Genomic DNA, 40,613 nt, shown 5'->3' with positions numbered 1-40,613 from the left:
CGACCGAGATCGCGCCCTCGGTCAACGCGGCTGACGTGGGGGCGTGGCGGTCGAGCGACTCGGCCAACCGCATCCGGGACTTCGCGACGGGCCGGTTCTGCCGGGTCTGGTGGCCCCACCAGGAGGCGGTGTCGGTGGCGCCGGCACGTTCCCCGACGTGACGGCGGTCGGCCTCCGCGGCCAATCGCAGCTCGAGCGCCTCAGCCTGGGCGCGGAGTCGGGTCGCTTCGAGCAGCGTGGCGGCGACCTCGTCGTCAGACATCCGCCACAGGTCGGACGTCGCGGCTGAAAGGACCTTCTTGCGGGACTTCGCGACAGCGCGGCACACGGTGTGCGCGTGGTGTCTCGAGTCCTTGGCCATGAGTCCACTCAAGCACCCGCCACCGACAGTCAGACCGCTGTTTCCCCAGGTCAGACCGCATATTGGACATCAAATTCGCTCTACTTTCTCGGCAGGTTTCGAGACGGTCGCTGAGCGCCCCTCGATCAGCCGGAGAGCCGGACGACCCCCGCAGCCCCCCCGCCCACCCATCCTGTAGCTGCCTCCACCGCAATCGCCCACGGCCAGCAGGCCGCAGGTCGGCTCACCGGGTCTCGACGACGTCGGCGCTGGCGCGCCTCCTGCTCGACCAGCGGGACTCAGCGGGTTCCGACGTCGCTCGCTGGCGCTCGCTGCTCAACCAGCGGGGGCGCTCACCGGGTCTCGATGACGTCGGCGCTGGCGCGCCTCCTGCTCGACCAGCGCGGCCGGCGGTCAGCGGCAGGCGGGGCAGGTGCCGAAGATCTCGAGGGTGTGGCTGACGTCGGAGTAGCCGTGCTCGCCGGCGATGCTGCGGGTCCAGCGCTCGACGGCGGGACCCTCGACCTCGACGGTGGCGCCGCAGGAGCGGCAGACCAGGTGGTGGTGGTGCGTGCCGGAGCAGCGGCGGTAGACCGCCTCGCCGTCCTCGGTGCGCAGCAGGTCGACCTCGCCGGCGTCGGCGAGGCGCTGGAGCGTGCGGTAGACGGTGGCGAGCCCGACCGGCTCGCCGCGCTTGCCGAGCAGGTCGTGGATCTCCTGGGCGGAGCGGAAGTCGTCGACGGAGGCGAGCGCCTCGGCGACGGCGAGCCGCTGCCGGGTGGGGCGCAGAGGGGTCTGCTCGGTCATGGGCTGCTCCGCTCAGTGCTCGTCGTAGTGCTCGCCGTGCGGCGCGTGCCGGTGGCCGTCGTGGACGTAGTCGACGTGGTCGTCGTGCGGCACCGCGGGGTGCCCGCAGGCAGGGCCGTGGTCGTGGGGGTGGTCGGTCGTCTCGTGCCCCTCCACCGGCTCGGCGGGGAACGGCGCGTGGAGCCGGTCGCGGCGGCGCTGCCAGGCGCCGACGGGCCAGGTGCCGACGAAGCACGCCAGCGCCAGCAGCACGATGGTGGAGCCGGGGGCGAGGGAGACGTCGTGGCGCACGGAGGCGTACGCCGACACGAGCAGCCCGCCGACGGCCGACCCCGCCCCGACGAGCACCGCGCCGACGACCGTCCGGCGGAACGACCGCGCCAGCTGCTGGGACGTCGCCACCGGCACGATCATCAGCGCCGAGACCAGCAGCAGCCCGACGGTGCGCATCGCGATGGTGACCGTGACCGCGGCCAGGACGGCGACCAGCAGGTTGTAGGCGCGCACGTTCAGGCCCGCCACCCGGGCGAAGTCCTGGTCCTGGGCGACGGTGAACAGCTGCGGCAGCAGCCCCAGGCCGACCACGAGGATCAGCACCGCCAGGCCGAGGGTGAACCAGATGTCGTCGAGCGAGATCGAGGTGATGGAGCCGAAGAGGAACCGGTTCAGCGTCGCGGCGCTCTGACCGGCCAGACCGGTGATCATCACGCCGCCGGCGAGGCCGCCGTAGAAGAGCAGGGCGAGGGCCAGGTCGCCGCTGGTGTTGCCGCGCTCGCGGATCACCTCGATCGCGATCGCGCCGAGGATCGCCACCGCGACGGCGGTCCAGGTCGGCGCCAGCCCGGTGAGCAGGCCGATCGCGACACCGGTGACCGCGACGTGGCCGAGCCCGTCGCCGAGCAGCGAGAGCCGTCGCTGGACCAGGTAGGTGCCGATCACGGGCGCGGCGAGGCCGGTGACGAACGCCGCGATGAGCGCCCGCTGCATGAACGTGTGGCCGAGGAGGTCGATCACCAGGGCACGTCCTCTCCGGACCGGTCGAACGGCGCCACCACGCCGGGGTGGTGGTCGGTACGCCGCGGGCTGGGGTGGTGGTGGCCGTGCGCGTCGTCGACCTGCAGGGGTGCGCCGTCGTACACGACCCGGCCGTCGCGCAGCACGACCGTGCGGTCGACGAGGGGCGCGAGGGGGCCGAGCTCGTGGGTGACCAGCACGACCGTGCTGCCGGCGGCGGACAGGGCGCCGAGCGCGGCGGCCAGCGCCTGCTGGTTGGGCAGGTCGACGCCCGCCGTCGGCTCGTCGAGGAAGAACAGGTCCGGCTCGCCGGCGAGGGCCCGCGCGATGAGCACGCGCTGCTGCTGCCCGCCGGACAGGGTGGCGACGCTGTCGCGGGCCCGGTCGGCGAGGCCGACGAGCTCGAGCGCGGAGGCGACGGCGGCGCGGTCGGCGCGGCTCGCGGGGCGCAGCAGCCGGCGGCGGGTCAACCGGCCGGAGCCGACGACCTCGGCGACCGACGCGGGCACGCCGCTCGCGGCGCTCGAGCGCTGCGGCACGAAGCCCAGCCGGTGCCAGTCGCGGAACGACGCGAGCGGCGTGCCGAACAGGTGGAGCGTCCCGAGCGTCAGCGGCCGCAGCCCCGTGAGCGCGCGCACCAGCGTGGACTTGCCGGAGCCGTTGGGTCCGAGCAGCGTCACGAACTCGCCCTGCCGCACGGTGAGGTCGACGTGCCGCAGCACCGGTCGCCCGCCGATGGCGACCGCGCCGTCGCGCAGCTCGACGACCGGCTCGGAACCGGGGTGGGAGGAGCTCAACAGCCGTTCGCCTCCTGGAGGGCGGCGAGGTTGGCACGCATGAGGGAAAGGTAGTCCTCGTCCGCGGTCTCGTCGGTCAGGCCCTCGACGGTGTCCAGCACGTCGGTGCGCACGCCGGCGTCGTCGGCCAGCACCTCGGCGGTCTTCGGGCTCACCAGCGACTCGGAGAAGACGGTCGTGACGCCCTCGGCGTCGATCACCTCCTGCAGCTCGGCGAGCGTCGCGGGGCTGGGCTCGGCGTCGGGGGAGATGCCGGCGATGGACTCCAGCTCCAGCCCGTACTTCTCCAGGTAGCCGAACGCGTCGTGGTTGGTGACGACCGTGTACGTCGTGCAGTCGGCCAGCCCGGTGACGTACTCCTGGTCGAGCGCCTCGAGGTCGGTGCGGAGCGCGTCCGCGTTGGCGGCGAAGGTGTCGGCCTGGCCCGGGTCGATCTCGGCCAGGCGTTCGGCCACGGCGTCGCCGAGCTCCGCCATCCGGAGCGGGTCCTGCCAGAAGTGCGGGTCGTGCTCGCCGTGGTCGTGGCCCTCGTGGTCGTGGCCCTCCTCCTCGGACGCGTGGTCCTCGTGGTCCGCGTGCTCCTCGTGCGCGTGCTCGTCCTCGAAGGGCAGCAGGTCGACGACGGTGGCGGCGTCGAGCACCTCGCCGCCGGCGTTCTCCTCGGCGGCCGCGTCGACCGCGGGCTGGAGGGACTCGACGTAGACCAGCAGGGCGGAGTCGGCCACCAGCGCGGTCTCGCCGACGCCGAGCTCGAGGTCGTGCGGCTCGCCGCCGGGGGAGGTGAGGTTCTCGACGTCGAACGCGTCGCCGGCGACCCGCTCGGCGACGTACGCGATGGGGTAGAGCGCGGCGGCGACCGTGCGGGAGTCGGCGGCGGACCCGCCCGCATCGTCCTCGCCGGTGAGCGCGGCGCAGCCGCTGAGGGCGAGGGTCGCGGACAGCGCGCCGACGGTCAGCGACGCGGCGGCAGGACGGCGGCGGAAGTTCATGAGAACGATTCTCAGAACTGATGAGAACGATTGTCAAATCGACTCCGGGCTAGGGTCGGGCCGTGCTCGTGGTCAACCGCTTCCGTGCGCCCGAGGGCGACGACCGCTTCCGCGCCGACCTCGAGCGCGCCCACGCCGCGCTCGCGGCCCGACCGGGGTACGTCGCCGGCCGGATCGGCCGCAACGTCGACGACCCGACCCTGTGGGTGCTCACCACGACGTGGGAGAACGCCGGCGCCTACCGCCGCGCCCTGTCGGCGTACGACGTCAAGCTGGACGCCGTCCCGGTGCTGAGCCGGGCGCTCGACGAGCCCAGCGCCTACGAGCCCGTGGACCCGGGGACCGTGCTGAACACCGGGGTGCCCCGCTCGCTAGGCTGATCGCTCGCTCGTCCGAGCCGTCCGAGATCCGCCTGCAGCACCCTGCAGTTCCGCCTGAGAGGTTCCCCCGTGGCCAAGCCGCCCGCAACGACCGTCGACCACGTCGTCTCCCTCGCCAAGCGTCGGGGCTTCGTCTACCCGTGCGGCGAGATCTACGGCGGCACGCGCTCGGCGTGGGACTACGGCCCGCTGGGCGTGGAGCTGAAGGAGAACATCAAGCGCCAGTGGTGGAAGTCCATGGTCACCATGCGCGAGGACGTCGTGGGCCTGGACTCCAGCATCATCCTGCCGCGCCAGGTGTGGGAGGCCAGCGGCCACGTCGACACCTTCAACGACCCGCTGACCGAGTGCCAGTCGTGCCACAAGCGCTTCCGCTACGACCACCTGCAGGAGGCGTACGCGGAGAAGAAGGGCATCGAGGACCCCGACTCGGTGGACCTCAAGGAGGTCGCCTGCACCAACTGCGGCACGCGCGGGGCCTGGACCGAGCCGCGGCAGTTCTCCGGCATGCTCAAGACCCACCTGGGCGTCACCGAGGACGAGACCGGCCTTCACTACCTGCGCCCCGAGACCGCGCAGGGCATCTTCGTGAACTTCGCCAACGTCGTCACCTCGAGCCGCCAGAAGCCGCCGTTCGGCATCGCCCAGATCGGCAAGAGCTTCCGCAACGAGATCACGCCGGGCAACTTCATCTTCCGCACCCGCGAGTTCGAGCAGATGGAGATGGAGTTCTTCGTCAAGCCCGGCGAGGACGAGGAGTGGCACCAGTACTGGATCGACCAGCGCACGCAGTGGTACGTCGACCTCGGGATCAACCCCGACAACCTGCGCCACTACGAGCACGCCAAGGAGAAGCTGAGCCACTACTCCAAGCGGACCGTGGACATCGAGTACCGCTTCGGGTTCACCGGCTCGGAGTGGGGTGAGCTCGAGGGCATCGCGAACCGCACCGACTTCGACCTCTCCACCCACGCCCAGCACTCCGGCCAGGACCTGTCGTACTTCGACCAGGCCAACAACGAGCGCTACACGCCCTACGTCATCGAGCCGGCAGCCGGCCTCTCGCGCAGCCTGATGACCTTCCTGGTCGACGCCTACACCGAGGACGAGGCCCCCAACACCAAGGGCGGCGTCGACAAGCGCACCGTGCTGCGCCTCGACCCGCGCCTGGCGCCGGTCAAGGTCGCGGTGCTGCCGCTGAGCCGCAACGCCGACCTCTCGCCCAAGGCCAAGGACCTCGCGACCGCGCTGCGCACCGCCGGCTGGAACGTCGACTTCGACGACTCCGGCGCGATCGGCCGCCGCTACCGCCGCCAGGACGAGATCGGCACGCCGTACTGCGTGACCGTGGACTTCGACACCCTCGAGGACCAGGCCGTCACCGTCCGCTCGCGCGACACGATGGAGCAGGAGCGGGTCGGGCTCGATCAGGTCACCGGCTGGTTCGCCCAGCGATTCGTCGGGTGCTGACCAGGCCCTCCATGCACAATCGAGGGATGCGTCCTCCCCGTCACGCCCGTGCCGTGCTGGCCGGCCTGCTCGCCGGCAGCCTGCTGCTGACCGCCTGCTCCGACGACTCCGGCGACGAGCCGGACGCGGGGGGCAGCAGCTCGCCGACGGCGGGCGCGGGCACGGCGTCGGCCAGCGCGACGCCGTACCTCCCGGTGCCGGACGGCGTCGAGCTCACCCCGCAGGGCACCGAGCTGGAGGTCGGCGAGGAGGCCGTCGTGGCCTACGAGCCGCGGCAGGGCCGGGTCGGGGTGCTCGGCATCGAGGTCCAGCGCCTGGAGAGGACCTCGTTCAAGGAGTCGTTCAGCGGCTGGCAGCTCGACGCCGCGACCAAGAAGTCCAACCCCTACTTCGTGCGGGCGACCGTCACGAACGAGGGCGACAGCGACCTCGGCGGCATGCGCCTGCAGCCGCTCTACATCGTCGACGGCAAGAACACCCTCATCGAGCACTCCTCCTTCGCGAGCCGCTTCGACCCCTGCCCGAGCGCGCCGCTGCCGAAGAAGTTCGGCCCCGGCAAGAAGGCCGACGTCTGCCTGGTCTACCTCGCCCCGGGCAAGGGCGAGCTGACGGCGGTGAGCTTCCGCCCGAGCCAGGAGTTCAACCCGATCACCTGGACCGGTGAGCTCCAGAAGGTGAAGAAGGGCGGACCCGGGAAGAAGGGCGCGAAGAAGTCGGGGAAGTCCGGCGGCGGGAAGGGCTGAACCTTTCCGGGACGACGCGCGTCGGACCGGTCATGAGGAAGCCCCCGCTGGTCGCCCTGCTCGCCCGGGCCCTGGCCGTCCTGGCCCTGGTCGTCCCGGTCCTGGTCGTCCAGGCGGCGCCCGCGACCGCGGGCGACGGCGACCTGCCCCGCGGCCCCGACGCCGACCTCGCGTGGCTCGAGCGGCTCCCCGAGCCGCGCGGCGCCGCGCTGCTCCACCTGCGCAGCGGCAGGGAGCGGCGGATCGGGGTGCCGCGGGACCCGGCGTACTCCCTGCGGCTGGTGGGGCCCTCCAACGCCGGCTGGCTGGTCGCCCAGGAGCGGCAGACCTCGGTGCGCCTGTACGCCGTCGGCGGCCGCGGCAGCGCGCGGGAGGTCGCTCGCGCGTGGGACCGCGAGGGCGGGACGTACTTCCTGCAGTCCTTCCACCCCTACCGGGTCCTGCGGTGGACCACGGACCGTGACGGCGGCGCGGTCGGCGTGGTGCTCTCCCTCGCGGGGCGGGTCTCGGCCCGGCTGGCGTTCCCCGGCGAGGTCGGCCGGGCGCTGCGCTGGGACGGCGGCGGCGTGCGGATCGCCCTGCCGGGCCGGACCTGCACGTGGGTGCCGCCCGAGCCGGTCGGGGAGCTGGAGGAGTCGCTGACCTGTGTCGACGTCCACAGCGCCGTGGTCGCTCCCCGGCAGGACCTGGCGATGGTCGAGACGACCGCGGGGCGCTACGGCCCCACGTCGCTGGAGGAGCCGGGCACGCCGGCCTGGGACGCGGCGTTCCTGCCGAGCGCGATCTCCGCCGACGGCACGCTCGTCGCCGGTGTCGCGGCGACGCCGACCACCCGCCACGAGGACCTGCAGGTACGTCGCGTGGCCGACGGACGGCTGCTGGCCACGAGGCGGCTCACCCACCAGCTGGGCGAGCAGGTCTGGTTCGAGAAGGAGGGCGGCGGCCTCGTCCACCTCTCCGGGGTGCCCGGGAAGGGCTACGTCCTCGTCCGGTGCCTGGTCGACGTGGCGGCCGGGGGAGCGGACTGCGCCCGGGCCAGCCGCTACCGCCGCGAGTGGGGCTTCGCCGTGCAGGGGACCGTGCCCCGCTGAGCCACGGTTTTGCCGTGCCGGCGGCCCTCCGGACAATGGAGGGCATGTCGCTGCCCTCCTCGCTGGCCCTCGGGTCGCTGCGCGTCGACACCCCCGTCGTGCTCGCGCCGATGGCGGGCATCACCAACGCGGCGTACCGCCGGCTGTGCGCCGAGCAGGGCGCCGGCCTCTACGTCTGCGAGATGATCACCAGCCGCGGGCTGGTCGAGGGTGACCAGCACACCCGCGACATGCTGGTCTTCGACGAGCTGGAGACCACGCGGTCGGTGCAGCTCTACGGCACCGACCCGGTCTACGTCGGCAAGGCCGCGGAGATCCTCTGCGCGGAGTACGGCGTCGCGCACATCGACCTCAACTTCGGCTGCCCGGTCCCGAAGGTCACCCGCAAGGGCGGCGGCGGCGCGCTGCCGTGGAAGCGCGGCCTCCTCGGCCGGATCCTCGAGCACGCGGTCGCGGCGGCCACGCCGTACGACGTGCCGGTGACGATGAAGACGCGCAAGGGCATCGACGAGGACCACCTGACCTACCTCGACGCCGGCCGGATCGCCCAGGAGGCCGGCGCCGCGGCGATTGCCCTGCACGGCCGGACCGTCGCGCAGGCCTACTCCGGCGAGGCGGACTGGGACGCCATCGGCGAGCTCGCCGCGTCCGTCGACATCCCGGTGCTCGGCAACGGCGACATCTGGGAGGCGGCCGACGCAGTGCGCATGGTCGAGCAGACCGGCGCCGCGGGCGTCGTCGTCGGTCGCGGCTGCCTGGGCCGGCCGTGGCTGTTCCGCGATCTCGCGGCCGCCTTCGGTGGCGAGCAGGTCGAGACCCTGCCGACGCTCGGCGAGGTGGCGGCGATGATGCGCCGGCACGCCGAGCTGCTGTGCCAGCACATGGGGGAGGAGCGGGGCTGCAAGGAGTTCCGCAAGCACGTCTCGTGGTACCTCAAGGGGTTCGCCGCCGGTGGCCAGATGCGTCGCTCGCTCGGCCTCGTCGACAGCCTGGCCGCGCTCGACGCGCTGCTGGCCGAGCTCGACCCCGACGAGGCCTTCCCCGCCTCGGAGCTGGGTGCGCCGCGCGGGCGCCAGGGCTCGCCGCGCAGCAAGGTGGTGCTGCCCGAGGGCTGGCTCGACGAGACCGATGGCCTGGGCTGCGTGCTGGCGGAGGACGCGGACAGCGGCACCGGCGGGTGAGCCGACGCACAGCGGTTTTTACCGTTGATCTTTCACGCAACTGCGCGAAGGTGTGCCACGGTAGGTGACCGTGCCGGTCCAGCGACGAGCTGACCGGCCGTCCCATGTACGCAACTGCAAAGGATTCAGCGCTGTGGCAGACCACCGCCACAAGCGGGACGCCGATGCCCGCCGCAAGCCCCGGGCCGCCTTCGTGGCGGCTCCCATCGCCCTCCTCGCCACCGCCGGCGCGGTGACCCTCGGGGTCGTCGGAGCACCCTCGACGACCGAGCTGGTGACCGCGAACGCACGCGAGGCGACGGTCCCGAGCCCGTCGGCCGACCTCGCGTTCGAGCGCCAGCCGATCGTCTCCCGCTCCGCCGACCGCATCGAGCGCAAGCCCACCAAGGCCGAGCTGATGACCTCCGCCGAGGCCACGCGCCGCGCCGTCCGCGCGGCGGACGAGAAGCAGTGGACCACCGAGGCGCTGAACCTGTGGGACGCCCCCGGTGAGGAGGCCACCAAGGTCGGCGTCCTCGACGAGCTGACCAAGGTGCTGGTCACCGGCCGCTCGCTCTTCGGCCGCGAGGAGGTCGTCGTCGAGGGGACCGCCCGCTGGGTCACCAAGGGCTACCTGGTCGCCGAGAAGCCCGAGGTGGAGAGCGCGGAGGAGACCGCCGCGGCCAAGCCGGCCGTCGGGGGCACGTGCACCAACGGCACGTCCGTCTCCGCCGGGGTCAGCCCCAACGTGGCCGCCGTCCACCAGGCCGTGTGCGCGGCGTACCCCCAGATCACCTCCTACGGTGACTTCCGCGGGGACGGCGAGCACGCCCAGGGCATCGCCCTCGACATCATGGTCAGCGGCGACCTCGGCTGGCAGATCGCCGAGTACCTCCGCGCCAACTACGCCGAGCTGGGCATCTCCTACCTGATCTACGCCCAGAGGATCTGGTCGGTGGAGCGCTCCGGTGAGGGCTGGCGCTCGATGGAGGACCGTGGCTCGGTCACGGCCAACCACTACGACCACGTGCACGTCACGACGTACTGACTCCCCGTGCCGGGGGCGGGCCCCTCTAGGCTCGCCCCCGCCATGACCACCGAGGAGCTGTACGACGACGCCGCGCGCGAGCGCGTCGTCCCGGAGCCGCCCAAGCGCGTCGACGCCCCCGAGCGGACCGCGTTCGAGCGCGACCGCGCCCGGGTGGTGCACGCGGCCGCCTCGAGGCGGTTGGCCGCCAAGACGCAGGTGGTGGACCCGCAGACCGACGACTTCGTCCGCAACCGGCTCACCCACAGCCTCGAGGTGGCCCAGGTCGCCCGCGACCTCTCCCGGGCGCTGGGCAGCCAGCCGGACATCGCCGAGACCGCCGCGCTCGCCCACGATCTGGGCCACCCGCCGTTCGGCCACAACGGGGAGCGCGTGCTCGCCGAGCTCAGCGCCGGCTGCGGCGGGTTCGAGGGCAACGCGCAGACCCTGCGCCTGCTGACCCGGCTGGAGGCCAAGACCTTCGGCCCCGACGGCGCGTCGGTCGGGCTCAACCTCACCCGCGCCACCCTGGACGCCTGCACCAAGTACCCCTGGCCGCGGGAGCGTGCCGAGGACCCGCAGGGCGTGCACGCCGACGGCTCGCCGCGCGAGGTCAGCAAGTTCGGGGTGTACGACGACGACCGGCCGGTCTTCGACTGGATGCGCCGCGGCGCGGTCGGTGCGCGGCAGTGCCTCGAGGCGCAGGTGATGGACCTCGCCGACGACGTGGCCTACTCCGTGCACGACATCGAGGACGGCATCGTGGCCGGCCGCGTCGACCTGACCCGGCTCGACACCGCCGCGGTGTGGGAGACGGTGCGCGACTGGTACGTCCCCGACGCCACCGACGACGTGCTCGACGAGGTCCTCGCCGGCCTCCGGACGCAGGGGTCGTGGCCGGCCGCGCCCTACGACGGCACCCGGCGCGGGCTGGCGGCGCTGAAGAACCTCACGAGCGACCTGATCGGCCGGTTCTGCGGGGCGGTGCAGCACGCGACGTACGCCGCGGGGGAGGGGCCGTTCGTCCGCTACCGCGCCGACCTGGTCGTCCCGGAGGCCACGCGCCTGGAGATCGCGGTGCTCAAGGGCGTCGCCGCGCGCTACGTGATGCAGGCCGAGGACCGGGTGGCGCTGATGGAGCGGCAGCGGGAGCTCGTGGCCGAGTTGGTCGCCGCGCTGGCCGACCGCGGCCCCGACGCGCTGCAGCGGCCGCTCGCCGACGACTGGCGGGCCGCGGCCGACGACGCCGCCCGGCTGCGGGTGGTCGTCGACCAGGTGGCCTCGCTCACCGACGCGAGCGCCGTCGAGTGGCACGCCCGCCTGTGCCGCTGAGCGGTCGCCGGCGAGGCGCGTGATTCCCTACCGGTAGGGTCGACAATGTGAGCGACCGACTCGTCTGGCTGCCCTTCGACCCCGCCGAGCTGGGAGACCCGCCCGACGGGCTGCGCTACGAGGTGGTCGACCCGACGCAGGAGGTCCCGGACTCGGTCGAGGACGTGCGCTTCTACGTGCCGCCGTACCAGATGGGGCCGGCGATCGGCGACGTGCTGCCGCGGATGCGCAGCCTCGAGGTCGTGCAGCTGCTCTCCGCCGGCGTGGACAACGTCCGCTCCCGGGTGCCCGAGGGCGTGGCGCTGTGCAACGGCCGCGGCATCCACGACACCTCGACCGCTGAGCTGACCCTCGCGCTGGTCCTCGCCTCGCTCCGCGGCATCCCGGACTTCGTCCGCGCCCAGGACCGCCACGAGTGGACGCCCGGCTGGCGCCCGGCGCTGGCCGACCGGCGCGTGCTGCTCGTCGGGTACGGCGCCATCGGCGAGGCGATCGAGGCCCGGCTGCTCCCGTTCGAGGTCGACGTGGTCCGCGTCGCCCGGACCGCCCGTGAGGGCGTGCACCCGATCGAGGACCTGCCCACGCTCCTGCCCGAGGCCGACGTGGTCGTGCTCGTGGTGCCGCTGACCGACGCCACCCGCGGCCTGGTCGACGCCGGCTTCCTCGGCCGGATGAAGGACGGCGCGCTGCTGGTCAACGTCGCCCGCGGCGGCGTGGTCGTGACCGACGACCTGGTCGCGGCGCTCCACGCCGGCCGGGTCCGTGCGGCCCTCGACGTCGCCGACACCGAGCCGCTCCCGGCCGACAGCCCGTTGTGGGACGCGCCCGGGCTGCTCGTCAGCCCGCACGTGGGCGGCGCCAGCAGCGCGATGTGGCCGCGGGCCCACCGGCTGGTCCGCGACCAGCTGCACCGGTACGCCGCGGGGGAGCCGCTCCACAACCTGATGACCGGCGAGTACTGATCCCCGTCCGGCGCCTAGGATCGGCCTCGTGGCAGGCCTGATCCGCGAGGAGAGCATCGCCGAGGTGCGCGAGAAGGCGCGCATCGACGACGTGGTCTCCGAGCACGTCAGCCTGCGCAACGCCGGCGGCGGGTCGCTGAAGGGGCTCTGCCCGTTCCACGACGAGAAGTCGCCCTCCTTCCACGTCACCCCGAGCCGCGGGTTCTTCCACTGCTTCGGCTGCCAGGCCGGCGGCGACGTCATCAAGTTCGTGATGGACATCGACGCGCTGTCCTTCGCCGAGGCCGTCGAGCGGCTCGCCGACAAGTTCGGGGTCCAGCTGCGCCGCGAGGAGGGCGACGTCCGCGAGGACCGCCCCCGCGGCCCCCAGCGCAACCGGCTGGTCGAGGCGCACAAGGCGGCCCAGCAGTTCTACGCCGAGCAGCTCTCGACGCCGGACGCGCTGGTCGCCCGGCAGTTCCTCGCCGAGCGCGGGTTCGACCAGTCCGCGGCGGAGATGTTCGGCGTCGGCTTCGCCCCGCGCGACGGCGACGCGCTCTTCAAGCACCTGCGGCAGAAGGCGTTCTCCCAGGAGGAGCTGGTCGTCGGCGGCCTCGTCGCGGTCGGCCGCTCGGCCTACGACCGCTTCCGCGGCCGCCTGCTCTGGCCCATCCGCGAGGCCGGCGGCGACACCATCGGCTTCGGCGCGCGCCGGATCTTCGAGGACGACCGGATCGACGCGAAGTACCTCAACACCTCCGAGACGCCGATCTACAAGAAGAGCCAGGTGCTCTACGGCATCGATCTCGCGCGCAAGGACATGGCGCGCTCCTCCCAGGCCGTGGTCGTCGAGGGCTACACCGACGTGATGGCCTGCCACCTCGCCGGCGTCACCACCGCGGTCGCGACGTGCGGCACCGCGTTCGGCGACGAGCACGCGCGGGTGCTGCGGCGGTTCATGCACGACCACGAGGAGTTCCGCGGCGAGGTGATCTTCGCCTTCGACGGCGACGCCGCGGGCCAGAAGGCCGCGCTGCGCACGTTCGGCGGCGACCAGAACTTCGTCTCCCAGACCTACGTCACCGTCGAGCCCGACGGCATGGACCCCTGCGACCTGCGGATCAAGCAGGGCGACGCCGCCGTCCGCGAGCTCGTGGCCCGCCGGGTGCCGCTCTACCGGTTCGTCCTCGGCAACGTCGTCGGCAAGTACGACCTCGACCGCGCCGACAGCCGCGTGGACGCGCTGCGTGAGGGCGCCCGGCTCGTCTCCAGCATCCGCGACCGCTCGAAGGTCGACGCCTTCGCCCGCGAGCTCGCCGGCATGGTCGGCGTCGACATCGAGCAGGCGCGCGGGGAGGTACGCCGCGCCACGAGCCGCGGCCCGGCCAAGCCCGACCAGCGCGGTGCCCGCCGCGCCGAGCCGGAGGCGCCGGCACCGCCCGCGCCGCGCAACCCGGTCCCCGACCTGCGCGACCCCCGGTTCGCCCTCGAGCGGGAGACCCTCAAGCTGGTCATCCAGCACCCCATGGCGATCGGGCGGACCACCTCCGACATCGGCACCGACGACTTCACCCACCCCGTCTACCGGGCGGTGTGGGAGCTGGTCGCCGCGGCCGGAGGACCCGTCGCCGGGTCTGGTGACGCGAGCTGGGCCGGCCGCCTGCGCGACGCGGCCACCGACCCCGCGGTCTCCTCGGCGATCAGCGCGCTGGCCGTCGAGCCGATCCGGACCGCGAAGGAGCCGGACGCGGCGTACGTCTCGATGCACGTCTTCCGGCTCCTCGAGCTGACCGCGATGCGCCGCATCGCCGACCTGAAGTCGAGGTTGCAGCGCACGAACCCGGTGGAGAACGCCACCGAGTACAACCGGATGTTCGGCGAGCTCGCCGCCCTCGAGCAGCACCGCCGCACCCTGCGCGAGCGCACGGTCGGCGCCACGTGAGGCTGCCGCTGCCCGGTCGGCCGCGTCGCGACACCCCCGACCTCGGCGTACGTCGCGGGGAGCGCCTGCTCGCCTGGAGCGACACCTCCCTCGGCCCGGTCGGCGGCACCCGCGAGGCGCTCTACCTGCCGGACCGGCGGGTCCCGTGGGAGGAGGTCCAGGCGGCGCACTGGGACCGCGACAGCACCGCGCTGGTGGTCCGTGAGGTCGGCACCTGGGGCGAGCCGCAGCCGGTGCACCGGCTCTCGGTCGCCGAGCCCGGGCGGCTGCTCGAGCTGGTCCGGGAACGGGTGAGCGCCAGCGTCGTCCTCACCCGCCACGTGCCGGTCGTCGGCGGGCGCGGCCTGCGCGTCGTGGCCCGCAGGGCGGCCGCGGGCGACCGCGCGCTGACGTGGGCCTACGAGCTCGACGAGGGCCTCGACCCCGACGACCCGGGGGTCCGCGAGGCCGCCGAGCGGGGCCTCGCCGCGGCCCGCGCCGAGGTCGAGCCCGGCTGACCCCCTCGATTTTTCCGCGCCGGGCAGCCTTGCTAATGTGTGCGCGCTGCACCGATCCCCTGTAGCTCAACTGGCAGAGCATTCGGCTGTTAACCGGAGGGTTGTTGGTTCGAGTCCAACCGGGGGAGCAGAGAGAGGGCCTGACCTGCGGAAACGCAAGTCAGGCCCTCTTGGCGTTGGAGGACATCCCCACCTTATCCCCATCTACAGACGCAGGATGGTCACCACTCGGACTCGAAGGCGAGCGCAGCAGCCTCCCCCACGTTCTTAGTCTTGATGTACGACATGGTCGTGACGGGATCCTGTCCGAGCAGGGTGGCGATGGCGCCGACGCCATGTCCGCGCTCGTCCAGCATCGTCGCAACAGAACGTCGGAAGGTGTGCGATCCGGCCCACGTTGCCCCGGCGTCGTCCAGAACCCTACGAAGGGTGTCGAGCACGTTAGACAGGTCGCGCGGCTTCCCGACCTTGCTCGCATAGCGGGTCACGCCGAAGACGAGGCCGTTGTTCCCGAACGTTGCTGCTCGCTTGGCCAGCCGCTCGGAAACCCAAGCGGGGATCGTTGCCGTCCGAACCGCGTTCTTGCTCTTGGTGCCTCGGATGACCACCCGCCCGGTCTGCAGGTCGACGTCGTCCCAGTGGACGCCGTGCAGGGCCTCCGAGATCCGGCAGCCCATGACAGAGAGGAATGCGACGAGATCGCCCACGTCTGACGCGCTTGCGTCAGCAGTCTCCTGAACCCTCCGCAACTCCTCAGGCGTGAATGCTCGTTCGGTGTCGATCTGACGGCGGTCGTCCTTCACAGTTCGACCCTGCAACCGGAAGCGCACAGGGGATGGGATCGCTCCGTGGCGATAGGCCGTGTCCATGAGTCCGTGCAGCACCTTGCGCGCCGACCGCATCGCGCCCTCTCCGCCACCGCGAGCGGACTTCTTGTGCTCGCCGTTCGCAACGGCCCGGAGGTGCTGCTCGCCCCGAATCACGTTGGCGGCGGCGGTGATCGTAAGTCGTCCGTAGTCGGTGCCTTCGACGTACGCGCCGACCCACTTCGCATACTCGTCCAAGGTACGGTCGGAGAGTGGCGGTCGCTGAGCGCGCTTCTCTCCTAACCACACCTCGGCGACCTGGGCGACCGTGGTCTTCGTCGTGACCTGACTGCTACCACCGTGGTGTTGCTTCGACTTGGCGTCGAGGTTCTTCTCCAGGTCGCGCTTGGCAGCGGCGTTGGTTTTGCCCTTGCCGTAGATGTCGAGAAGTGGCCCGCCCTCCTCGCGGCGGTAGCGGGCGCGGGCACGGACCATCCCCTCCGTGTTGGGGTGCGCCCCGTACGTGATCTTGTCGACCTTGTAAGGCGCCAGCGCGGTGCGGCCCATTGATCTAGTTCTCCTTGTATGCCGACGTGCCCGAGCGACCAGTATAGATGGGGATTGGACACTTGGTACGACGCGCCAGCCCATAGACATTCAACGCCCCCGTGTGGTGCGTGCGAAGTCGGTTGCGAAGGGCGCGACGCTCGGACACCGAGCCTGACCTCGCGGCAAGTAGCGCCACCGGCGACTCGTCCATCTGAGGTTCCTGCGGTGCGCCGCAGGTGCCTCAACTCAGGAGGCAAGATCACGCGCCTCCGCCGGTGACGCCACTGTCGGGCGGTCCGTTGATCGCAGTAACTGGGCCCCGTCGCCAGGTGGCCCCCTCGCTGCGCATCCTCAGATAGTCAGCAAGCGAACGGTGACCAAGGTCGTGAGCGGGCATGTCGCCTGCATCAATCGGCCGATCCGAGGGTGACGCCCCGGCCAGCACATGTAACGTCACGCCGTGCTGGGCAACCGGAACCCGCATCAGCAGAGCATGAAGGAGTAAGCGTCACATTGGCTCACATCGATGCCTTGGTGGACAAGGTCGCAGACCCGGCGCTGAGGCAGGCACTGAGGGAGCAAGTAGACCTTCTCACTGGCAAGCAGGCTTACGGGTTGGTGTTCCAAGATCACCAGCCGGAGACAGTGGAGTTGCCCGACTACAAGGTCCGGCGCGGGTGCAAGGTGCGCCTTCGGCGAGGCGGGCCAGCCCTCTACACCGTCGAGGCGGTTCGGGCTGGCACCGCGACTGTGCGGCCATTGCTTGGGGGCGGCGACGAGGAGCGCCATCCGACGAGCGATCTCACCGTCGTTCGGGAGTTCGGCGACCCCATCTACCCGGGACTTGCGTCTACTGGCTCTGTGCGCAACGGCGGAGATAAGCCGCCGCATCTGGTTATCAACGCTGAAAACTTCCACGCATTAGAGACGCTGTTGTACACGCATGAAGGCGCGATCGACGCAATCTACATCGATCCGCCTTACAACACGCGAGACAAGGACTGGAAGTACAACAACAACTACGTCGACTCTGACGACATCTACCGCCATAGCAAGTGGCTGGCCATGATGGAGCGACGCCTCCTAGTTGCGCAGAGACTCCTCAACCCTGAGGACTCCGTTCTGATCGTCACGATCGATGAGAAGGAGTACTTGCGGCTCGGACTACTCCTAGAGAAGGTGTTCAAGAACGCGCGGATCCAGATGGTGTCTTCGGTCATCAACCGCAAGGGCGTGCCGCGACGATCTGAATTTGCTCGTGTGGACGAGTACATTTTCTTCGTGATGCTTGGCTCGGCCGGACCGGATCTCCACAACAATGACATGCTGACGGATCCGCGCCCTCGGACTGAAGGTGGCGAACGTGTCACGTGGGTCGGCGTCCGACGCCGCGGCTCGGAATGGCGAAGGACGGACCGCCCGGGGTCGTTCTTCCCGATCTTCGTTGACGAAGAGACTGCTCAAGTTGTTGATGTCGGCGAGCCGCTCGATCTGAACGTCGATCGCCGAACCGTCCCCGACCGTCCTGGCCTCCTGACGGTGTGGCCGCTCAACCGAACGGGTCAGGAGTCGCGGTGGCAGTTGTCGCCTGCGAAGATCGTTGAACTCCGTTCGCAAGGCTACCTGCGCAGTTCGTTCCAGCGGAACGGTCGTGGAGTGACGTTGGAGTATCTGTCCGAAGGGCAGCGAGCGCAGATCGCATCTGGTGACATCGTCGTGACGGGGCACGATGAGAACGGCGCCGCAATCGCCGTGCATCCTGAGGATAGGCTTCAACAAGCCAAGACCATTTGGAACTTGGATTCGCACGGAGCCACCGCGTATGGCACTCAACTCGTGTCGGCACTACTGCCCGGTCGCGTTTTTCCGTATCCGAAGTCGCTGTACGCCGTAGAGGACGCGCTGCGCTTCTTCGTTGCTGACAAGCCGGAAGCGACAGTGCTTGACTTCTTCGCAGGTTCGGGGACGACCATGCATGCAGTCGCTCGGCTTAACCGTCAGGACGGCGGGGCGCGTCGATCAATATGTGTCACGAACAACGAGGTATCGCATGGAGAGGCGGCTGAACTGTCCGCCGCCGGATACGCGCCCGGAGATCCAGAATGGGAAGCGTTGGGCATCTGTGAGTATGTCACCAAGCCTAGAGTCGCAGCAGCGATCACCGGCAGAACGCCTCAAGGTGACCCCGTGCGGGGATCGTACAAGTTCGTCGATCCGTCACCCATTGCGGACGGCCTAGAAGAGAACGCGGAATTCTTCACGTTGTCTTACGAGGACCCGGACCTCGTGGGACTAGGACGGAAGTTCAAGGCGATTGCTCCACTGTTGTGGCTGAAGGCCGGGGGCGCGGGAGCCATCATTGATGAGTTGAACGACTCCTGGGCCCTTCCCGTCGAGGCGAACTACGGCATCCTGTTCGACGTGAACCAGTGGCGGGCCTTCGTGACCGCGGTCCGTGAGCGGGCGGAATCGCTAGAGCACATGTATGTCGTTACCGATTCAGACGCGACCTTCCAGCAGATCGTCGGTGAATTGCCCGCTGATATTCCGAGCACTCAACTTTACAGCGACTACCTCCGGACGTTCGAGATCAACACAAGGGGCCAAGCGTGAGATACACGCTGAAGGATTACCAGTTCGTTGCCGCGAACGATATCTGTCGTGCGCTCAGGCGAGCCGGTCGGGACTATGACGAAGACCGGAACGAACTCTGGTCCATCGCCCTGAGTGCCCCGACAGGAGCCGGCAAGACTGTCATTGCAGCGGCCGTTATTGAGACGTTGTTCGACGGCAATGACCGCTTCGCCGCAGACCCCGAAGCGCGCGTCCTCTGGGTTACGGATGACCCGGCGCTGAACGTGCAGACCATGCGCAATATGACACAGGCGTCCACGACTCTGGGGCCGAGCCGCCTCGTGACCATCGACTCGGCCTTCGATCAAGAGACCTTCGACGCGAATCGGGTCTACTTCCTGAACATCCAGAAGTTGGCTCGCACGAATCCCTTGACCCGTGGCAACACGGAGTCGAGGACGTACTCATTGTGGCAGACCATCGCTCGGACCATCGAGACGGTCGGCAGTCACTTCTACATCGTTATCGATGAGGCGCACCGCGGCATGCGCGCGGAGAGCGACCGGCCGACTATTGTCTCTCGGATCATCAACGGCCAAGAAGGCATCAATCCGCCGGCGCCCATCGTCTGGGGTATAAGCGCAACGCCCGAGAGGTTCAATCAAGCCATCGCCCGGTGGGCGTCCCGAAGCAACAACAAGATGGTGCCCGTCCCGATAGAAGACGTGCGCGCCTCAGGACTCCTGAAGGATAAGGTGATCCTGGACAATCCTCGCCGCGGACAGGTGGACGGAGACACAACTCTCATCCGGGCGGGCGTCGAGCAGACACTGGAGTTCGAGCGCGCCTGGGCCGCGTACGCGGCTGAACAAGGCGAGCCGGCCGTCAAGCCGGCGCTAGTCCTGCAGGTGCCGAATAGGCCTAGTGACGCCGAGATGTCGGAGTATTTGGACGCCATATTCTCAGAGTGGAGCGGTCTGCGCGACTCGAATGTCGTCAATACATTCGGTGAGCACACGGCGCTTACTATCGGAGGGCGGGTCATCCCCTATATGGCGCCCCATGAGGTGCAAGATGACCAGAGCATCCGAGTCGTACTGTGTAAGGACGCGATCTCGACCGGATGGGACTGCCCCCGCGCCGAGGTGTTGGTGTCACTCCGCCGCGCGGAGGAGTACACTTATATCGCGCAGATGATTGGCCGAATGGTCCGCACTCCACTCGCTCGGCGAATCGCGACGAACGAGACGCTAAACGACGTGCACTGCTATCTGCCGCGATTCAACCGGGCGCAGGTAGACGCTATTACGACTCGCTTCCGCGAGGGCAGCAACGACGAGCCTCCAGTCGAACTTGTCGCTGACCCAGTGATTCTGGAGCGAAGTGCCGACGTGCCCGCCACGGTCTATGATCTGTTGGGCAGTCTGCCGACCTACGTCGTCCCTGGTCGCATTTACCGCTCACAGGTCTCGCGACTGTTCACCATGGCGACGTTGCTAGCGGGCGACAACATCGTTGAGGATGCCGTGTCGCAAGCGCGCATCCACATGAACGGAGTGTTGCGCGCTCAGCGTCAGCGGCTCGAAGCCGATGGTTCGTTCCAGTCGGGCATGGCGCGCCTGAGGCAGTTGAAGATTGAGCGGTCGTACGTCCTCCTCGCAGCAGACTCCCTCGACGACCTGCCCGAGAGCACCGATTACGAGGTCTCGCGAGACGACAACAACGTGGACGACCTGTTCCGGGTCGCCAAGCGGAAGTTGCCAGAGGGGGTCGCGATCAATTATTGGAACGAACTCGTGCGCGACCAGCCCGACGACGACTTCGACGCGGCTGAAGCCAAGGCTGCGACTGCTGTGCTCGCTCTACACCCGGACGTGATTGAGGCGGTGGAGTCCGCGGCCGACCAACTTGTTCGGACCTGGCTGCGAACGCATCAGCGATCGATCAACAGGTTGCCCGATGCCCGGAAGCTGGCGTACGAGCCGGTCCGCCGTGAGACCCGACAGCCCGAGATGACTGAACTGGTGGTGCCGACGTCGCGGACTGTCCCCGATAGGGATCAACGGTGGCCGAAGCACGTGTTGTCCGCCTCGGACGGGACCTTCCCGTCGACGCACCGCGGTTGGGAGCAGAAGGTCCTCGACAAGGAACTTGCCGATCCGGAACTCGTGGGTTGGTATCGGAACCCCACCGGGGGAACTGCCGCGTTGCGCTTGCCCTATCGAGGCGAGCGGTTCGATCGTTCGATGTATCCCGACTTCATCTTCTTCCACCGAGTGAGCGAATCCTCCATTCGCCCGTCGATCATTGATCCGCACGGGTATCACCTGACGGACGCAGTAGTGAAGTTGCGGGGGCTTGCGGACTACGCCGCGGAGCACGGATCCCACTATGACCGCATCGAAGCGGTGGCGGAGATCGACGACCGTTTGATGTCTCTGGATCTCCTGTCCAGCGACATCCGCGACCGGGTGGCCGCCGTTGCAGAGGATGGCGTCAAGACGCTCTACACGGAGCATGGCGGCAACTACGACTAGACCCGCGGCGGCAGTCGCCCAAGGGCCGCGCTTGCGCCGTCAGTTGCCCCGCATCCGTTCCATCTCTAGATCGAGGTACTCCTCGTAGGCACGGATGGCCGCAAGCGCGGCGCTCTCAAGTTCTTCGAAGGCCTCCTCGAAGTTCGCGAAGACTGTGAAGGCAGCCAGGACATCGTCGGCTTCGCCGATCTCGGTTACGCCTTGCCGCCAACGAGTCAGATCATCGGGTCCGAGGGGTAGGGAGAGCGAAGCGACGTCGGCTGGACCCAGGAACGCGTTCTGGGGTTCATCGGGCAACTGAAGTTGAGCAAGGACGGTCTCGGGTGTCCAGCCACGGTCGGGCCAGGCTCCGGCTAGTTCCGCGAGAACGTCTTCGAACGTGTCTAAGCGGTCCGTCATGTTGCTTCGCAGCACTTCGCGAACGGCCGATACGCCGGCTAGGCCAGCCTCTACCAGCAGTGCGTCAGCGATTGCGGGCTGGACGTCGAACGGCGTCCGTGCTTGCGAGAACAGTTCGGAGAATCGGCGCAGCGGCTCGGGCGCATCCCGTGAGTAGCCGATCATCGTCCCGGTGGTAAGCGTACGCATGAGGTGACATGCGGCGATGGTGTAGATCTCGACCGCGCTCGACAGCGTCTCGGGGCGTACTTCATCACGGTGATACGCCTCATTCCGGTAGGCATGAAGCCGCAGCAGTATGCGCGCGTATGTCGGTTGCAGTTGGTCGCGCTCGACCAAGAATCGTGCCTTCTCGTTGAAGTCACGTTCTATGCGCTTGCGACGTCGGATGGAGGTAGTGCGCGCGCGCAGTTCGTCGAGACGCCGTGCCATCGGCTCAGTGCGATAGAGGTCTGGGCGCCAAGCCTGTGCCCGCTCGATGTTGCGCAATTCGCGCAGGTCGAAGTCTTCGCGCCGCAGCAGATCCTCGCAGCAGCGATTCATAAGTAGTTCAGCGGCGTTGTCCAGGAGTATGAGGGCAAGGCGCTGGTGCTCGAGCCACCTACTGCTGCCCAGCCGGACTGCCTCTTGCATATGCACTGCAATACGCACGAGCCGCTCCACGCAGCGATTGTTGCACTGGGCGGAGGCCGCCCGGTCGCGCAACGTGACCCGGGCAGTGGGACCGGGACCGCAGGGCGGAGTGCGAGGTGATGCCGCCCCTACTATGAACAGATGTGCTCTGACGACGCGCTCTTCGACGACCCCACATTGAGTAGGGACGTCACGCCAGTTCCGAGTGCGTCACCGACAACGATCGCCGGCTGGCAGGTCACGCAGATCCGCAATGCTCTCGATGCGCGGGGCGTTCGCAGTATGCGCGAGCGACAGATTTTGGTTCAGCGCCTAGTCGGTCGGTCCGTTGGGTCGCTTCAATCGCTCACGTGGTCAGAGGCGCGGACTCTGCTGGAGCGTCTAGCGGCGGAGTCTCGGGCTAGTGGTGTTGACGGCACGCGCTCGGCCTGGGACGAACGTGGTGGCGACACGTGGATTGATCGTCTCTAGCCTGGTGCAGACGAGTTCGTTGGATACGGCCTGCGACGCCGCAGGCGTTGGACTGAGGTCGTCACAATCGTTCGCGGCACTCGGAGTCCCGAGAACTGGGTGATGGCCGCAGTCCGCTAAGTCAGCCAAGCGATACTCGGCGCATCTCTACAGGACCGGTGCTCGCGGGAACAACCCACTCCTCATCGCCGCGGGCGCAGACGCACCGGACGTTGACCAGCCCGACCGGGGGGAGGGTGCGGCCCTTGACGCCGCCAGGGTCGTGGAACGCGTGGAGCACGTGAGCCTGGCCCGCTCGCACGTTGTGCAAGGTGACCGACCCCATGCCAACCCCCTGGCGGAAGAGGTCACGGAAGGCCCACTGCCGCTCGTCCTCGGTCAGCCAGTCCTTGACCAACTCGACGTGCATCGTGTCCAAGTCGCGGTCGCAGGTCAGCGTGAAGCGCAGCCCGGCATGGTGCACCTCCCCATCCGAAGCGAGCGTGACGACCGGACGGGCGGCTAGGTAGTTGGCTCGCTTCGCCTCGGTGGCGGAGTGCTCAGCAGCCGTAGCCGACCGGTCCGACGCCGCCGCCGACGACACGGCAGACAGCCATGCACCCACAGCGGCCAGCGCAGCGACACCAGACAGCAGCAGGGCGACGACCTCCACGGCGCGAGCGTAGGGCCGGGAGGGTGGGGGCATGACCCCTTCGGGGCGAACGGCCGCACCGCTGGTTGTTAGCAGCCGAGGTTCTGCCACCGTCAGGAAGTCGATGGGAACCGGGGCAGCCCCCGCCCCAGGGAAGCGGGGCGGGGGCAACGGCCCAGGTCAGAGGGCCTGTGGAGTGGACTGAGACGCGCACGGAGGGGCGTCATGACTGGGGCATAACGCCCCGGAACTGCCGTTACTGGTCCACGTCGGCCAGGGTGAGGGCGTTGTCCCGCGAGCGGACGGTGAGGGTCAGGCGGACGTTGATGACGCTGAGGCCGCCGCCCTCGTCAGTGCGCACCATCTTGGCGCTCTGGACGTGCGGTGCGCGGATAGCGGCCCAGTCCCGCAGGTAGCGGGCGGCGTCCCGCTGGATGTCGTTCCTGATCTCCACCCACCCCGACTTGGTGAGCCCCTGCACGCCACGCCCAGCGCCTAGATCCATGTCGATCTCGACTGTGTTGTCAGTGAGGCCGTCGCCCGCAGGCTTGGAAGACAGCACGCGACCGCTCACGAAGTCCCACCCGATCCGCAGGGGGCTGCCGATGCCGATCCTCGTCGGGGCGGTCGCCACGTTGATGTAGTCGCCGAAGTTGTACGCCAGATCGTGAGTTGCCTTCGACGCGTCCTCCTTCACGTCGGACCAGTGCGGGTACTCGGGGAGCGCGCGCGTGACGCGGAAGGCGGCACGGTACTCGTGCACATCGCCGTGGATGGCGTGGTGGAACCGAGGGGTGTTGAGACGGTCCGTGGAGGTGCCCCCCTTCCGCATGGTCTCGGCCACCGCCTCGCCGTCCGGCTTGCCGAGGTAGGAGGGGCCGTAGACCACGATCTCGACCTCACCGGATCGACCGTTCGTCTCGGGGTTGGTGTCGACCACGTACGCCACGGGCAGATCCGTGGCGTCGGGAACGGTCGGCTCCACAGTGAGCGGCTTGACCGGGATGCCGTTCAGCATGCCGCCCAGGGCGTGGACGACAGAGGCGGCAAGGGTGGGGTCGTCGTTGACCAGTCCCCGCTTGGCTCGCTGCGCGGCGAACCGTGCCCCGTCGATCAGGCTCAGGCAGCGGGTCACCTCCGCCTGCGCGTTGACGAGATCGGCGGCGGTGGCGGTGTCGTCGCCACGCCTCCAGCCGTTCTCGATGTAGGCCACCGCCTCCTTGGCGGCGACGAGGGCGGCCTCCCGCTCACGCCACAGGGCGTTCGCGTCGGCTAGCACCTTGCGGGCAGCCTCGGCCCGCTCGATGACAGCAGCGGCGGAGTTGGGGTTGGTCTTCGTCTTGGTGGTGATGGTGTAACTCCTTCTGTTGGTTGAGGGCAGGGGCTTCTCCCCGACCCCTCGGGTCTCGCCAGGGCATGAGGCATGGACCTGGCGGGGATGTGTGGGCGGTGGCGCGGTCGCAGGAACAACCGCGCCACCGCCAGGGCGCGCACCAGTACCGACCGCTCACCCCTGAGCCGGTCGACTCTCCTGCTGGCGGCGCTGGTCTTCCCGGGCTAGCCGGGTCGCCTCGGGTGGGATCTTCGATCCCCATCGAGGTCAGAGGTCAGGAACTTGAACCCTTCCCTCCCAGTCCTTCGCCTCTGCTGAGTCCTACTAGAGAACAGATGCGAGAACCCCGGGATCTGCGGTCAGATCCTGTCCCCGACAGAGACCAACTCGGACTCGTTCAACTCGTCCAGTCGAGCGGCCAGTTCTTCGAGATCGAGCGACCGATCGGCCTTCACCTGCGCCCACCCCTGCAACCGCGTCGACCACACGTGACGGCATCGGTGCTCGGGACAGGAGACGCGGGGCGCGGCTAGTGGCGCGTCGAGAATCTCGATAGGGATCACCAGACACCGGGTGTTCGAGGCGGGCGAGAGTGCCCCGGCGTCGACCAGCCGGGCGATGAACCGCCGCAAGTTGCGCTCGCTGTAGGTCTCGACCTCGCCAGTCCGGTGCACCACCTTCGGCAGCAGCGTGGCGAGTTCGCCCGGATCGAAGCAGGCGTGGCCGTACCCGCCGACTCGACTGGCGGCAAGCATCCACAGGCGCAGATCGGGACTGCCGAACATGCCGCGTCCGATGTCTCCCGCCGCCCCTCGGCGCAACTGCCACCACGGCAACGCGGAGGGCTTCCACGACGACTTGGACAGTGGCTTGGGCTTCACTCGGCCGGCTCCTGCGCCGCCTCGTGTGCGCGGTCCAGTCGGATGATCTCGCTCGTGTAGAGGTACCGCTCGCGGCCCGTGGCCTCGTCCAGCGTCCGCCAGATCAGGCGCCGTCCGCCTCGTCGTCGCCGCTTCGTGCGGCCGTGCAGACCGAGCACGACAAGGCTGCCGATCCGCTGACCCGTCCGATCCCTGTGCTGCGCCGTCACGCCAGGACCAGCACACGACTCGTGGACTGCGGGGGGTTCAGGTGGGGGGTGGCACTCACTCCCAGCGAGGGGCTGCGCGTGCCGTAGTCCAAGCCCTGTGCAGCCTCAGTCCGCATCTGCCGGGCGCGTTCGATCCGCCAGGGGCGCTCTTGCTGCGTCCACACCGCAGCCTTCTCGCAGGAGTGCCAGTCGGTCCGGATGATGACGGACCACAGCCCGTGACACCACGGGCATCGATCTGGACTAGCGGCGTCGTAAGCGCAGAGGCCCTGGTGATGCGGACAGTGCTCGTTGACTTCGCCCGGCGAGATCCTCAACCACGCGCTCACGCGGTCGACGCTTCCACGCGACGGTCAGCCTCGTAGGCAAGCACGTCGGTCGCGCGGTAGAGGACCCTGGTACCGATCCGGAAGAACGTCGGTCCTCTGCCCTGGCTTCGCATGTTCGCCAGTCGGGCGGGGGTGGTGTCCCAGCGACTCGCCAGGGCCTTCGTGCTCAGCACGGCATCCGCCATGTCCTGATCCACGGTGCTACCTCCTTACTACTGCCGGGGCCTCCGTGCGGCCCGGCTCATGACTGCCTCCTCTCGTGGGGTGATGTGGACATACTTACACATCTTCGCGATGGTGTGCAACTCTGGGTGCATGACGTCTGATCTCGCCACCTTCCTTACGTCCATGCAGGGCGACTACGCCAGAGCGTTCGACTCGGGCACCTGGTTGTTCGGGTGGCTGGTCAGCGACGCCCGCGTAGGGATGCGACTGACGGACAAGCCGTCCGAGCCCTCACTGACAGAAGTCGCCTTCGTCCCCGCCGAGGACGACGGCGGCCTGACTCCTACGGCCGTACGAGCCGTGGCACTCGGCGCTCTCTACGCACAGGCGCGCGAGGACGTCGCGGTGAGTCGGCGACAGGTTGGTGAGTTCACCTCGCCTGATCGAGTGCGGCTCGACGCCTTCCTTACTCCCCGCCGTGGCGTGCCTCTGCGGGACAAGGACTACGCCGGGTTGGCGCAGGAGTACGCCTTCCTCGTGGAGGACGGGGACCGCTCTCCCGCGCGCACACTCTCGGCCAAGTACGGCAACGGCAGCCCCGGCCAGTGGTCCAACCGCATCGGAGAGGCTCGCCGGCGCGGCCTGCTGACGCCGGGCGAACGCGGCAAGCCGTCAGGCGAGTTGACCGACAAGGCCGAGCGGTTGCTGGGCGCAACGGACGGAGAGGAGTAAGGCTTAGGGTCGAAGGGCGGGTGTCAGTCACGAGGCCAATCCGTGGCGGTGGTCGGAACGGTGGCGGAACGGGGCGGTTGCAGATCCCCACCTGATCCCCATATTCAGCGGTATGACAAGTGATGACGGGTGTAGAGCAGCGGCTCCGACAGGCGGGTTGACCTGCGCAGAAGGGGAAGCAGTGAGCGGTAGTGACTGCCGCTTGGTCTAACCGGAGGGTTGTTGGTTCGAGTCCAACCGGGGGAGCAGAGAGAGGGCCTGGCACGTCGTGCCAGGCCCTCGGTGCGTCTCGGGCCCCGTCGTGACCAGCGCTCGGCGACCGCGTTCAGCGTGCGGCGTCGGCCGCCGGGTGCTCACGGTCCTCGTCGCGCTGCGGCTGCGGCTCGTCGGCCTCGTCGGGGTCGAGCCCCAGGCGCAGCGCGATGGCGTCGACCTTGTTCTCCAAGCGCTCCATGTCCTCGGCGTCGACCTGGAACAGCCAGTGCTTGGCGCCGAGCAGCAGGATCGCCTGGAAGACCAGCTGCAGCCACTCGCTCTGCCAGTTCTCGAACGTGCTCGACCAGAACTCCGGCCAGAACTGCGCCCAGGAGAAGGTCTCACCGTGCGAGCGTGCCTCGTCGCGGACCTGCTGCAGCATCGTCAGGAAGTGGCCCAGCCAGGAGCCCAGGAACAGCAGCACCAACAGGTAGACCGCACCCCAGCGGCGTACGTGCCTCATCGACAACCTCCTCCGTCGACCGACGTCGGAGGGGTACCCGCGGCGCCTCGCGGCCAGTCGGGCTCGCGTAGGGTCCCCCTGCGCAGCCCGGCAGCGGGCACGCGGGGCGTTAGCTCAGTCGGTCAGAGCAAGGGACTCATAATCCCTGGGTCGTGGGTTCGAGCCCCACACGCCCTACCAGCCGGTGCCACGCCGGACCGGCGTGCCCAGCGGGCGGCCGGCCCGCCCCCCGTTGGGACCGAGGGCGGACCGACCGTGCTCCGCGGGGCCGGTGCCGGCTCCCGCAGGGACCGGCGCCGGGCACCGTCCCCGGGCGCGTCCGACACCTGTCGCGAGACGGGTCAGGCGTTACGCGCCGACGCTGTGCCGGCGGTCACGGCTCCTCGTCGAGGTCGACGTAGTCGCGGCGCACCTGCTCCAGCCACCGCGAGGCGGGCTGGCCGGTGACCGCCACGAGGTAGTCGACGAGGTGCATCGCGATGTTCGCGAGGTCGAGGATCGCCATCTCGCTCGCGGTGCCGGCGCCGAAGGTCGCCTCGAGCTCGGCCCAGCCCTGGCGGTAGACCCGGTCGAAGTCGTCGGGCAGCCACTCACCGGACGGGGTGTTCACGCGCATCGTCAGCAGCGACATCGCCCAGGCGGTGATCGCGTCGAAGTCCGGCTCGCCGCTGGTGGGGTCTGGCATGACTCCAGCCTGCCGGGCCGACGGTGAACCTCGGCGACCGAGGGGTGGGTGGCTCACCCGCCCCGCAGCAACCGGTCGCCGAGCTCGGAGCGCAGGTAGAGCACCGCCCGCCCGTGCCGGGCCGAGGTGAGCAGCCCGGCCGCACGCAGCGCCCTCAGGTGCTGGTTGACTGCGCTGGCGGTGACCCCGAGCCGCACGCCCAGCTCGGTCGAGGAGGCGGGCGAGTCCAGCAACGCCAGCAGCGAGGACCGCGCCGGCCCGATCAGGTCGGCCAGCGGCGCCGGGCCGGCCACCTGGTCGGCCATCCACAGCGTGCCGATCCCGCGGGCGGCGTACATGACCTGCGGCGGCTGCTCCGGGGTGATCGGTGTCGATCCGCCGCGCGAGAACAGCGACGGGACGAGCGTCAGCCCGACCCCGGTCGTGCTGCGGCGGTAGCCGAGCCGGCTGGAGGTGGTCACCTGCACCACGTTGCCGACCAGCCGCATCCGGACGCTGAGGTCCTCGAACATCGCCGCGAGGCCGCGGTGGGCGATGACCCGGCCACGGTGGGCGACGTCGGCCTCGAGCACCGCACGCATCCGCGGCCACCACGGCTCGAAGCAGCCGACCCAGAAGTCCTGCACGGCCCGGACGACGCGGCGGAGCACGCGGTCGGACCGGCCGGAGAGCACCGGCGGCAGCTCGTCGTGGACCTCGAGCAGCTTTGCTCGCACGAGCCGCGGCGGCAGGGCGGCGACCCCGGCGAGCTCGTCGGCGAACCGGGTCAGCGGGGACGCCGGGAGCGGGTGCAGGAAGTCCGGCGTCCACAGCTGGTCGTTGGTCAGGGCGACGAGCACCTCGGTGTCCAGCTCCGCCCGCGCGGCCTCGGTCATCCGCAGCCACGGCAGGTGCTGGGGGTAGCGGCCGGGGTCCCGGAAGACCCGCAGGGCGAGCCCGACCTCGTTCAGCGGCGAGATCGCGAACCGCACCTCGCCGAGGTCCAGCTCGCCGAGCTCGTACTCGATCACCGGGTCACCATGAAGCAGGACGCTACTTCGTTGGTGTGGCGCGCCAGGGCCGTGGGACAACAGGGCACGTGCTGAAGCGGACCCTCCTCCCCGCCGACCCCGTCGCCCGCGCGCTGTCGCTGGCGACGATGGCGGGCTCCCTGTCGACCGGCCTGTTCTACAGCGTGAGCGCGCTCTACTTCACCACCGTCATCGGGCTCTCCGCGACCACCGTCGGCACCGGCCTCACCATCGCGGGAGCGGCCGGCGTGGCCGGCTCGTACGTCGGCGGGCGCCTCGCCGACCGGTTCGGTCCCGACCGGGTCCAGCAGGTCTCGACCGTCGTCCAGGCCGTCGCCCTCCTGGCGTACGTCGCCGCCGACGACGTGGCCTCGTTCGTCCTCATCGCCTGCGTCGCCGTCGCCTCCCGCGCGGTGCAGGGGACCGCGAAGCAGACCCTGCTCGCGCGCTGGTTCACCGGTCCCGATCGGGTCGAGGTGCGAGCCCGGCTGCGCGTGGTCACCAACGTCTTCATCGGCCTCGGAACCGTGCTCGCCGCGTTGGCGCTGCTGGTCGGCACCGCGACGGCGTACCGCACGACGATGGTCGTGGTGGGTGTCGTCGCGCTGGCGGCGGCCGTGCCGCTGGGCGGGCTCCGGGCGCGGGTCAGCGGGCTGGCCGACGCGCTCCGGCCGTTGCGGGGGCGCCACGCGGCGCCCGACGTCCCCCACGGGCGGTCGCCGCTGCGGGACCGCACCTACCTCACGAGCACCGCGCTGACGTCGGTGATGGCGCTCCAGTTCGGCCTGCAGAACGTCGGGGTCCCGCTGTGGGTCGCCCACCACACCGAGGCGCCCGACGTGATGGTCTCGGTCCTGCTGCTGACCAACACCGTGCTGGTGGCGGCCGTGCAGGTGCGGGCGTCGCGGGGGACCCACGAGGTGCTCACCGCCGGCCGGGCCGTCCGCCGTGCCGGCCTGCTGCTCGCGGTCGCCTGCCTGGTGCTGGCGGCGTCGGGCTCGGTCGGCGTCGTGGCCGCCATCGTCCTGCTGCTCGTCGCCGAGGTCGCCAGCACGGCGGGGGAGATCCTGTCCGAGGCCGGCACCTGGGGGCTGGCCTTCGAGCTGGCCGACCCGCGGAACGCCGGCGCCTACCAGGGCGTCAGCCAGATGGGCTACTCGGTCGCCGGGATGGTGGCGCCCCTCGTCGTCACCGCCACCGCGATCGAGCACGGGACGGTCGGGTGGGTCGTCCTCGGCGCCGTCTTCGCGACGGCCGGCGCCCTCGTGGCCGTGGTCGCCGCGCGGGCCTCCCGGGCGCCGGTCGCGGTGCCTGCGCCAGCGGGAGCACCGGGAGCGGTCGAGGCCGGCGTCTGAATCCGGCTGCGGGGCCCCGGCGCTAGCGGCCCGGCCGGCGGACCAGGGCCTGCGCGCCCCGTCGGTGCAGCAGCCAGCCTGCGACGAGCAGCAGCGCCCCCAGGGCGAGGAAGCCGAGGTCCCAGGCCAGCGGCGCACCGATGTCGTCGCGGACGTGGTGCACCCCGAGGACGTGGTGGTCGACCACGCCCTCGACCAGGTTGAACAGCCCCCAGCCGGCGAGCACGAGCCCGAGGTGGAAGGACCAGGTCGGCGCGAGCCGCCCCTGTTGCCAGGCGCGCACGGTCAGCACCGACCCGCCGACCACGCACCACCAGGCCAGGACGTGGAAGAGCCCGTCGGCCAGGGTGTTCGCCTCGAGACCGGCCACGGTCGTCGGGGGGTGGTCCTCGACGTGGCTGACCATGTGGTGCCACTGCAGCAGCTGGTGGAGCACGATGCCGTCGACGAAGCCGCCGAGCCCCACGCCGTACAGCAGGCTCGCCAGCCGCGACGGCGGACCGCCCGACGCGCCGTCCGCGGCGCTCTCGGGACGGGCGGGGGAGCGGGTCGTGGATCGGGGCACGCCCGCGCGGTACCCCCGCGGGCCGGGGCCAGAAATGACCGATCGGACGATTTCTCCGGCCGGCGCCGCCGTCTATGGTCGGTCGCGCCGGGCCGCGGTCACACCCCCCAGGTCCGCGGCCCGGCACTCACCGCCTCGACGGTTGGCCCGGCCACCGGACGGGAACCCGACCGGCATGACGCCTCCCGCCCACGACGGTCCGTCTGTCGCATCGCTCGAGTTCGTCGGCACCGCCACGACGATCCTGCGGCTCGGCCCGTTCACGCTGCTCACGGACCCGAACTTCCTGCACCGCGGCCAGCGGGCCTACCTCGGCAAGGGGCTGTTCTCCAAGCGGCTGACCGAGCCGTCGCTGCAGCCCGCCGACCTGCCGGTGCTCGACGGCGTGCTGCTCAGCCACCTCCACGGGGACCACTTCGACCGGGTGGCACGTCGCGAGCTCGACCGCGAGCTGCTCGTCGCCACCACGCCGGCGTCCAGCCGCACGCTCACCCGGTGGGGGTTCGGCGGCGCGCACGGCATGCGGACGTGGGAGTCGCTGGAGCTGACCAGCCGCGACAGCCGGCTGCGGATCACCGCGGCTCCCGGCCAGCACGGTCCGGGCCCGGCGAAGCACGTCATGCCCCCCGTGATGGGCAGCGTGCTCGAGCTCCAGGAGCCCGGGCGGCCGGTCTTCCGGGTGTACGTCAGCGGCGACACGCTGTTCCGTCCCTACCTGCGTGACGTGGTCGACCGGACGGGGCCGCTCGACGCCGCTGTCGTGCACCTCGGCGGCACCCGCGCCTTCGGCGTGCTGGTGACCATGGACGACCGCCAGGGCGCCGACCTCGTCGAGCTCCTCGAGCCGGCCGTCACGGTGCCGGTCCACTTCGACGACTACACCGTCTTCCGCTCCGACCGTGCCGAGTTCCTCGAGCGGTGCCGCGAGCGCGGGCTGCCCACCCACCTGCGGACGGTCGAGCGCGGCGGCCGCGTGGACCTGGCCTGAGCGGCGTCAGTCGTCCGTGCCGCGCCCGGTGGCCTGCTGCAGCCGGTCGATGTGCTCGGAGGCCTCGGCCTTGGTGAGGTCCGCGGGCAGCGTCTCGCCGGCCTGGCGCGCCAGGGTGTCCAGGTAGCTGCGCTGGGCGCCGGTCATCGGCTCGTCGCCGGTGACCCAGTCCTCGGGGTCCTTGCGGGCGTTGGTGCCGTCGTCCGGCGTGTTCGCGCCGAGCACGTCGCCGTCGGCGGAGGGGTTGAGGGCGGCGTTCGCATCTGTGTTCGAATCACTCATGACCGCCCCGTACCCGAGGCCGTCCCCGACAAACCCGGCGGGCGCAGCGTCAGTAGCCGCGCTCAATGCCCCAGGCGACGGCCTGCGAGCGCCGGGCGACGCCGATCTTGTGGTAGATCTGGCGGATGTAGGTCTTCACCGAGTTGACCGACACGTAGAGCTCGGCGGCGATCTCGAGGTTGCTCCGGCCCCGGCAGATGAGCGAGAGCACCTCGGCCTCGCGGACGCTGAGCGAGTCGCGGGCGGCGAGCGTCGGGGCCGGCGCCTCGACGGTGCCGCCCCGGTGCACGAGCTCGACGACGCGCACCAGCTCGTCGGCGGGCACCGCCTTCGACACGAATCCCTGCGCGCCCGCGGAGACCGCCCGCCGCACGCTTCCCTGGTCCAGGCGCCAGGTGTAGACCACGACCCGGCCGTGGGTGCGTCGGGCGACGTCGGCGAGGTACGCCTCGATGTCGAGGGACCGGCCGACCGGGTCGCACAGGACCACCTCGGCGACCTCCGGCTCGACGACGGCCACGCGCCCGGAGTGCTGGGCCAGCATGCCTTCGACACCGGTCGTGACGAGCTCGGACTCATCCACGACCCCGACCCGGACCGGGCGACGCCCCTGCGGGGTGACCTTGTCTGGCGCGCTGTTCATGATGGGTAAAACCTAGGATGGACCGCGGGGCCGCTCCGACCCGAAGAGGTCGCCCGAAGGGGTGAAAAGTGCTGGTGAGAGGCGTTCCCGGCAAAAAAGCGCGGTGCGCAGGGGTCTTCCGGGCGGCCTCAGTCGGCCGAGGAGTACGCCGCCCGGTAGGCCTCCAGGAGGCCCTGTCCGCGCTGCACGGCGGCGTCCAGGACGGCCAGCAGCCGCGCCGCACCCTCGGTGGTGCCGGCGTCGCCGAGGAACTCCAGCTCGCGCGCCGCGGCACCCACCTCGGTCACCCCGAGGTTGAGTGCGCTGCCTGCCAGCTTGTGCGCAGCCTGCCGCATCGCGTCGGCGTCCTCGGCGTCGACGAGCTCGCGCAGCCGCGCGACGGCCGGCCCGGAGTTGGCGAGGAAGTTGCCGATGGCGCGGTCGAGGTACGCCGTGCTGCCGGGGTCCAGGTCGCGCAGCATGTCCAGCCGCTCGACGTCGAGCCCCTCGACGGGCTCCGACGGTGACGTCTCCACAGGGTCCTCCTCGATCGACGGTGCGGGCGCGGTCGCCCCCACCCACTGCGACAGCACCGACCCGAGCGCGACCGGGTCGACGGGCTTGGTCAGGAAGTCGTCCATCCCCGCGGCCAGGCAGCGCTCGCGCTCGCCCTCGACGGCGGCGGCGGTCATCGCGATCACGGGCACCCGGTGCCCGTTCCCCTCGCGCCGGCGCAGCTCGCGGGTCGCGGCGTACCCGTCCATGCGCGGCATCTGCACGTCCATGAGCACCGCGTCGACCGACTCCTCGGCGAGCACCCCGAGCGCCTCGACGCCGTCCTCGGCGGTGAGGACCTGGTAGCCCATGGACTCCAGCAGACCGCTGGCCACCATCGTGTTGACCGGGTTGTCCTCGACCACCAGCACGCGCTGCTCCGCCCCGGCCTGCGGCTTCGGCTCGGGCGCCGCCGGCGAGGACTCGACGCCCGCGAGCGCACCCAGGAGCACCCCGCGCAGCACCGGTGCGAGGACCGGCTTGGTCAGGCAGCTGGAGATGCCGGCGCCGGACACCTCGGCCTGGTCGACGGCTGTGAAGGAGGTCAGCATCACCAGGCTGACAGCGTCGTACGCCGGGTCCCGGCGGAGCGTGCGCGCCAGGTCGAGGCCGTCGCGGCCCGGCATCGCCATGTCGAGCAGCGCGCCGTCGAAGGGGTCGCCGTCCGCGAGCGCCTGCGCGAGCGCGGTCTCGGCCTCGTCCGCGCTGGCGACGCTGACCGCCCGCACGTTCCACCAGCGCAGCTGCTCCTCGAGGATCAGCCGGTTGTGGGCGTTGTCGTCGACGACGAGGACCCGCTGGCCCGCCAGCCAGGTGCGGGCGTAGGCGTCGGCGGCGTCCGGCGCCGTGCCGGTCGCCTGGTCGAAGACCGCGCTGAAGGAGAACACGCTGCCGCCGCCGGGGTTCGGCGCAAAGCCGATCTCCCCGCCGAGGGCCTCGACGATCTCCTTGGAGATCGCCAGCCCCAGCCCGGTCCCGCCGTAGACGCGCGTGGTGGAGGCGTCGGCCTGGGTGAACGGCTCGAAGAGACCGGGCGCCTTCGCCGGGTCCACCCCGACGCCGGTGTCGGCCACCTCGACGTCGAGCCGCGTGCGTCCCTCGTCGGCCGGGCCGCAGGTGGCCCGGACGTACACCTCGCCCTCCACGGTGAACTTCACGGCGTTCGAGACCAGGTTCGTGAGCACCTGCGCGAGCCGGGTGGGGTCGCCGGCGAGCACCTCGGGCACGTCGGGGTGGCAGGAGACGATCAGCTCCAGGCCCTTCGCGCGGGCGCTCTCGGCCATGACGGCGGCGACCTGGTCGAAGACCGGCCGGACCTCGAAGTCGACCTCCTCCAGCTCCAGACGGCCGGCCTCGATCTTGGAGAAGTCGAGGATGTCGTTGATGACGCCGAGCAGCGCCCGGCTGGCGACCTGGACGCCGGAGGCCAGCCGCAGCTGGCCGGGGTCCAGGCCGGTGCGCATCAGCAGGTCGTTGAGGCCGATCACGCCGTTGAGCGGCGTGCGGATCTCGTGGCTCATCGTGGCGAGGAACTCCGACTTCTGCCGGGAGGCCTCCATCGCCTGGTCGCGGGCGTCGGCCAGCTCGCGCTCGGCCTGCTCGCGCTCGGCGACCCGCGCCATCTGCACGGCCACGACCTCGACCATCTCCTGGATCATGTCGTGGCGGTAGAGCGGCGGCGCGGAGGTGATGACGACGACGGCGTGCACCGTCCCGGCGTACGACACCGGGAAGGCGATCGCGAGCCGGGCCTCGTCCCAGACCGAGCGGTGCTCGTGGAAGGCGCGCTCGGCGAGCGCCAGCTCGCGGGCGACCCGGTCGGGATCCTCCTCGTCGGTGCGCCGGTCCTCCTCGGAGACGTAGTACGGCCGGACGCTAGTGCCGTCCTCGTCCGGGACGAAGCCCCGGCCGCGCTCCCAGTCGTCGTGGAGCAGGACGAGGTCGCGCGCCTGGCCGAGCAGGTCGTGCAGCGAGCGGGCCTCGTTGGCGGCGGTGGCCACCGCCTGCATCAGCACGTTCTGGTCGACCTGGTCCAGCAGCGCGAGCTCGGCCTGCTTGGCCTCGGTGATGTCCTGGTGGGTGCCCGACATCCCGACCGGGCGCCCGTCGGGGTCGCGGTGGACGACGCCCCGGCCCCGCGTCCACACCCAGTCCCGGGCGCCGCGGATCCGGGCGACCCACACGAACGAGTCGCTGCCGTCGAGGGCGGCGCGCACCTCCTGGTCGACCGTCTCGCGCTCGTCCTCGTGGACGATCTCGAGGAAGGCGGCGTACGACGACGGGAACTCGCCCGGTGCGAAGTCGTAGAGGTCGTGGATCTCCGGTGACGCGGTGACCGTGTCGTGGACGACGTCCCACGACCAGCTGCCCAGGCGGGCGATCCGGTGCGCCTCGGCGAGCCGGCTGCGGCTCTCGACGAGCTCCTCCAGGTCGCGGCGCCGGTCGCTCCAGTCGGTCATCCGGTGCAGGACGCCGGTGACCCTCCCGTCGGCCCCCCGCAGCGGCGACTCGCGCGAGAGCACCCAGGTGGCGGTGCCGTCGGCGCGCTGCAGCCGGACCTCGACCTCGCGCGGGTTGAACCGGCCTCGACGTAGGTCCTCGAGGTGGGCGGCGAACTGCTCTCTCCCCGCCTCGTCGAGGGTGTCGAAGACGGTGAGCCGGTGCGCCTCCTCGCGGGTGACGCCGACCATGCGGGCCAGGGCGGGGTTGGCGTACTGGATGCGCCCGTCGAGGTCGAAGACCCAGAAGCCGTCGGGGGAGGACTCGACGACGTCGCGGAACAGCGATCCCTGCTCCATGCCCACCTCCCTCCGGCCCGACCTCGGCGCACGACCTCGCGCTCAGCCCCCGCGGTTCAGCCTAGGGGCTGGGTGCGCCCGCCCGGACCGAGGCGCCCCCGCCCCGGTCCGTGCCTCGCCCGTGCCTCACGGCTCGCCGGCGATCGCGTACCTGCCGTCGGCGAACGTCAGCTCCAGCTCGACGTCGTCGCGCACCGTGCGGCCGTTGGAGAGCGTGTAGGTGTAGCGGTACTCCACCGATGGTGCGTCGGCGTCGGAGACGTCCGGCCGCACCCGTCCCACGGAGACCGACACGACGTCGCCCCAGAACCCGGCGTACCCCTGCAGCCCGCCGCTCTCCCGCCGGAACGCCGGCGTGAGCATCGCGAAGCCCGCCGACGGGTCCGCGGCCGCCGTCGTCAGGTAGTCCTGGACGAAGGACCTGACTCCCTCGGCGGTCGGGCGCGCCGGCGGCGGGGGCTCGGAGCTCGCCGACGGCGTGGCCCTCGACGTGGTCGGGTCCGCGGCCACGTCGGGGCGCTCCTCGTCTCCGCCTCCGCGACCGAGGAGGTAGCCGCCGACCGCCAGCAGCACGACCGCCGCCAGCCCCAGGACCAACGGGACGACCACCCCGAGCCCGCGCCGGCGGGCGGGCCGCGGCGGGGGATCGGCCGGCCCGGGGACCGGCGGGTGGGCGGCGGTGACGGTGCCCGCAGGCGGGGGTGGGGGCGGCGTCGACGGCGGTGGCGGCACGCGACCGCGGTCGCTCCGGGCCAGCAGCCGGGTGCCGAGCTCGTCGTGGCGGTCGTCGTGGCGCGAGGCGCGGGCGACCGGCACCGGCCGGTGCGCGGCGGCGTCGGGCCCGGCCTGCAGGAAGTCGCGCACCTGCGCCATCGTCCAGCGGTCTCCGGGCTCACGCGCCATGGTCGCGGCGAGCAGCGGCCGCAGCCACCCGGCGTCGTCGAGCCGCGGCGGGTCCTCGTGGACGATCCGGTACAACGCGCCGAGGACGTTGTCCCCGACGTCGTACGGCGGCCGGCCGGCCAGCGCGTGGAACAGCGAGGCCCCCAGCGACCACACGTCGCTCGGCGGGCTCGCCAGCCGGCCGCTGGCGACCTCCGGTGCGAGGTACGCCGGGGAGCCGGTGACCAGGCCGGTGCGGGTGAGGGAGGCGTCCGCCTCGGCCCGCGCGATCCCGAAGTCGGAGATCTTCACGCGGCCGTCCGCGGTGACCAGCATGTTGGAGGGCTTCACGTCGCGGTGGACGATCCCGGCGGTGTGCGCGGCCGCCAGCGCGTCGGCGGCCTGGGCGATGAGGGCCGCCGCGGCGTCGGGCGCGAGCCGGCCGCGGGTCCGCACCAGCTCGGCGAGCGTCGTCCCGGCGACGTGCTCCATCACCAGCCAGCGCCCGGAGTCCTCGTCGACGAGGTCGAACACGGCGACCACGTGGGGGTGGTTGAGCCGCGCGGCCAGCCGGGCCTCCCGCTGGGCCCGCTCGAGGTCCGCCTCGTCGCCTCCGGGCGCGAGGCCGATCCGCTTGAGGGCGACCGCACGGCCGAGGACCTCGTCGCGGCCCAGCCAGACCGCGCCCATGCCGCCCCGGCCGATCTCGCGCTCGAGCGAGTACCTCCCGGCGATCACCGTCCCGGCCCTCCTCGTCGCGTCCGCGCGTGCAAACCGAGCCAGCCTAGCGAGGCCACCCCCGGAACCCGGTGGGCGTGCGCGCCACCCATGCGGCAGGCTTGTCGACAGGTACCCAGCGCGACGAAAGGCCCATCGTGTCCCTCGACCCCACCCTCCTCGACGACCTCGAGTGGCGCGGACTCCTCGCGCACTCGACGGACCTCGACGCCATGCGCGAGGCGTTCGCCGCGGGGAGCGTGCGGTACTACGTGGGCTTCGACCCGACCGCGCCGAGCCTGCACATGGGGAACCTGCTGCAGATCGTCACCGCCGTGCGGCTGCAGCGCGCCGGCCACACGCCGTACGTCCTCGTGGGCGGCGCGACCGGCATGATCGGCGACCCGCGCGACTCCGGCGAGCGCACGCTCAACCCCACCGAGACGGTCGCGGAGTGGACCGAGCGGGTGCGTCGCCAGGTCGAGCCGTTCCTCTCCTTCGAGGGCGAGAACGCCGCGACGATGGTCAACAACCTCGACTGGACCGCCCAGGTCTCGGCGATCGACTTCCTGCGCGACATCGGCAAGCACTTCCCCGTCAACCGGATGCTCGCCCGCGACGTCGTGCGCAACCGGCTCGAGGACGGCATCAGCTACACCGAGTTCAGCTACGTCCTGCTGCAGTCGATGGACTACCTCCACCTGCACCGCGAGCACGGCGTCGACCTCCAGCTCGGCGGCTCGGACCAGTGGGGCAACATCACCGGCGGCGTCGAGCTGATCCGCCGGGCGACCGGCGACCGGGTGCACGCGTTCGTGACGCCCCTGATCACCAAGGCCGACGGCACGAAGTACGGCAAGACCGAGGGTGGGGCGCTGTGGCTCGACCCGGAGATGATGTCGCCGTACTCCTTCTTCCAGTTCTGGCTGAACGTCGAGGACGAGAAGGTCCCCGAGCTGCTGCGCGTCTTCACGTTCCTCTCCCGCGAGGAGATCGAGGAGCTGGAGGCGACCCACGCCGAGAAGCCGTTCCTCCGGGCGGGGCAGAAGGCGCTCGCCGAGCACGTCACCACGCTGGTCCACGGGGCGGAGGAGACCGAGCGGATCAAGGCGGCCTCCGCCGCCCTCTTCGAGGGCGGCGAACTGCGTGCTGTGGACGAGCGGACGCTGTCGGCCGCGCTCCGCAACGTGCCCTTCACATACGAGCTCGAACTCAACGGCGCGGAGTTCCCGACCGTGGCAGAGCTTCTCGTCCTGACCGGTGTGTGTGAGTCCAAGAGCGCGGCCATCCGGGCCGTCAAGGAGGGCGGCGGCTACCTCAACAACGTGCGAGTTTCAGATCCCTCGGCTCGTCCTTCGGTCGACGACGTACTGCACGGGAAGTGGCTCGTGCTGCGTCGCGGCAAGAAGAAGTTCGCCGGCGTCGAGGTCCGATGAGCACCTGGCTGGCCGGCCTCGAGGAGCGGGCCCGCGCAGTGCTGCCCGCGCCCGTCGTCGAGTACGTCGCGCAGGGGGCACGCGAGTCGGTCACCGCAGCCGCCGCGGTCGGCTCCTGGGAGGCGCACCGCTTCCTGCCGCACGTGCTGCGCGACGTCACCGACGTCGATCCCGGCGTCGAGCTGCTCGGCCGTCGCAGCGAGCTGCCCTGGGGCGTCGCGCCGACCACGCTGCAGCGGGCCGTCCACCCGGACGGCGAGCTGGCCATGGCGCGGGCCACCCACGCCGCGGGTGGGCTCGTCGTGGTGTCCAGCAACGCCGGCACGCCGTTCGCCGACATCGGGGCGACCGGCGCCCGCTGGTGGCTGCAGGCCTACCTGCCCGCCGACCGCACGCTGGCCGAGCCGATGCTCGCGCGCGCCGTCGAGGCCGGGGCGGAGGCGGTCGTCCTGACCGTGGACACCCCGGTGGTCGGCACCAAGCACTCCGTGGGCGAGAGCGTGTGGGCGGGCGTGGACCCCGCCATCGTCCGGGTGAACTTCGGGCCCGACCACGAGGAGCGCCCTGGCGCCGACAAGGCGACCGACCTCGGGCCGCACGACCTCGACTGGCTCGGGGAGACCACCGGTCTCCCCGTCGTGGTCAAGGGGGTGCTCCGGCCCGACGACGCCCGCCGCTGCGTGGAGGCGGGTGCCGCCGCGGTGTGGGTCAGCAACCACGGTGGCCGGCAGCTCGACCGGGCCTCGACCACCGCGGCCGCGCTGCCCGGGGTCGTCGCCGAGGTCGGCGCGGACGCCCAGGTGTACGTCGACGGCGGGGTGCGCAGCGGGCTCGACGTCCTCACCGCCCTGGCGCTCGGCGCCGACGCGGTGTTCCTCGGGCGCCCACCGGTGTGGGCGCTGGCGGAGGGGGAGCACGGCGTCGCCCGGCTCCATGCGGAGCTGCTCGACGAGACGGTGGAGGCCATGCGCCTCGCGGGCTGCCGGACCGTCGCGGACACCCGCGACCTGCTCGAGCCGGCGGCTGTACCCGCGCCCTGAGGGGGCCAAACCGCGCTGTGCCCGCCGTCACGTCGTCCCGGTTTGGTGTTTCCCGCGGAGGTCGCCTAATGTTTTCTCTGTCGCCAGGGAGCGGCGGGGAGCAAGGCCGGTCTGGTCGGGCTTCCGGCCCCGGGTTGACCGTCGCTCGTTCCTGTCGGGCCTTCTGCTTCGGATTCGTCCG

36 protein-coding genes, 2 tRNA genes and 1 pseudogene are annotated in these 40,613 nt (G+C 70.8%); 19 read left to right on the top strand and 20 right to left on the bottom strand.

What is annotated here, in order from left to right; genetic code table 11:
* From QWY28_RS21705 to QWY28_RS21685, 5 genes and pseudogenes are all read right to left on the bottom strand, one after another.
* A pseudogene (locus tag QWY28_RS21705) lies at nt 1-361 on the bottom strand (HNH endonuclease signature motif containing protein); the annotation flags it as partial.
* A gap of 393 nt (nt 362-754) precedes the next feature.
* On the bottom strand, nt 755-1,147 hold the full coding sequence (locus QWY28_RS21700; RefSeq protein ID WP_300954962.1) for a Fur family transcriptional regulator: 393 nt from the start codon (nt 1,145-1,147) through the stop codon (nt 755-757).
* A 12-nt stretch (nt 1,148-1,159) separates the two neighbouring features.
* Entirely contained in the window at nt 1,160-2,161 is a 1,002-nt protein-coding gene (locus QWY28_RS21695) for a metal ABC transporter permease (protein WP_336622429.1), read from the bottom strand.
* The gene (locus tag QWY28_RS21690) at nt 2,158-2,958 is read right to left on the bottom strand and encodes a metal ABC transporter ATP-binding protein (protein WP_300954961.1); all 801 of its coding nucleotides are present in this window, start codon (nt 2,956-2,958) and stop codon (nt 2,158-2,160) included. Before QWY28_RS21690 ends, QWY28_RS21695 begins: the two co-directional genes overlap by 4 nt.
* A complete protein-coding gene (locus QWY28_RS21685) occupies nt 2,955-3,947 on the bottom strand; it encodes a metal ABC transporter substrate-binding protein (protein WP_300954959.1) in 993 nt (330 codons plus the stop codon). Before QWY28_RS21685 ends, QWY28_RS21690 begins: the two co-directional genes overlap by 4 nt.
* A gap of 62 nt (nt 3,948-4,009) precedes the next feature.
* Between QWY28_RS21685 and QWY28_RS21680 the strand changes: the two genes are divergently transcribed.
* From QWY28_RS21680 to QWY28_RS21630, 11 genes are all read left to right on the top strand, one after another.
* A complete protein-coding gene (locus QWY28_RS21680) occupies nt 4,010-4,327 on the top strand; it encodes an antibiotic biosynthesis monooxygenase family protein (protein ID WP_300954958.1) in 318 nt (105 codons plus the stop codon).
* 69 nt (nt 4,328-4,396) lie between these two features.
* Nucleotides 4,397-5,797 carry a glycine--tRNA ligase gene (locus QWY28_RS21675; RefSeq protein ID WP_336622428.1) on the top strand — a complete coding sequence of 467 codons (1,401 nt, stop codon included), beginning with the start codon at nt 4,397-4,399 and terminating at the stop codon, nt 5,795-5,797.
* A 26-nt stretch (nt 5,798-5,823) separates the two neighbouring features.
* Nucleotides 5,824-6,540: a hypothetical protein gene (locus tag QWY28_RS21670; RefSeq protein WP_300954956.1), complete on the top strand. Its 717-nt coding sequence runs from the start codon at nt 5,824-5,826 to the stop codon at nt 6,538-6,540.
* 32 nt (nt 6,541-6,572) lie between these two features.
* The gene (locus QWY28_RS21665; protein WP_300954955.1) at nt 6,573-7,631 is read left to right on the top strand and encodes a hypothetical protein; all 1,059 of its coding nucleotides are present in this window, start codon (nt 6,573-6,575) and stop codon (nt 7,629-7,631) included.
* Nucleotides 7,632-7,675: 44 nt separating this feature from the next.
* Nucleotides 7,676-8,812 carry a tRNA dihydrouridine synthase DusB gene (dusB, locus tag QWY28_RS21660; protein WP_300954954.1) on the top strand — a complete coding sequence of 379 codons (1,137 nt, stop codon included), beginning with the start codon at nt 7,676-7,678 and terminating at the stop codon, nt 8,810-8,812.
* Nucleotides 8,813-8,945: 133 nt separating this feature from the next.
* Nucleotides 8,946-9,839 (top strand): VldE C-terminal domain-containing protein, encoded by an 894-nt coding sequence (locus tag QWY28_RS21655; RefSeq protein ID WP_300954952.1) that lies wholly within the window; start codon nt 8,946-8,948, stop codon nt 9,837-9,839.
* Nucleotides 9,840-9,881: 42 nt separating this feature from the next.
* A complete protein-coding gene (locus tag QWY28_RS21650; RefSeq protein ID WP_300954951.1) occupies nt 9,882-11,150 on the top strand; it encodes a deoxyguanosinetriphosphate triphosphohydrolase in 1,269 nt (422 codons plus the stop codon).
* 47 nt (nt 11,151-11,197) lie between these two features.
* The gene (locus QWY28_RS21645) at nt 11,198-12,112 is read left to right on the top strand and encodes a 2-hydroxyacid dehydrogenase (RefSeq protein WP_300954950.1); all 915 of its coding nucleotides are present in this window, start codon (nt 11,198-11,200) and stop codon (nt 12,110-12,112) included.
* Between the two features lie 28 nt (nt 12,113-12,140).
* Nucleotides 12,141-14,033 (top strand): DNA primase, encoded by a 1,893-nt coding sequence (gene dnaG / locus QWY28_RS21640; protein WP_300954948.1) that lies wholly within the window; start codon nt 12,141-12,143, stop codon nt 14,031-14,033.
* Nucleotides 14,030-14,530 carry a hypothetical protein gene (locus tag QWY28_RS21635; protein ID WP_300954947.1) on the top strand — a complete coding sequence of 167 codons (501 nt, stop codon included), beginning with the start codon at nt 14,030-14,032 and terminating at the stop codon, nt 14,528-14,530. Before dnaG ends, QWY28_RS21635 begins: the two co-directional genes overlap by 4 nt.
* Nucleotides 14,531-14,585: 55 nt before the next feature.
* A tRNA-Asn gene (locus QWY28_RS21630) sits at nt 14,586-14,658 on the top strand.
* 93 nt (nt 14,659-14,751) lie between these two features.
* Here QWY28_RS21630 and QWY28_RS21625 read toward each other — a convergent pair.
* The gene (locus QWY28_RS21625) at nt 14,752-15,903 is read right to left on the bottom strand and encodes a tyrosine-type recombinase/integrase (protein ID WP_300954946.1); all 1,152 of its coding nucleotides are present in this window, start codon (nt 15,901-15,903) and stop codon (nt 14,752-14,754) included.
* A 516-nt stretch (nt 15,904-16,419) separates the two neighbouring features.
* Between QWY28_RS21625 and QWY28_RS21620 the strand changes: the two genes are divergently transcribed.
* On the top strand, nt 16,420-18,498 hold the full coding sequence (locus QWY28_RS21620; protein ID WP_300954945.1) for a site-specific DNA-methyltransferase: 2,079 nt from the start codon (nt 16,420-16,422) through the stop codon (nt 18,496-18,498).
* Complete coding sequence (locus QWY28_RS21615) at nt 18,495-20,996, top strand: DEAD/DEAH box helicase (RefSeq protein ID WP_300954944.1); 2,502 nt, start codon at nt 18,495-18,497, stop codon at nt 20,994-20,996. The genes QWY28_RS21620 and QWY28_RS21615 overlap by 4 nt, the downstream gene beginning before the upstream one ends.
* 39 nt (nt 20,997-21,035) lie before the next feature.
* Here QWY28_RS21615 and QWY28_RS21610 read toward each other — a convergent pair whose 3' ends face one another.
* The 6 genes from QWY28_RS21610 to QWY28_RS21585 all read right to left on the bottom strand — a co-directional run bounded on the left by QWY28_RS21610 (nt 21,036) and on the right by QWY28_RS21585 (nt 26,079).
* Nucleotides 21,036-22,058, bottom strand: a complete 1,023-nt coding sequence (locus QWY28_RS21610; protein WP_300954943.1) for a hypothetical protein — start codon at nt 22,056-22,058, stop codon at nt 21,036-21,038.
* Between the two features lie 562 nt (nt 22,059-22,620).
* Nucleotides 22,621-23,151, bottom strand: a complete 531-nt coding sequence (locus tag QWY28_RS21605) for a hypothetical protein (RefSeq protein WP_300954942.1) — start codon at nt 23,149-23,151, stop codon at nt 22,621-22,623.
* 235 nt (nt 23,152-23,386) lie between these two features.
* Nucleotides 23,387-24,409, bottom strand: coding sequence for a hypothetical protein (locus QWY28_RS21600; protein ID WP_300954940.1), 1,023 nt, complete (start codon nt 24,407-24,409; stop codon nt 23,387-23,389).
* 413 nt (nt 24,410-24,822) lie between these two features.
* Nucleotides 24,823-25,344 carry a hypothetical protein gene (locus tag QWY28_RS21595; protein ID WP_300954938.1) on the bottom strand — a complete coding sequence of 174 codons (522 nt, stop codon included), beginning with the start codon at nt 25,342-25,344 and terminating at the stop codon, nt 24,823-24,825.
* The gene (locus QWY28_RS21590; protein ID WP_300954937.1) at nt 25,341-25,502 is read right to left on the bottom strand and encodes a hypothetical protein; all 162 of its coding nucleotides are present in this window, start codon (nt 25,500-25,502) and stop codon (nt 25,341-25,343) included. The genes QWY28_RS21595 and QWY28_RS21590 overlap by 4 nt, the downstream gene beginning before the upstream one ends.
* A gap of 376 nt (nt 25,503-25,878) precedes the next feature.
* A complete protein-coding gene (locus tag QWY28_RS21585) occupies nt 25,879-26,079 on the bottom strand; it encodes a hypothetical protein (RefSeq protein ID WP_300954935.1) in 201 nt (66 codons plus the stop codon).
* Between the two features lie 118 nt (nt 26,080-26,197).
* Between QWY28_RS21585 and QWY28_RS21580 the strand changes: the two genes are divergently transcribed.
* Complete coding sequence (locus QWY28_RS21580) at nt 26,198-26,779, top strand: hypothetical protein (RefSeq protein ID WP_300954934.1); 582 nt, start codon at nt 26,198-26,200, stop codon at nt 26,777-26,779.
* 325 nt (nt 26,780-27,104) lie between these two features.
* Here the strand turns inward: QWY28_RS21580 and QWY28_RS21575 are convergent, their stop codons facing one another.
* Complete coding sequence (locus tag QWY28_RS21575) at nt 27,105-27,497, bottom strand: DUF6766 family protein (RefSeq protein WP_300954932.1); 393 nt, start codon at nt 27,495-27,497, stop codon at nt 27,105-27,107.
* A gap of 103 nt (nt 27,498-27,600) precedes the next feature.
* Between QWY28_RS21575 and QWY28_RS21570 the strand changes: the two genes are divergently transcribed.
* Nucleotides 27,601-27,677, top strand: a tRNA-Ile gene (locus QWY28_RS21570).
* Nucleotides 27,678-27,870: 193 nt separating this feature from the next.
* On the opposite strand, the gene QWY28_RS21565 is transcribed toward QWY28_RS21570, so the two are convergent.
* Together QWY28_RS21565 and QWY28_RS21560 are read right to left on the bottom strand one after the other, a co-directional pair.
* Entirely contained in the window at nt 27,871-28,182 is a 312-nt protein-coding gene (locus QWY28_RS21565; RefSeq protein ID WP_300954931.1) for a hypothetical protein, read from the bottom strand.
* Nucleotides 28,183-28,235: 53 nt separating this feature from the next.
* Nucleotides 28,236-29,192: an ArsR/SmtB family transcription factor gene (locus QWY28_RS21560; protein ID WP_300954930.1), complete on the bottom strand. Its 957-nt coding sequence runs from the start codon at nt 29,190-29,192 to the stop codon at nt 28,236-28,238.
* 68 nt (nt 29,193-29,260) lie between these two features.
* On the opposite strand from QWY28_RS21560, the gene QWY28_RS21555 reads away from it, so the two are divergent.
* Nucleotides 29,261-30,547 (top strand): MFS transporter, encoded by a 1,287-nt coding sequence (locus QWY28_RS21555; protein ID WP_300954928.1) that lies wholly within the window; start codon nt 29,261-29,263, stop codon nt 30,545-30,547.
* A 22-nt stretch (nt 30,548-30,569) separates the two neighbouring features.
* Here the strand turns inward: QWY28_RS21555 and QWY28_RS21550 are convergent, their stop codons facing one another.
* A complete protein-coding gene (locus QWY28_RS21550; RefSeq protein WP_300954927.1) occupies nt 30,570-31,112 on the bottom strand; it encodes a DUF2243 domain-containing protein in 543 nt (180 codons plus the stop codon).
* Between the two features lie 175 nt (nt 31,113-31,287).
* Here QWY28_RS21550 and QWY28_RS21545 point away from each other — a divergent pair, with 175 nt between their 5' ends.
* A complete protein-coding gene (locus QWY28_RS21545) occupies nt 31,288-32,100 on the top strand; it encodes an MBL fold metallo-hydrolase (protein WP_300954926.1) in 813 nt (270 codons plus the stop codon).
* Nucleotides 32,101-32,106: 6 nt separating this feature from the next.
* Here QWY28_RS21545 and QWY28_RS21540 read toward each other — a convergent pair whose 3' ends face one another.
* The 4 genes from QWY28_RS21540 to QWY28_RS21525 all read right to left on the bottom strand — a co-directional run bounded on the left by QWY28_RS21540 (nt 32,107) and on the right by QWY28_RS21525 (nt 37,977).
* Nucleotides 32,107-32,382 carry a DUF3072 domain-containing protein gene (locus QWY28_RS21540; RefSeq protein ID WP_300954925.1) on the bottom strand — a complete coding sequence of 92 codons (276 nt, stop codon included), beginning with the start codon at nt 32,380-32,382 and terminating at the stop codon, nt 32,107-32,109.
* Between the two features lie 49 nt (nt 32,383-32,431).
* On the bottom strand, nt 32,432-33,025 hold the full coding sequence (locus QWY28_RS21535) for a helix-turn-helix transcriptional regulator (protein ID WP_300954924.1): 594 nt from the start codon (nt 33,023-33,025) through the stop codon (nt 32,432-32,434).
* Nucleotides 33,026-33,153: 128 nt separating this feature from the next.
* Nucleotides 33,154-36,357, bottom strand: coding sequence for a response regulator (locus QWY28_RS21530; RefSeq protein ID WP_300954922.1), 3,204 nt, complete (start codon nt 36,355-36,357; stop codon nt 33,154-33,156).
* A gap of 126 nt (nt 36,358-36,483) precedes the next feature.
* Nucleotides 36,484-37,977, bottom strand: a complete 1,494-nt coding sequence (locus QWY28_RS21525; RefSeq protein WP_300954921.1) for a serine/threonine-protein kinase — start codon at nt 37,975-37,977, stop codon at nt 36,484-36,486.
* Between the two features lie 137 nt (nt 37,978-38,114).
* Between QWY28_RS21525 and tyrS the strand changes: the two genes are divergently transcribed.
* Together tyrS and QWY28_RS21515 are read left to right on the top strand one after the other, a co-directional pair.
* Nucleotides 38,115-39,392 carry a tyrosine--tRNA ligase gene (gene tyrS, locus QWY28_RS21520; protein WP_300954920.1) on the top strand — a complete coding sequence of 426 codons (1,278 nt, stop codon included), beginning with the start codon at nt 38,115-38,117 and terminating at the stop codon, nt 39,390-39,392.
* Entirely contained in the window at nt 39,389-40,432 is a 1,044-nt protein-coding gene (locus tag QWY28_RS21515; protein WP_300954918.1) for an alpha-hydroxy acid oxidase, read from the top strand. The genes tyrS and QWY28_RS21515 overlap by 4 nt, the downstream gene beginning before the upstream one ends.
* Nucleotides 40,433-40,613: the final 181 nt, after the last annotated feature.

It is taken from the genome of Nocardioides oceani (genome assembly GCF_030412965.1).
Classification (GTDB): domain Bacteria; phylum Actinomycetota; class Actinomycetes; order Propionibacteriales; family Nocardioidaceae; genus Nocardioides; species Nocardioides oceani.
Note: the sequence above shows the minus strand (reverse complement) of the source record. Positions and strands in the feature narration are given on the sequence as shown.

Excerpts from the sequence above, each read along its gene's own strand:
- QWY28_RS21545 (WP_300954926.1), top strand. The coding sequence starts at position 31,288 with ATGACGCCTCCCGCCCACGACGGTCCGTCTGTCGCATCGCTCGAGTTC.
- QWY28_RS21530 (WP_300954922.1), bottom strand. The coding sequence starts at position 36,357 with ATGGAGCAGGGATCGCTGTTCCGCGACGTCGTCGAGTCCTCCCCCGAC.
- QWY28_RS21515 (WP_300954918.1), top strand. The coding sequence starts at position 39,389 with ATGAGCACCTGGCTGGCCGGCCTCGAGGAGCGGGCCCGCGCAGTGCTG.
- QWY28_RS21565 (WP_300954931.1), bottom strand. The coding sequence starts at position 28,182 with ATGCCAGACCCCACCAGCGGCGAGCCGGACTTCGACGCGATCACCGCC.
- QWY28_RS21535 (WP_300954924.1), bottom strand. The coding sequence starts at position 33,025 with ATGAACAGCGCGCCAGACAAGGTCACCCCGCAGGGGCGTCGCCCGGTC.
- dusB (WP_300954954.1), top strand. The coding sequence starts at position 7,676 with ATGTCGCTGCCCTCCTCGCTGGCCCTCGGGTCGCTGCGCGTCGACACC.
- QWY28_RS21685 (WP_300954959.1), bottom strand. The coding sequence starts at position 3,947 with ATGAACTTCCGCCGCCGTCCTGCCGCCGCGTCGCTGACCGTCGGCGCG.
- QWY28_RS21700 (WP_300954962.1), bottom strand. The coding sequence starts at position 1,147 with ATGACCGAGCAGACCCCTCTGCGCCCCACCCGGCAGCGGCTCGCCGTC.
- QWY28_RS21540 (WP_300954925.1), bottom strand. The coding sequence starts at position 32,382 with ATGAGTGATTCGAACACAGATGCGAACGCCGCCCTCAACCCCTCCGCC.
- QWY28_RS21580 (WP_300954934.1), top strand. The coding sequence starts at position 26,198 with ATGACGTCTGATCTCGCCACCTTCCTTACGTCCATGCAGGGCGACTAC.
- QWY28_RS21670 (WP_300954956.1), top strand. The coding sequence starts at position 5,824 with ATGCGTCCTCCCCGTCACGCCCGTGCCGTGCTGGCCGGCCTGCTCGCC.
- QWY28_RS21625 (WP_300954946.1), bottom strand. The coding sequence starts at position 15,903 with ATGGGCCGCACCGCGCTGGCGCCTTACAAGGTCGACAAGATCACGTAC.
- QWY28_RS21575 (WP_300954932.1), bottom strand. The coding sequence starts at position 27,497 with ATGAGGCACGTACGCCGCTGGGGTGCGGTCTACCTGTTGGTGCTGCTG.
- QWY28_RS21650 (WP_300954951.1), top strand. The coding sequence starts at position 9,882 with ATGACCACCGAGGAGCTGTACGACGACGCCGCGCGCGAGCGCGTCGTC.
- QWY28_RS21665 (WP_300954955.1), top strand. The coding sequence starts at position 6,573 with ATGAGGAAGCCCCCGCTGGTCGCCCTGCTCGCCCGGGCCCTGGCCGTC.